The following is a 57,671-nucleotide window of genomic DNA, read 5'->3' as shown; positions in this document are numbered from 1 at the left end:
ATCAAACCGCGCGACCTGTACACGATTGCGGACCGCGTCGAGGCTCAGGCCGCGGTGCAGGGCCGGAGGACCTTCCTGAGTTACGGCGATGCCCGCTTCAGCTATGCGGAGGTCGATGCGCGCGCCAACCAGTACGCGCATGCCATGCGCGCGCGAGGACTTGGGCCGGGGGACGTATGTGCGATGGCTATCGAGAACCGCCCGGAGTTCTTCTTCGCATGGTTCGGGCTGGCCAAGATCGGTGCCGTTGCCGCCTTCATCAACACGCAGGTGAGCGGTCGGCCGCTGGCGCACGCGATCGAGACGACCGGCGCGAAGGCGGTACTGGTCGGCGAGGAGTGTCTTGCCAACTTTTCCATGACTGAAGAACTTCCCGCCGTGATGCAGTGGCTGCTGCCGGATGCCGAAAGGCCGGCACCTGCGGGCCTGAGACGGCCCGGCGATACCGATTTTGCGGATGAGGTCGAGCGCGCGCCGCGCGAAGCTTTCCCGCGCGACCTGCGCGCGCCGCTCACAGCGGAGACGCCGGGCCTGCTGATCTTCACCTCCGGCACTACGGGGCTGCCCAAGGCGGCGCGCTACAGCCACATGCGCTGGCTGTCATCGGGCGACGTGATGGTCGACACCATCGGCGCGAGCCCGAACGACGTCTTCTACTGTTTCCTGCCGCTGTATCACGGCGCGGCGGCGACCTCGGTCACGTCGACGGCGCTGAAGGCGGGTGCAAGCATCGTCGTCCGGCGAAAGTTCAGCACGCGCGAGTTCTGGAACGATGTGCGCCGCCACGGCATCACGGTGTGCCAGTACATCGGCGAGATCTGCCGCTACCTGCTGAACCAGCCTGCCACCCCTCAGGACCGGGAACACGCGCTGCGCTGCATGATGGGCGCGGGTCTCACCCCGGAGTCCTGGCTGCGCTGGGTGGAGCGTTTCGGTGCGGTACAGATCTTCGAAGGCTGGGGCTCGACCGAGGCGAACGCCAACCTCATCAACGTCGACAACCGCATCGGGTCCTGCGGCCGAGTGCCGTACTGGGAGAAGACCAACTTCCGTCTCGTGCGCTACGACCTCGAAAGCGGCGAGCACGTGCGCGATGCGCGCGGCTTCTACCTGCTGTGCCAACCGGGCGAGGTCGGCGAGGGGATCGGCTACATCGTGGATCATCCGGACATCGGCGGCGGGCGCTTCGAGGGCTACACCTCGGCGGACGCCACGGAAAAGAAGATCCTGCGCAATGTCTTCGTCGACGGCGACGCCTACTGGAGCTCCGGCGACCTGCTGCGCTACGACGACGACGGTTACTTCTACTTCGTCGATCGTATCGGCGACACCTTCCGCTGGAAAAGCGAGAACGTGTCGACGATGGAGGTCGCCGACGCGCTCTCCGATTATCCCGGCGCGGAATTGATCAACATCTACGGTGTGCAGGTGCCCGGCCACGAGGGGCGGGCGGGCATGGCGGCGGTGGTGATGCAGGACGGACACCGCTTCGATCCGGCCGGATTCTACGCGCTCACCGAGGAACGCCTGCCGCGCTACGCGGCGCCGCTCTTCGTGCGCGTGTCGCAGGCCGCCGACCTCACGACCACCTTCAAGCTGCGCAAGGTCGACCTGCAGCGTCAGGGCTACGACCCGGCTGCCTTCGACGACCCGCTGTACGTCCGCAGTGAGACGGACCGCACTTACCTGCCGTACTCGTCCGCCGCGCTGGAGAAGGTGGGGGTGCCCGCTTTCGGAGCGACGTTGGAGAAGTCGATATAGTCCATTTGGACGATGTGCGCCGCCATTGCGCGGCGCAAGTTGCGTCATACATCGGACCGAACGTCCATCTCCCCGGCGGGAGGGGCGGTTCGGGATCGGTTCACCGAAGAGGCCCGTCAGAGGCCCGACTGGAGAGAGACAATGACGATCAAGCTGCTCGTGTTCGGCGCCTTGTGTGCCTTTATTGGCTCCCAGTGGTTCAAGGGGAGCGCGTCGTCGGACAATGTCGCGTCTTGCGCCGCATCCGTTCATCACTGCCAGGGAATCGTCCTGGGACGGGCTTCGCCCGACCAGTTCTTCGCCGCGCTGACGACGCGCTAGGCGAATATCGGCTTCTCTTCGCACCGCCCCGGTAGAAGGGAAGCGCGACGTCTCTTGCGCCCACCGTTCAATGTCTCGTCCTGCCGCCGGATGGACGTCCGGTGAGCGCGCCCGTATTTGCGCGCCGATCAGTTCGCCGGAATCATCGGGCAGCTCGGGGGCTGGAGACCGGCGACGGCCCCAGTCGGGGCCAGCCGAAAACCTATTTAAGCGCCATCAGCAAGAAGGGCACGCCGACCAGTCCCGTCCATCCCATCCGCCCCCAGAAGGCGAGGCGGCTGGACTGATGGTTCCACAGGCCGAGTGCGCCGAAAGCGCCCATGGCGCCTGCGCCCGGAATCCAGATGCCGCTCAGGCCTGCCAGTCCGAGCACGCCCATCATGCGCACCCCGGCACCGGAGCGTGAGCGTAGAACAGGCGACTTGATGCCGGCTAACCCGGCGAGACCGATCAGGCCGATCAGGCCGATCCAGGGGATGACTGCGTCCACGTGCCGTTCTCCTCGCATGAAAGTCGACGCCCCGAATGTGGAGCGTCGTTGGTGTGTCGACGTTTGCATCGGCCACCGGTGCGCGCATCATCCACGCGGACTAGATTGCAGCAGGCGTGAAGGGAAGCTCGAACCGGCCTAGTCGATTTGAACGATTACCGCGCGCTCGGGCCTGTGGCATCGTTCCCCCATCGCCGGCAACGGCAAGGGCAAATCGCGAACAGGGGCTGACATGGGACTGAAAGGACAGGCCGCGATCGTTGGGGCGGCGCAGTACAAGCCGGAGAAGTACGCGACCGCGCCGCGCATGTTCCACCTCGAACAGGTGGCGGATCTCGCGGCGCGGGCGCTGCAGGACGCCGGGCTGAAGGCGTCGGATCTCGACGGCCTGGTCATCAACGGGCCGCAGTTCCACGAGGCCTCGGTGTTCGTTCCCGCGATGGCCGCCGAATACCTCGGCATGAAGTTGAACTTCGCCGAGGTCGTCGACCTGGGCGGCACGACTTCCGTGGGGATGGTGTGGCGCGCAGCCGCGGCGATCGAGCTCGGGCTGTGCCAGGCCGTGCTGTGCGTGCTGCCGGCGCGCATGGCGCCCTTTGGCCCCGACGAGGACCCGGCCTGGATGGCCCGGGCGATGCGCTTCGGCGGGCATAGCACGGCGTTCGGCGCACCCGAGGCGGAATTCGACCTGCCCTACGGCCACATGGGCCAGAACACCGGCTACGCGATGATCGCGCAGCGCTATGCGGCGAAGTACGGTTACGACCCGCTGGCGATGGCGAAGATCGCCGTCGATCAGCGCACCAACGCCCTGACGAACCCGGATGCGATGTTCTTCGGCAAGCCGCTCACGGCGGAAGAGGTCCTCGCGAGCAAGATGGTGGCCGATCCGCTGCACGTGCTGGAGATCGTGATGCCGGTCGCGGGCGGCGCGGCGGTGATCGTCGCGTCGAAAGAGCTCGCGGCGCGTGCGCGTAACCGCGGAGCCTTCGTCACGGGTTTCGGCGAGCATCTCGCGTTCAAGTCTCCCTCGTATGCAGCCGAGATGACCGAGACGCCGATCGGACCCGCGTCGCGGCGCGCATTCGAGATGGCGGGCATCAAGCCGGCCGATGTCGACGCCGCGCAGATCTACGACTGCTACACGATCACGGCACTCCTCACGCTCGAGGACGCCGGCTTCTGCGAGAAGGGCGAGGGCATGCGCTTCGTGCGCGAGCACGACCTCACCTGGCGCGGGAATTTCCCGATGAACACGCACGGCGGTCAGCTCAGCTTCGGCCAAGCCGGATCGGCTGGCGGCATGTCGCAGGTGATCGAGGCCTTCACGCAGCTCGCCGGCCGTGCCGGCGATCGTCAGTTGAAGCGTTGCGACCGGGTGTATGTGTCCGGCACCGGCGGTGTGATGAGCGAGCAGGGCGCCTTGATCCTGCAGGGAGCGTGACGAAGATGTCGATGAACAAACCGATGCCGGTGCCGACCGAGATCTCGGCCCCGTTCTGGAATGCCCTGAAGGAGGGCGTGCTGCGGATTCCGCACTGCACCGCCTGCGGTCACTGGATCTTCTACCCGCGGCGCCACTGCGACCGCTGCTTCTCGCATGCCGTCGAATGGCGCGAAGTGTCGGGCGCCGGCCAGCTCTATTCCTACACAGTCGCGCGCATCCCGACGCTACCCGACTTCGCCGACGAGATGCCGCAGAAGCTCGCGGTGGTCGAGCTCGACGAAGGCGTGCGCATCAACACCACGCTGGTCGGCCTGAACGAAGACGAGATCCGCATCGGCATGCGCGTGAAGCCGGTGTTCGACAAGGTGCGCGCCGACGGCGCGACGCTGCTGCGCTTCACGGCGGCCGACAGCGAATTCCCGGTACGTATCGACAGCACGCCGGACGCGCTCGCCGCCGCGGCGGACGCGAAGTTGGCCGCGGAGATCGCCGCGAGCCCGGTGCGCCAAGTCCACTTCGACGACGAGGCGGCGATGAAGTCGCTGGTGAGCGATGCCTTCACGCCGTGGAGCAACCAGGTCGTCGTCGACCAGGCGCTGATCGACGAATTCGCGAAGCTCTCCGGCGATGATTACTGGATTCACACCGATCCCGATCGCGCCGCGAAGCAGAGCCCGTTCGGCGGCACGATCGCGCACGGCGCGCTGGTGCAGATCCTGCAGTCGCGCCTCAAGATGCCGCTCGGCTTCGAGGTCACCGGCTTCAACAACATGGTCAATTACGGCTCGGACCGCCTGCGCTTCCCCGCGCCAGTCCCCGCCGGCTCCCGCATCCACGCCCGTGCGCGGGTGAAAGCGGTCGAGAAGCTCGCCAAGGGCATGCAGCTCACGCTGGAAGTGACCACCCATGTCGTCGGCAGCGAACGCCCGTCCGTGATCAACGATCTGGTGATTCTGTATATGTAGTTTTGTAGTGGTCTCGTGTGGTCCTCTCCTTATTGGCCGCTCTGCCCTTCGGGTGAGCGGCATTTTTTTGTCTTCTCCGCACAATTGGTCACGTGCATTCCCCGCCGAGGGGAGCGTCTTCTTGCAAACCCGGTGCGCTTGCGTTAATGAATGAAATTAGTACAGTCGGTGACAAAACGGATCGGGGAAAGCCATGAATAGCGCGAAAAGACAATTTGGCCTGTGGCTCGCACTGTGCCTTTCGCTTCCGGTCTTCAACGCCGGCGCACAGAACGGCACGGAACTCGCTCCTGACAAGGCCCGGATCGCGAACTACTGGACCGGCGAACGCAGAGCAGCCGCGATTCCCCGGGATCTCGTCATCGACCATCGCGGCTTGGGCTACTTGAAGGGGCGGGACGGTGTCCTCCATCCGTATGGCCATAACGTCGCATTCGAAATCACCGCGACGGGAACGCCGGCTCCAGCCGCCGGGAAGCCGAGCGGTGGAAGCGGTGACACAACGCCCCCGTCAGTTGACGGAATGGACCCCGCCCCCGGTGCGACGATCGGAGCTTCGTACACCTTTGCCGCCACGGTTGCCGATGCAAGCGGCCTCCGGTCGGTGACTTTCAAGATTGCGAAGAACGGTGCACGTGCGAAGTCCTTCTCTGCCACCAATACCAGCGGCAGTGTCTGGAGCGTGGGGCTGCAGGGGTTCACCGATGGCAGCTGGACCTGGCAAGTCGTCGCAAAGGATAAGGCGGGTAACACGACCACGAGCCAGAACCAGGGCTTCACCGTGAATACCACCAGCGGAGGCGGTGGCGGAAACGTCATCACCAACGCGCGCTGGAGCGGAGGCGCAGTACAGAAGGCCGCCGGGCGTGTCTATTTCGAGATGCCCTACAACGGCGGCTGGGGTGGTTTCGTTTGTTCCGGAACCGTGGCGACGGACGAGACGGCGGGTCGCTCGCTTATCGTCACCGCAGCGCACTGCGTGTATGACGATGCCAACAAGGTCTTTGCGCGCAACGTGCTGTTCATTCCGGATCAGGATGACGGCGGCACCGACAAGACCGACCTCAACTGCGGCAACGACCCGATGGGCTGCTGGCTGCCCACGTTCGGGGTCGTGGATACCAACTGGACCACTCGGACCTTCCCGAACAACGTCGCATGGGATTATGCCTACTACGTCGTCAGCGATACGGGGGCCCATACGGGTACTACGGTACCGTCGGCAGCCTTGGATCAAACCGCAGGTGCCCTCGCGATAAGTTTCGATCCGGTAAGCCATGACACCATGGACAGCTCGGATTACACGACAGCCTTGGGCTATTCCTACAAGGACGATCCGAATTTCATGTACTGCGCGCAGGACATGACGACCAACGGCACTGCCAACTGGTGGCTCGCTGATTGCGGACTTTCCGGCGGAGCGTCCGGTGGCCCGTGGGTGCAGCCGATGGACGACGCACTGGGCAGTGGCCCCATCATCTCCGTCAATTCCTGGGGCTACGTCGATCGGTTTGGCAATTCGCTGCCAGGCATGGCAGGGGCGAAACTGGTCGATACGTCTGCGAACTGCGTTTTCGGTGCAGCGAAACAGCTCCCATTCCCGACCACTCCGCCAGCGGACGGGAAGGCAGGATCCGCCGTCACCTGCCCCTGATTCCGCCCGGCCTTGCCTGAAAGCCGTTGATGCGCCCTGTTCGGGCGCGTCAACGGCTTTGCTCATTTCACGTCATCCACAGATCCCCCGTCCGGGGTGGCCGACTGCTTAGTCTCAACGGACGATGAGCATGCCGCAGCTCGTCGCGAAAATGGCTTCCATACCGGCAAAAGGCCGGGCTCATGGGAGCCAGAGACATGATCGATATTCGCGGTCTGGGCTATATCGTCGCCCAAACCGATCAGCTCGCCGAATGGCAGCGCTACGCGCAGAACGTGCTGGGCATGATGACTGCGCCGGCGCCCGGCGGCGGTTTGTACGTTAAGATGGACGAGCGTCCGTTCCGCATGCTGGTGGTGGAAGGGGCCGAGCGCCGTTACCTCGCGTCGGGCTGGGAACTGGCGGACGAGCGCGCCTTCGATGCCGCGATCGCCGTGCTCGAACAGAAGCGCGCGAAGTGGGAGCCGGCGTCGGCCGGGTTGTGCGAGCAGCGCGGCATGCAGGCGATCGCGATCGTCACCGATCCCGCCGGAAACCGCCATGAACTCGGCTGGGGCCATCGCTCGGACTGCCAGCCTTTCGTGTCGCCGCAGGGCGTGCCGCGCTTCATCACCGGCGACATGGGACTCGGCCATACCGTGCTGCCCGCCCCGAATTTCGACGAGACCGTGGCCTTCCATCGCGACGTGCTGGGCTTCGGCGTGTCGGACATCTTCAATTTCCGCCCCGACCCGTCCGCTCCGGCGGTGCGCATCCACTTCCTGCACTGCGCCAACGCGCGCCATCACAGCCTCGCGCTGGCGGAGTACCCGGTGCCTTCGGGCTGCGTGCACGTGATGGTCGAAGTCGATTCGATGACCGAGGTCGGCCGCGCGCACGACCGCCGCATCGCGCACGACGTGCCGCTGTCGGCCACGCTCGGACAGCACCTCAACGACCGCATGATTTCCTTCTACATGAAGACGCCGTCGGACTTCGATCTCGAATACGGCTGCGGCGGGCTGCAAGTCGACTGGTCGCGCCACGCCGCCTTCGAATTCACGCGCGTGAGCCTGTGGGGCCACGATTTCTCGGTCGGACAGCGATAAGGACGCACCCATGGACAAGCGAATGACCACGGCCGATGTCGTCGGCGCACTGCGCGACGGCATGACGATCGGCTTCGGAGGATGGGGGCCGCGGCGCAAGCCGATGGCGATCGTGCGCGAGATCCTGCGCTCGCCGGTGAAGGATCTGACGGTGGTCGCCTATGGCGGGCCTGAGGTCGGCATGCTGTGCGCGGCGGGGAAGGTGAGAAAACTCGTGTTCGGTTTCGCCACGCTCGACGCGATCCCGCTCGAACCGTATTACCGCAAGGCGCGCGAGGCGGGCGAGCTGACGGAGCTGATGGAGCTCGACGAGGGCATGTTCCAGTGGGGCCTGCGCGCCGCCGGCATGCGCCTGCCCTTTCTGCCCACGCGCTGCGGCCTTGCGACCGACGTCGTGAAGCTCAACCCCGAACTGCGCACGATCCGTTCGCCCTACGACGACGGCGAAGTGCTGATCGCGATGCCGGCGCTGAAACTCGACGTCGCGCTGCTGCACGTGAATGTCGCCGACCGCCTCGGCAACACGCTGGTGACCGGGCCCGACCCGTACTTCGATCACCTCTTCGCGCGCGCAGCCGACCAGTGCTACGTGTCCGCGGAGCGCGTCGAGGAGCGGCTGCAGCTGGATGCCGCGAGCGCGCGCAGCAACACCTTCGAGCGCTACCTCGTGACCGGCGTCGTCGAAGCGCCCTTCGGTGCGCATCCGACCTCGTGCCCGTCCGACTACGGCTGGGACATGAGCCACTTCAAGCGCTACGCCGCGAGCGCGGGCGAGGAGGGCGGCTGGCAGGCCTATGTCGATGAGTTCGTCACCCCGGGCGAAGCCGCCTACCAGGAAAGGAACGGTGGAGCCGCGCGTCTCGGGACGCTGCCGCTGCCGGTGTTCTGAGGAGATCGCGCGATGACCGAAAAGACTGATTTCACACTGGCCGAACTGATGATCGTCGCCGCCTCGGAAGCCTGGCGCGGTGACGGCGAAGTGCTCGCGTCCGGCCTCGGCGTGATCCCGCGCCTCGGCGCGAGCCTCGCGAAGCTCACGCACAGCGAGGGCCTGCTGATGACCGACAGCGAAGCCTTCCTCGTCGAGGAGCCGATCCCGCTCGGGCCGCGCGGCGACTACCAGCCGCGCTATTCGGGCTGGATGCCCTTCGAGCGCGTGTTCGAGTGCGTGTGGGGCGGACGTCGCCACGCGATGATCGGCCCGACCCAGATCGACCGCTGGGGCCAGACCAACCTCTCGTGCGTCGGCGAGTACGCGAAGCCCAAGTCGGCGATGCTCGGGGTGCGCGGCCTGCCGGGCAACAGCATCAACCACATCAACTCCTTCTTCGTCCCGAATCACGGCCGCCGCGTGTTCGTCGAGGGCGAGGTCGACATGGTGTCGGGCGTCGGTTTCAAGCCCGAGCGTTGGAACGACGGCGAGCGCAGCGACCTGATGCAGATCCGCATCGTCGTCACCGACCTGTGCGTGATGGATTACGACGGCCCGGCGCGGGCGGCGCGCGTGCGCTCCTTGCATCCCGGCGTGAGCTTCGCCGAAGTGCAGGAGAAGACCGGCTTCCCGCTCATCGCGGCGGCCGAGCTGCGCGAGACGCCGCATCCCACCGCCGACCAGCTTGCGCTGATCCGCCGCCTCGACCCCCACGACCTGCGCGCGACCGCGATCAAGGGCAATCCGCCGGGCATCCGTCCGGCCGTCTGATCGGGCAAGGAAAAACGACAATGACAGCCCCCTCGACCCCCAACGTCGGCGACTTCGTCAGCCGCGCCGACACCTCGTCATACGAGACCGACACGCCGGTGCAGTACGTCGTGCAGGACGGAATCGCGACCGTGACGATGTGCCGGCCGGAGTTCAACAACGCGCAGAACTCGCAGATGACCTACGCACTCGACGCGGCCCTGCGGCGCGCCGTCGATGACGACGCGGTGAAGGTGATCGTATTGCGCGGCGAGGGCCGCCACTTCTCGGCGGGGCACGACATCGGCACGCCGGGGCGTGACATCAACAAGCCCTTCGACCGCGTGCAGCTTTGGTGGGATCACACCAACAAGCCCGGCGGCGAGTACCTGTATGCGCGCGAGCAGGAGGTGTATCTCGGGATGTGCCGGCGCTGGCGCGAGCTGCCCAAGCCGACCATCGCGATGGTGCAGGGGGCGTGCGTCGCGGGCGGGCTGATGCTGGCGTGGGTGTGCGACCTGATCGTCGCCTCCGACGATGCATTCTTCCAGGACCCGGTCGTGCGCATGGGCATCCCGGGCGTCGAGTATTTCGCCCATCCCTTCGAGCTGCATCCGCGCATCGCCAAGGAGTTCCTCTTCGTCGGCGACCGCATGGGGGCCGAGCGCGCGTACCAGATGGGCATGGTCAATCGCGTCGTGCCGCGCGCCGAACTCGAAGCGGCTACGTACGCGATCGCCGCGCGCATCGCGCAGCAGCCGCGCATGGGCCTCGCGCTGACCAAGCAGGCGATCAACCACGTCGAGGACCTGCAGGGCAAGCGCACTGCGATGGACGCCGCCTTCGGCTGGCACCACTTCGCACATGCCCACAACGAGCTGCTGTCGGGCGACAAGCTCGGCGGCTACGACGCGAAGGCCATGGCGCAGGCCAACAAGCAGGCCGCCACCGCAGGAGAGGGCGCATGAACCGCGACGCGCCGTTCGACTTTTCCGCGCTGCTGCGCACGCCGCTCACCGAGGCGCTGGGCTGCCGCTATCCGATTGTGCAGACGGCGATGGGCTGGGTCGCCGACGCGAACCTCGTGATCGCGACGACCCGGGCCGGCGGCTTCGGCTTCCTCGCCGGCGCGACGATCGAGGCGCACCGGCTCGAAGGCGAGATCCGCAACGTCATCGCCGCGACGGGCGGAACGAACTTCGGGCTCAACTTCCACATGTTCCAGGAAAACGCCGCGCAGTGCGTCGATCTCGCGATCCAGTACAAGCTGCGTGCGGTGAGCTACGGGCGCGGACCGGACAAGAAGACCATCGCGCGCTTCAAGCAGGCCGGCGTGCTGTGCATCCCGACCGTGGGGGCGCTCAAGCACGCCGTGAAGGCGGTCGAACTCGGCGCCGACATGATCACGATCCAGGGCGGCGAGGGCGGCGGACACACCGGCGGGGTGCCGACCACGATCCTGCTGCCGCAGGTACTCGACGCCGTGAAGGTGCCGGTGATCGCGGCCGGCGGCTATTCGACCGGACGCGGGCTGGCCGCGGCGCTGGCGGCAGGCGCCGCGGGCATCGCGATGGGCACGCGCTTTCTGATGAGCACCGATGCGCCGACGCCGCGCGCGACGCTGGAGCGTTACGTGGCGGTCGACGATCCGCAGAAGATCCGCGTGACGCTCGCCGTCGACGGCATGCGTCACCGCATGATCGACAACCCTTTCATCCGCCGTCTCGAAGCGGCCGGCCCGCTGGGACGCCTCGCGATCGCGCTCAAGAGCGCGTGGGCGTGGAAGGCGCAGACGGGCATGAGCGTGGGGCACATGCTGGGCGTGCTGCGCCAGGCGATCAGGGAAGACGCCGGGGCGGTGTCGCAGACGGTGATGTCGGCGAACCAGCCGGTGCTGCTGCAGCGTTCGATGGTCGAAGGGCGCCCGGACGAGGGCATCTTGCCGAGCGGCCAGGTCGCCGCGGCGATCGGCGAGCTGCAGAGCTGCGACGAACTCATCCGCGGGGTTGCCGTCGAGGCCGAAGCCTGCTTCGCGCGCCTGTACTCGCGCCTCGATGCGCCGGTAACCAGCACTGCGGCCTGAACCGCGACCAACGACACACCCCGACCCCACAGAAGAGACTGGAGACACCCACGTGACGAACGCAATCCACATCCGGCTCGACGCCGGCATCGCCGAGCTGGTGATCGACAAGCCGCCGGTCAACGCGCTCGACAGCGGCGAATGGTTCGCGCTCGCGCGCACGATCGACGAACTGGGCGCCGATCCCGAAGTACGGGTCATCGTGATCCGCGCCGAAGGCCGCGGCTTCTGCGCCGGCGTGGACATCAAGGAGCTCGACGCCCACCCGGAGCGGATCGTCGCGGTGAACGCGGGCAACTATGCGACCTTCAAGGCCGTGCATCGCTGCCCGGTACCGGTGATCGCGGCGGTCCATGGCTTCGTGCTCGGCGGCGGTATCGGCATCACGGGGGCGGCCGACATCGTCGTCGCGTCCGAGTGCGCGACCTTCGCCCTGCCCGAGGTCGACCGCGGCGCGATGGGCGGCGGCGCGCACCTGCAGCGCCTCTTCCCGGTGCAGAAGGTGCGCTACCTGTTCTTCACTGGCGAGAAGATCGGCGCGCGCGATGCCGAGCGCTACGGCTTCATCGAACGCGTCGTGCCGCGCACCGAACTGCGCGAAACGGCGCTGGGCATCGCCGCGAAGATCGCCGCGAAGAGCCCGTCCATGATCCGCATCGCCAAGGAAGCGCTGAACGGCATCGAGGACGGCAACCTCGAGGACAAGTACCGCTGGGAGCAGGGCTTCACGCTGCAGGCCTACACCAGCCCGGATTCGGCCGAGACGCGCCGGGCCTTCGTCGAAAAACGCGACGCGAAATTCTGAAGGGGGGACATCATGGATCTTGCGTTTACGCCCAGGCAGCGCGCCTTCCGCGCGGAGGTCCGCGCCTGGCTCGCCGACAACGTGCCGCGCACGCCGCTCACGAGCTACGACACGCGAGAAGGCTTCGAGCAGCACCGCGAATGGGAGCGGCGGCTGTTCGATGCCCGGCTGTCGATGGTGATGTGGCCCGAGGCCCTCGGCGGCCGCGGCTGCGACCTCATCGAGTGGCTGATCTTCGAGGAGGAGTATTACGCCTCGGTCGCGCCGCTGCGCGTGAACCAGAATGGCCAGCTGCTGCTCGGCCCGACGCTGATGGAGTTCGGCACCGAGGCGCAGAAGCAGCGCTTCCTGCCGCGCATGGCGTCGAGCGAGGACATGTGGGCGCAGGGCTGGTCGGAGCCGAACGCCGGTTCCGACATGGCGGCGATCACCAGCAAGGCGATTCGGGAGGGCGATCACTACGTCCTCAACGGCCAGAAGACCTGGTCGACGCGCGCGATCTACGCGGACTGGCTGTTCGGCCTGTTCCGCAGCGATCCGGCGTCGAGCCGTCACCATGGTCTCAGTTTCCTCACGGTTCCGCTCGATGCCCCGGGCGTGACGATCCGCCCGATCCGCGCGCTCAACGGCAAGGAAGCCTTCGCCGAGATCTTCTTCGACGACGTGCGCGTGCCGGTCGAGAACCGCATCGGCGACGAAGGAAAGGGCTGGCACGTCGCAATGGCAACCGCCGGCTTCGAGCGCGGCCTGCTGCTGCGCTCGCCGGGGCGCTTCCAGCACACCGCGCGCCGGCTCGTCGCGCTGTACCAGGCGCACCGCGAGTCGGCCGACCGCGATCCGGCGATCCGCGACGCCGTGTGCGAATCGTGGATGGGCGCCGAAGCCTATGCGCTGTCGGCGTATCACACCGTCGGGCGGCTCGCGAAGGGCGCGCGCATCGGCGACGAGGCGAGCACCAACAAGATCGTGTGGTCGGAGCTCGACCTCAAGATGCACGAGACGGCGATGCGCATCCTCGGCGCGCGCGGCGAACTCGTCGCGGAAGCACCCGATGCCGAGGACGGCGCGAGCTGGCTCGAAGGTTTCCTCTTCGCGCAGGCCGGCCCGATCTACGCCGGCACCAACGAGATCCAGCGCAACATCATCGCCGAGCGCATGCTCGGCCTGCCCAAATCCTGAGGGGGCCGTCATGGACTTCACCTTTACCGACGACCAGCTCGCCTTCCGCGAAGCCGTGAGCCGCTTCCTGATGACGGAAGCCGCGCCTGAGATGCTGCGCGAGATCTGGGATACCGACGTCGGCCGCTCGCCCGACCTGCGCCAAAAAATCGCGGAACAGGGCCTCACCGCGCTGTCGGTGCCGGACAGCTGCGGCGGTCTCGGCATGGACGACGTCGCGTGGTCGCTGATGACCCAGGAACTCGGCTACTACGCGATCCCCGACTCGCTCGCCGACACCGCCTACGTCGCCGCCGGCCTCATCGCGGCCTTGCCGGAGGATGTCGCGAAGCGTGAGGAATGGCTGCGCACGATCGCCGACGGCAGCATCCGCATCGCGGTCGGTCACCCGATCAACCCCTTCGTCGCCGACGCGCAGCCCGCGGACCTGCTGCTTCTCGCGCACAGCGACGAAGTGCATGCGGTGCCGCGCTCGCTGGTCGACGTGATCGCCAATCCCAGCGTCGATCACTCGCGCCGCCTCGGACGCGTCGTATGGGAGCCCAACTCCGCGACCCGTGTGGCGGCAGGCGAGGCCGGTCGCGCGCTGTGGGCTACGACGCTGGAGCGCGGCGTGCTGTCGGCCGCCGGCCAGCTGCTCGGCCTCGCGCAGCGCATGCTGGATCTTTCGGTGGATTACGCCGCGCAGCGCAAGCAGTTCGGCAAACCGATCGGCAGCTTCCAAGCCGTCAAGCACCACCTCGCCGACGTCGCGACCCGCATCGAATTCGCCAAGCCGGTGCTGTACCGCGCGGCGCATGCGCTCGCACAGGGCGAGGCCGGCGCCGCCGTGCGCGTGTCGCACGCCAAGCTCGCGTGCGGGGAAGCGGCGTGGCTCGCGGCGCGCCACGGCATCCAGGTGCATGGCGCGATGGGCTACACCTGGGAAGTCGATCTGCAGATGTTCATGAAACGCGCCTGGGCGCTGGATGCGTCGTGGGGCGACCGCGGCTTCCACAAGACGCGCGTCGCCGGCTTCGTGCTCGGCGATGCCGCGGCGCTCGGCCCCGGCCGCACCTTCGAGGAATAAAGGATGGCTGAAGCCTATATCGTCGACGCCCTGCGCAGCCCGACCGGCAAGCGCAAGGGCGGTCTGTCCCACGTGCATGCGATCGACCTCGGCGCGCATGTCCTGAAAGCGCTCGTCGAGCGCAACGCGATTCCCGCCGAGGAATACGACGACGTGATCTTCGGCTGCGTCGACACCATCGGCTCGCAGGCGGGCGACATCGCGCGCACGAGCTGGCTCGCCGCCGGCCTGCCGCTCAACGTGCCCGGCACCACGGTCGACCGCCAGTGCGGCTCGTCGCAGCAGGCGCTGCATTTCGCCGCGCAGGCAGTGATGAGCGGCACGCAGGACGTCGTCGCCGTCGGCGGCGTGCAGACGATGACGCAGATCCCGATCTCGTCCGCGATGCTCGCCGGCCAGCCGCTCGGCTTTCCCGACCCCTTCTCCGGCAGCCGTGGCTGGAAGGCGCGCTTCGGCGACCAGCCGGTGAACCAGTTCTACGCCGCGCAGCGCATCGCCGACCACTGGCATATCAGCCGCGCGCAGATGGAGGAATTCGCACTCGAAAGCCACCGCCGCGCCCGCGCCGCTATCGCCGAGGGCCGCTTCGCGCGCGAGATCGTGCCGCTGGAGGGCGTCGAGCACGACGAGACGCCGCGCGACACGACGGTCGCGAAGATGGCCGAGCTCGAGCCGGTCGCACCGGAGTTCCCGGGGATCACCGCCGCCGTGTCGAGCCAGACCTGCGACGCCTCGTCAGCCCTGCTGGTGGTGTCGGAAGCGGCGTTGAAGCGCTACGGCCTGACTCCGCGCGCGCGCATCCACCACCTCAGCGTGCTCGGGGACGACCCGATCTGGCACCTCACCGCGCCGATCCCGGCGACGCGCGCCGCGCTGAAGAAGGTCGGCATGACGATCGGCGACATCGACCGCGTCGAGATCAACGAGGCCTTCGCCTCGGTCGTGATGGCCTGGGCGAAGGAAACCGGTTACGACCCGGCGCGCACCAACGTCAACGGCGGCGCCATCGCACTGGGCCATCCGCTCGGCGCCACCGGTGCACGGCTGATGACGACGCTGCTCCACGAGCTGGAGCGCACGGGCGGGCGCTTCGGTCTGCAGACGATGTGCGAAGGCGGCGGGCAGGCGAATGTGACGATCATCGAGGTATTGAAATGACAAAGGGTATCTGCGACGGACGCACCGTCATCATCACCGGGGCCGGCGGCGGCCTCGGGCGCGCCTATGCGCTGGCTTTCGCGGCCGAAGGCGGGAATGTCGTCGTCAACGACATCCGCAACGACGCCGCGGTGGCCGTCGCGAGCGAGATCCGCGAAGCCGGTGGCAAGGCGATCGCCGACTCCAACGACATCACGCGCCTCGAATCCGCGCAGCGCATCGTCGATGCGGCGCTCGACGCCTTCGGCGACGTGCATGTCGTCGTCAATAACGCCGGCATCCTGCGCGATCGCATGTTCGTGAGCCTCGGCGAGGACGACTGGGACGAGGTGATGCGCGTGCATCTGAAAGGCCATTTCTGCCTCGCCAACATCCTCGGCCGCCGTTGGCGCGACCAGGCCAAGGCCGGCCAGAAGGTCGACGCCCGCATCATCAACACCAGCTCTGGCGCCGGATTGCAGGGCTCGATCGGCCAGTCGAACTACTCGGCGGCGAAAGGCGGCATCGCCTCGCTTACGCTGGTGCAGGCGGCGGAACTCGCGCGCTACGGCGTTACCGCGAATGCGCTGGCGCCGTCGGCGCGCACCTCGATGACCGAGAGCGCGATGGCCGCTGTCGTGAAGAAACCCGAGGACGGCAGCTTCGACCTGTGGGCAGCGGAGAACGTGGCGCCGCTCGTCGTGTGGCTCGGCAGCCCGCTGTCGCGCCACGTCACCGGCCAGGTGTTCGAGGCGCAGGGCGGACGCATCTCGCTGTGCGACGGCTGGCGCACCGGCGTGACGCGCGACAAGGGCGCGCGCTGGGAACCCGCCGAAGTCGGCGCCGCGGTGGATGCGATCCTCGCCGAGGCGGCTCCGGCGCAGAAAGTCTGGGGAAGCTGAGCAGCAACGCGGCATCGGCTGCCACGCGGCCCCGTGTCATCGTGATCGGCCTGATCCGGCACCTGCCGAATCGGGCCGATCGTGCTTGCCGTTGAGCGCCGGCGCGACGATGCGCTCGCGCCTCGCTACGCCGCTCGTTGAGGCGCCGCCTCCCTTTCGGAGGCGGCCGCCGGAAGTCGTCTCAAAGGCCGCCCGTCATTGCGCTACCACGGGCTGCGCCCCGTACGCTCGCTTGAGCTCCACCTTCAGCAGCTTCCCGGCCGGATTGCGCGGCAGGGCTTCGCTGCGTACATGCACCACCACCGGCACCTTGTAGGCCGCCAGACGCGCCGCGACGTGTTCGCGCAGCGCCTCGGAGGACACCACGCCGGAATCCTCCACGACGACCGCGGCGACGACGGCCTCTCCTGAATTGTCGTCCGGCACCGCGAAAACGGCCGCCTCGATCACCGCGGGATGCTCCAGCAGGCAGGATTCGACTTCGGCCGCGGCGATCTTCTCGCCGCTGCGGTTGATCACGTCCTTGATGCGATCGACGACGAACAGGAAGCCCTCGTCATCCAGATAACCGATGTCGCCGGTATGGAACCAGCCGTCGACGAGCGCGTCGCGCGTCGCATCGGGGTTGCGCCAGTAGCCCTGCATCACGGTGACGCCGCGCAGCCAGATCTCGCCCGATTCTCCCGCGGGCAGTGGTTTGCCGTCCGGGTCGGCGATGCACACGTCGATGATCGGTGAGGTGATGCCCGAGCTGCGCGGCTTGTATTTGAACAGTTCACCGGAGCCCGCGGCGCCCACGCCATTGGTCTCCGTCAGGCCGAAGCCGATGCCGGACAAGCCGTCTGGCCGCGCGGCGAATACGCTGCGGATCAGCGGCTGGGGCAGGCCGGCGCCGCCGAAGCCGAGGCCCCCCAGGCTGCCGGTAATCGCCGGGTCGTCGAAGCCGGGGGCCGCGAGGAGTTGCGCGACCATCGACGGCGCGCCGTTGAACTGCGTGATCTTCTCGTCGCGAATCAGGTCCAGCGCCTGCGCCGCATCCCAGCGGTGCATGAACACCAGGCGGCGGCCGTTGCGCAGGGCCGACAGGAGCTGCGCGTGCAGGCCGCTGACGTGGAACAGCGGCACCGCGGTGAGCGTCGTCGGTGCGAGGCCGCTTTGCATGATCGCGGCGACGGCCTGCGGTGAGGTCATCGCCGAAATCGCGCCGATGAAGTCGATGTTGAACAGCGCCTGGCACACCGCGCGCTGCGAGGACAGCACACCCTTCGCCTGGCTCGTCGCGCCCGACGTGAACAGGATAAGGGCCGGATCGTCCGCCCCGAGAGCGGGGCGCGCGAGTTCCTGGACGGGCCGGGAGGCCATCGCCTGATAGGACAGCACCCCTTCCGGTGTGCCCCCGCCGGCAAGGACGATGCGGCAGCCGGGCACGCCGGTGTCGCCCTCGAGGCGCTCCAGGCGCTCGGGATCGCAGAACAGCAGTGCCGGTTCGACGTCCGCCAGGGCGGCGCGCAGCTCGCCGCGCAGGCCGAAGCTGTTCAGCGGCGCGGGAACGGCGCCGAGGAGCGCCGCCGCGGCAAAGGCCACCGCCCACTCCGGACGGTTGCGCATCGCGATCGCCACACGGTCGCCGCGCTGCAGGCCCTGCTCGCGGAGCGCGGCGGCCACTGCGTCGACTTCGGCGAAGAAGCGCGCGAAGGTCCAGCGCTCGCCCTGATAGACGACGAAGAGCTTGTCGCCATGCACGCGGCCGGCGTCGATCAGCGCCGGCAGATTCGGAAATGCATTGCGGTAGAGCTTCACCGCGCGCCCGTCGATCTGGGTTTCGGTGAGCTCGAACGGCGCGCCCGGCGCCAGCAGTTGTGCGCGGGCAGCGGCCAGCGCATCGATGATGTTCGTCATTCGTCCCTCCGTGGCGATGCGGCATCCGCCCCGTCGCCTTCCTTGTTCGTGCAGATCAGTGAGTCTTCAGTTCGCCGCGCTGAAGCGGTAGGCGCCGTCGTCGTCGAGCACGCGTCGCAGTTCGCCTTCGTAGCGCAACCACGACAGGTGCGCAATGGTCTCGCCGATCGCGAGCATGTCGTCGGCGCCGCCGAGGATGCGCGGGAACAGGCTGCCCATGGCCTCGAACGCCGTGCAGCTGCCTGCGTGAGCCACGATCTCGTGCAGAACGTCGAACTGGTGGCGATGGTGTTCGCGAAACTCGCGTACGCGCGCGTTGAGGCCGCGGAAGACCAGCTGGTGGGAAGGCAGCACGAGCGTCTCCGGCGCCAGGCGATCGAGGCGCTCCAGCGATTCGAGCCACAGCTTCAGCGGATTCGCCTCCGGTTCGACGCCGGACACCAGCACGTTCGACGTGATGCGCGGCAGGAGCTGGTCGCCGGCGATCAGGATGCGGTCGGTCGCGCAGTACAGGCAGGCGTGTTCCGGCGAATGCCCCTCGCCGATGATCACGCGCCACGTGCGCCCGCCAATGCCGAGCTCGTCGCCTTCCCGCAGCCGCCGGAAGGCGTGCGGGTGAGGCGGCATGAAGGGGTCGCGCCGCAGGGCGCCGAACATCCGGTCGATGCGCGCGTCCGGCATCCCTGCGCGGCGGTAGAACTGGCGCAGCGGCACGGGCAGCGGGTCGGGCACCTGTTCGCTCAGGCCCCGCATCGTGAAGAACTCACCGTGGGTCATGAAGAGCGGGATGTCGAAACGCTCCGTGAACCAGGCCGCGAGTCCGGCGTGGTCGTAATGGAAGTGCGTGCAGATCAGACCCTTCACCGGCAGGCCCTTCAGGTGGCGGGCGATGATCGTCTCCCACAGGGCCTTGGACTTCCCGGTGTTCAGGCCCGTGTCGACGACCAGCCAGCCGTCGCCATCCTCCAGCAGGTAGACGTTGATGTGGTCGAGCTGCATCGGCATCGGGATGCGCGCCCAGAGGATTCCGGGCGCCAGCTCGACGACTTCGCCATCGGGCGCCGGGGCGGCAAACGGATATTCGAGCGCCCCTGCCTCCTTTTCCTTTCCGGCCGACGCCGGTTCCGAAACAAGCCCGTGGTCTGGCATGAATGCTCCTGTGTGCTGCGGTCGGAGAAATCCGATCGTTGCTGCAATCTAGACCGGGCTGGTGCCGCGGAAAAACGTCCAAAAGGACGATGTCCCCTCGGGTGCCCGAGCGAGCGCCGGACCATCGTCCAAACAGATGATGCAGGCCGGGGCGGCGAACTCGAAAATCTGGGTGAAATTCCCCATATCCCATCCAGAGGAGAGCTCGATGGCCACCACCAAAGATTACCGCATCGGCGAATTCACCTATCCGCGCGGCTGGTTCATGATCGCCGACGCCGAGGAACTCAACACCCACAAGCCGCTCGCGGTGCGCTTCTTCGGCAAGGACTTCGCGCTGTACCGCGGCCGCGCGACCGGCAAGATCGTGCTGCTCGACGCCTACTGCCCGCACATGAAGACCCACCTCGCGGCGCAGAACACCACGTCCTACGTCGTGATCGACGGCGGCGGCAGCAACGTCGAGGGCGACAGCATCCGCTGCCCCTACCACGCCTGGCGTTTCGGCGCGGACGGCAAGTGTGACGACATCCCCTACCACCAGGGGCCGATTCCGGCCACGGCCTGCGTGAAGTCCTGGACGGTCGTCGAGAGCCTCGGTGCGATCTGGGTGTGGCACGACCCGGAGGGCGGCGAGCCCGAGTGGGAGCACCCGAGCCTGCCGCAATGGGACGACCCTTCCTGGGTGCGCTGGAAGTTCGACCACCTCGGCGTGCTGAACCAGCACCCGCAGGAAGTCATCGACAACATCTGCGACTACGGCCACCTCAGCCCCATCCACGGCTCGACCGTCGAGCGCTACGAGAACGAGTTCCGCGGCCATACCGCCACGCAGCGCCAGTGCGGCCCGCACCGCACCCTGGTCGGTGCCGACGGCGTGAGCCCCATCCTCCACACCGACACCACCTACCACGGTCCCAGCGTGCTGATTTCGTATCTGACCGGCCTCTACGACTCCGTGCTGATGATCACCCACACCCCAGTCGATGACGGCTCGATCAAGGTCTGGCACTCGCTGCTCGTGAAGTCGCCGGGCGGCAACGCCGTCGCCACCGTCCCCGACACGATCGCCGCGCGCCAGTTCCAGGAAGCGAGCCGCCTCGCGTTCATGCAGGACTTCGAGGTGTGGATGAACAAGGCCCCCTGCCTCAACGGCCTCTTCATCCCCAGCGACGGCCCCTTCATGAAAGCGCGCATCTGGTACAAGCAGTTCTACAACCCGCGCGCGAAGAAGCAGGAATTCCTCGATCAGTGCGAAGGGCTCTACGTGCCGCGCGGCGCGACGCCGTATACGGAGCCGGCCGCGGCGGCCTGAGCGGATGCGTGGTGCGCGTCAGGCGAGTCCTTTCGCGCGCTGATTGGACAGAAACACGTTGTCGCGTTCGATCCGCGCGCCGTCGCGCACGGCCGCCACCCAGTGGGCGGTGCTTGTGACCGCGGCGAAGTTCGAATGGAAGACGGTGCTGAAGACGCGGTGAATTTCCTCGGCGCTCGCCTGCCCGGCCGCGTTTGCGTAGGGCAGCGAGCCGGTCGCGTCGGCCATGAACTCGACCGTCAATCCGCGATGGGACGCTTCATAGATCGTGGCCGCATCGCAGTTGTGGGTCATGTAGCCGACCACCGTGAGCGTGTCGATGCCCTGATCGGAAAGCCATTGGCCCAGGTCAGTGCCCGCAAAGGCGCTGGCCTGGGTCTTGTTGATGCAATGGTCGGCGGGGCGTTCCGCGACGACGGGATGCAGTTGCCAGGTGTCCGAGCCCCGGGCAAACACGGGTGCGCCTTCGGGCGTGTCGTGTTGCACGACGATGACCGGAATTCCGGCCGCTCGCGCCGTGTCCATGGCGAGCGCGATGTTGGGCAACGACAATTCGACGGGCGGGAATTCGATTCGCAATTTGCCCGTGAAGTATTCGTTCTGCACGTCGATAACGAGCAGTGCGCGACGGGGGGAAGCTGGCATGAGGGTCTCCGGTTGATCGACGGGGGGCGTGAAGGCCTATCCGTGACTGCATTGTCGTGCAGGGGCCCGCATTGCAATAGTGGCCCGAAAACATTGATGAGATAAAATCGGGCCATTTTCAAGCGTCGCGTGGGGAGAATGCTCGTGTCGCCGATCCGTGTCGCCGTCGTCGTCTTTGAGGACATCAGTCTCTTCCACGTATCGGTTCCCGGCCTCGTGCTCGGCGGCGATCGGTCGCAGTGCGGGTTGCCGCCGCACGAGGTGCGATACTGCGCTTCCGAATCCGGCCGCGTGCGTTGTGCGGGAGGGATCGAGATCGACGTGCCGGACGGTCTGGCGGCGATGGGCGATGCCGATCTCGTCATCGTTCCATCCTGGAACGAGCCCGAAACCCCGGCGCCGCCGGGACTCACTGATGCCTTGCGCGATGCTCATGCGCGCGGCGCCCAGGTGGTCGGATTGTGCCTGGGCGCGTTCGTGCTGGGCGATGCGGGTTTGCTCGATGGCCGACGTGCGACGACCCATTGGGGATGGCGCGAGCTTTTCGCACGACGCTTTCCTCGCGCCGATTTCCGCGCCGATGTGCTGTATGAGGACGACGGGGGGATCGTCACCTCGGCGGGCACGGTGGCGGCGATAGACTGTTGTTTGAATCTCGTGCGCCAGCGCCATGGCGCGGACGTAGCCAACCGCATTGCTCGTCTCTTGGTGACGCCGCCGCACCGCCAAGGCGGACAAGCGCAATTCGTCGAGCAGCCGGTGCCCGCCTTGCCGAGCGAGCATCGGCTGCCGGGAGTGTTGGAGTGGGCGCGGGGCCGGCTGGGTGAGCCACTTTCGCTAGACCGCATGGCCGAAGCCGCTTGTATGAGTCGGCGAACCTTCACTCGGCGTTTTCGCGAGGCCACCGGCACGACGGTGGCGAGGTGGCTCGTGACCGAGCGTCTGGCGCGTGCGCAGCAATTGCTCGAGACCACGGCCTTGCCGGTCGAGCACATCGCGACCGATGTGGGGTTCGGCTCGGCCTTGTCCTTGCGCCAGCATTTTGCGGCGCATATCGGTACCAGCCCCTCAGCGTATCGGCGGGCGTTCTGCGAGGCGCGAGGGACCGCGTCGGCGTCGCCGCCGCGCTGATCAGCGAACTCCGGTGACGGTGCGCATCAGGGGCTCAGGCCGCCAGCGCCGCCACTTCCTGCGCGGCCTCTTCGCGCGTGTAGAACTGCCCGTTCAGGACGAAGCCCGAGACGATGCTGTCTTTTACCCGCCCGACGCGACCGGTCGGGTCGCGGTGCAGAATGACGTCTTCGGGCAGTCCGTCCAGCAAGTGGAAGGGGGCTGGGCGGCCGTCGGCGAAGCGCGAGTCGTAGACGGCGCCGGAGGCGACATCCTTGAAAGCGGGGCGGAAGCCCAGCGGCCGGTTTTCCTCGCTGCGGCCGCCGGTGTTGCGGAAGCGCCGGTTCTCGCCCTGCAGCGCGGTGGGGCTGAGTGCGGCGGTCATGATTGCCGCGCCCAGGTCCACCACCATTGGCCGGACGCTGCGAGCGGCATCCACGGCAGCGGCGGCATGGGTTCGGCGGTGCTGGGCGGAACCGCCGGGGTGCCGTCGGCGACACGCAGGTTCGCGGCTGCGGTGCCGCAGTGCCGGCAGCGCAGGCCCCCCGAGGTGGTGACAGTCCAGGCGCTTTCGCCGCAAGCACCGCATGACCAGACTTCGGGGTCCGCATCCGCGCTTCGGGGCGCGCGCCTGCGGTATTCGTCGATCCGAATGAGCTTGCCCATCATCGCCTCCGATCCGGTCGCGCCGGAATTGACCTGACGTTACCGATTCTGTCCGTGCGGCCAGGGCGGCGCATCGTCCCTTTCGAATAGTCCGAGCGGACGAGCGGGCGCGTGCCGAGGGGAATTTTCGGACTTGCGGGGGGCGTAAAAGGCGCGCCGGCGTCGCCCGGGGGAGCGATGCCGGCGGAGGATGCGGGTTTGGACTAGGAGGCGTTTTTCGGTGCGGCGGGCGCTTTCGGCGCCCAGTCCTGCAGGCCGCTGTCGCTCGCGAGCAGCCATTTCCCGTCGGCGAACGCGATGAGATCCGTGAGGGCTTCGCGGCCGCCCTTGCGCACGACGCTGAAACTCGCGCCGCCGTCGGCGCTCGCGAGCACGATGCCGCCCTGGCCGACCAGGAGCAGCCTGCCGTCCCGGTCGAACGCGTGGCTGTAGGTGGAGATGGGTGCCTGCATGCGCGAGGGGGCCCAGGTGGCGCCGTCATCGGTGCTGTGGAACGCGTTGCCGCGCATGCCGTAGGCAACCCAGCGCGCGTCGCCGAGATTCACGGCGCCATAGAGCGAGCCGTTGTAGAACTGGGGCACCTTGGTCCACGCCTGTCCGCCGTCGGTCGAACGCTGCATCGTGCCCGCCTCGCCGACGATCAGCCAGGTCTTCTTGTCGCGGGACGCGGCGATGTAGTTGCGGTGCCAGTCCTCCTGTTCGCCGATGGCATGCTCCTCCCAGGTGTTGGCGTCGTCGGTCGAGCGCAGGGAGCGGCCGAAGGCGCCGACCGCGATCCATTCGCCCGAGGGCAGGCGGGCGGCGGACATCAGCGGCTCGCCGTTCTTCTCGGCGAAGGCAACCTCGACCCAGTTGAGGCCGCCGTCGGCAGTGCGCAGTATCCAGCCCTCGTGCCCGAGGGCGATGCCGGTCTTGTCGTCGGCGAACACGAGGCGCGTGATCAGGGCCTGGCGGTTGGCGGAGAGGTTTGCGCGGCGCCAGTTCGCGCCTTCGTCGGTGGAGACGAGGATGGTCCCGAGTTCGCCCGCGGTAACCAGTCCGGCTGCTGTACGCACGATGGTCGTGAGTTGCATCCGGTCCACCGGGATGCGGGTGGCGGCAAGCGGGGGCACGCTGCGCGGCGAAAACGCGTAGACCCCGGCAAGCGCCACGGCCAATGCAATCGCCAAGCCGACGAGGGTTCGCATGGACTGTCTCCTTGATGAACGGTCTGCCGCCTGAGGCCTCGGCAGTGTGCGCCAATTATTGACGGCGCGGGGGGTTGGGCATCGTCCAAACGGGTTAATGCGGCCGCCCAACGCGCTCTTGCCCGGGACATATTCCCTGCGCGTCGCAGCGTTAGTCCGTTCAGACGATGAGTCGCTGCGGTGCGTATGAAAACCTTGCGACAACGGGGCAAATGCCCCATTGCGATGTTTGCATGACGGCGGGCACGCGTTCGAGGAGACAGATAGATGGGCATTCTGAGCGAAGACCAGGTGGCGGGTGTGCTCGCCGAAGACTACATGACCCCCGACGCGGTCGAGCTGCTGCAGCGGGCGCGCGAGTTGGCGCCGCGGCTGGCGGCACGAGCGAGCGATGCCGAGCGGGAAGGGATGGTGCCCGCGGAGTCGGTGCGCGAGATCGCCGCCGCGGGCCTCTTCCGCGTGCTCCAGCCGCGCCGCTGGGGCGGCTACGAGCTCGATCCGCGCGTGTTCTATCGGATCCAGATGGCGCTCGCCGAAGGCTGCATGTCGACGGCGTGGATCTACGGCGTCATCGGCGTGCATAACTGGCAGCTGCCGCTGTTCCCCGAGCAGGCGCAGCAGGACGTGTGGGCGAAGGATTCCGGCACGCTGATCGCGTCGACCTACATGCCAGTGGGCAAGGCGGAGAAGGTCGAGGGCGGGTACCGCTTGTCCGGCCGCTGGAGCTTCTCGAGCGGCGTCGATCACTGCGAATGGATCTTCCTCGGCGGCCTGCTGCCGAAACGCGACGGCGCCGAGGGCTTCGAGCACACGACCTTCCTGTTGCCGAAGTCGGATTACCGTATCGAGCGCAACTGGGACGTGTTGGGCCTGCGCGCGACCGGCAGCCATGACATCGTCGTCGACAATGCCTTCGTGCCCGCGCATCGCACCCAGCGCACCAACGATCACTCCGATGCCGGCTGCCCCGGGCGCGAACTGAACTCCGGCTGGCTGTACCGTATCCCCTTCACGCAGGTGTTCCAGCGCGCGGTGTCGTCCTCGTGCATCGGCGCGCTCGACGGGGCGATCGCGAGCTTCCGGGAGCGGGCGGCGGCGCACGTGGGCAAGCACGGCGCGAAGACGGCCGAGGATCCGAACGCGCAGACGGCGGTGGCGGAAGCGATGATGACGACCGACCAGCTCAAGCTCGTGCTGTTCCGCAACTACGCGCGCATCGTGCAGTGCGCGCGCAATGGCGAGCGGATGCCGGTCGAGGAGCGCCTGATGCAGCGCGCCCAGGCCTCGCAGGTGCCCAAGGTGTGCGCGCGCATGGCCGATGAGCTGCTGCGCGCTTGCGCCGCCTCCGGCACGTTCCGCACGAATCCGGTGGAACGCGTCTTCCGCGACATCCATCAGGCGCGGGCGCACATCGCGAACAACACGGACGCGTATGCGCGCGCGCATGGCGCCGTGATGCTCGGGCTGCCCAACGCGGATCCCTTCGTGTAATCGCCACGGGCCGACAGATGGACAACACAGGGGAGAGGACGATGGGACGGCTAAATGGAAAGGTCGTGCTCGTGACGGGCGGTGCGAGCGGAGTGGGACGGGAAGACGTGCTGCTGATGGCGCGCGAGGGGGCGCGTGTGGTGCTGACCGACCGCAACGTCGAGGCCGGCGAGGCGCTGGCGCAGGAAGTCGGCGAGCAGGCGGTGTTTGTGCGCCATGACGTGTCGAGCGAAGAGGACTGGAAGTCGGTGATGGCTGCCGCCGAGGCGCGCTTCGGCCAGCTCGACGCCGTGGTCAATAATGCCGGCATCCTCGAATCGGCGTCGCTGGAGGAAGCCACCCTCGAGCACTGGCAGCGCATCCAGCGCGTAAACGCCGATTCGGTGTTCCTCGGCTGCAAGTACGGCGTGCTGGCGCTGAAGGCGCGCGGCGGCGCCATCGTCAACATGGCTTCCGTTTCATCGTGGCTGCCCGTGGACGGTTACGCGGCCTATAGCGCGTCGAAGGCCGCGGTGGGTGCCGTGACGCGTGCCGCGGCGCTCCACTGCCGCAAGCGCGGCTATGCGGTGCGCGTCAATTCGGTCCATCCGGACGGAATCTACACGCCGATGATGCAGGCGAGCGCGCCCGGCGTCGATCCCAAGTACATGCTGTTCGATCCCGCGAAGAATCGGGGCGGGCGCGCGTGCATGCCGGAGGAAATCGCCAGCGTGGTTCTGTTCCTCGTCTCGGACGAATCGCGCTTCGTGAGCGGCGCCGAGATCCGCGTCGACAACGCGATCCTGGGCATGGGGCTATGAGCACGGCCCCGACGCGCTGGCATGCGCTGAGGATCGCTTCGGTCGTTGCGGAGACGCACGACTCGAAGTCCTTCGAATTCGAGGTGCCGGCGGATCTTGCCGAGACCTTCAGGTACCGTCCCGGCCAGTTCCTGACGCTGCGCGTGCCCGTGCTGGGCCGCCATCTGCCGCGCTGCTATTCGATGTCGAGCGCCCCCACGCTGGACGCCCGGCCGCGCGTTACGGTCAAGCGCGTCGCGCACGGTCGCGCGTCGAACTGGCTGTGCGACCACCTGAAGGCGGGCGACACGCTCGACGTCATGGCGCCGGCCGGGGTGTTCACGCCGCGCGCGCTGCAGGCGGATTTCATCCTCTTCGCGGCCGGCAGCGGCATCACGCCCGCGTATTCCATTCTCCGCTCCGCGCTCGCCCACGGGCAGGGACGCGTCGGGCTGATCTATGCGAACCGCGACGAGCGGTCCGTCATCTTCCGCGACGGCCTCAGGGAACTCGCGGCGGCTCATCCCTCGCGCCTGCAGGTGATCCACTGGCTGGACTCGGTGCAAGGTGTGCCGTCCGTCGCGCAGCTCGCCGAGCTCGCACGACCCTGGCATGACGCGCAGGCCTTCATCTGCGGCCCCTCGGCCTTCATGGACGCGAGCGTCGCGGCGCTGGAAATCATCGGCATGGCGGGCGAGGCCGTGCACGTGGAACGTTTCGTGTCGCTGCCCGACGAGGAGGATGCCGTTGCGGTGAGCGCCGCTGCGGCGGCGACGGCCCCCGCGGCGGTCGTCGAGCAGGCCGAGCTCGAAGTCTCGCTCGACGGCGAGCGCCACGCGATCGCCTGCGGCGGCAGCGAGACCTTGCTCGACGCGATGCTGCGCGCCGGCATCAACGCGCCGCATTCGTGCCAGGCCGGCATGTGTGCGTCGTGCATGTGCCAGGTCGAGGAAGGTAGCGTGCATCTGCGCCACAACGAGGTGCTCGACCAGAAGGACCTCGACCGCGCCTGGACCCTTTCCTGCCAGGCCATCCCGACCTCGCAACGCCTGCGCGTGCGCTTTCCCGGCTGATCCGGCCGCCAGGGCGCGGGCTCCGGCCTCTGTTCCGATTAGTCCTGTTGGGGGATGTCTCCCTTCTCCGCGGCCGCGATGATTGGTTCAGGAGCCGGCCATACGCCGATTCGGCGGCCGGCACATCCAAATCACGTTCCGAGTGGGAGAAGCAAGTGAAGATTCTGGTCCCCGTGAAGCGGGTGGTCGATTACAACGTCAAGGTGCGGGTGAAGTCCGACCGCAGCGGAGTCGAGCTCGCCGGCGTCAAGATGGCCATCAACCCCTTCGATGAGATTTCGGTCGAAGAGGCCGTGCGCCTGAAGGAGGCCGGCATCGCGACGGAGGTCGTCGCCGTGAGCTGCGGCAGCGCCGCGAGCCAGGAGACGCTGCGCACCGCGCTCGCCATGGGCGCGGACCGCGCGATCCTGGTCGAGACCGACGCCGAGCTGCAGCCGCTGGCCGTGGGCAAGCTGCTGAAGGCCGTCGCCGATCGCGAGCAGCCGCAGCTGGTGATCTGCGGCAAGCAGGCGATCGACGACGATGCCAACCAGACCGGGCAGATCCTGGCTGCGCTGATGGGCTGGGCGCAGGCGACCTTCGCGTCGAAGCTCTGCGTCGAGGGTGAGACCCTGCGCGTCACGCGCGAGGTCGACGGGGGGCTCGAGACGCTCGAACTGAAGCTGCCGGCGGTCGTGACGTCGGACCTGCGCCTCAACGAGCCGCGCTACGCGACCCTTCCCAACATCATGAAGGCGAAGAAGAAGCCGCTGGACGTGATCCCGGCGGCCGACCTCGGCGTCGATATCGCGCCGCGCCTGCGCCATTCGCAATATTCCGAACCGCCGGTCCGCAAGGCGGGCATCAAGGTCGCCGACGTGGCCGACCTGATCGCCCGGCTCAGGAACGACGCCAAGGTCATCTGAGGAGTCCCGAGAATATGAAGGTTCTGGTCATTGCGGAACACGACAACGGCAAGCTCGCCGGTGCGACGCTCAACGCGGTCACGGCCGCGCAGGCATTCGGAGCGCCCGTGCATGTGCTGGTCGCCGGTCACGATACGGCCGCCGTCGCAGGGGAAGCCGCCGGGCTGGCGGGCGTTGCCGAAATCATCGCGGTGGATGCCGCACACTATCGCGACCAGTCGGCGGAGAACCTCGCCGTGCTGGTCGCCGACGTCGTCCGTGGCGAAGGTTTCACGGGCGTGGTTGCAGGCGGGACGAGCTTCGGCAAGAATCTTGCCCCGCGGACGGCCGCATTGCTCGACGTGGCGCCGGTCTCCGACGTGGTGTCGATCGCCGGCGCTGGACGCTATGTGCGTCCGGTCTATGCTGGAAACGTCATGGTGACGGTCGAGTCCGACGAGGCCATCCAGGTGATTACGGTGCGCACTACGGCGTTCGCCGCAGCTCCCTCCGGCGGGGCAGCAGGCGTGCGCGAACGGGCGCCGGCGGCCGACCTCGGCGTTTCGCGCCTGCTCGGACGCGAACTGAGCAAGTCGGAACGCCCTGAGCTCGCGGCAGCGCGCGTGGTGGTGTCGGGAGGACGCGGCCTCGGCAGCGGTGAGAAATACCGCGAAGTGCTCGAACCGCTGGCCGATCGGCTCGGCGCGGCGCTCGGTGCGTCGCGTGCGGCGGTGGATGCGGGCTACGTGCCCAACGACTACCAGGTCGGACAGACGGGCAAGATCGTCGCGCCCGACCTGTACGTCGCGGTCGGCATCTCGGGCGCGATCCAGCACCTGGCCGGCATGAAGGATTCGAAGGTCATCGTCGCGATCAACAAGGATCCGGACGCGCCGATCTTCCAGGTGGCCGACTTCGGACTGGTGGGTGACCTGTTCGAGGCGGTCCCGCAGCTGGCGGACGGGCTCGCGGCGGGCTGACGAGAAGTGAGATGATCGCGGTTCGGGGGCGACGCTTCCGGGCTGCGCGGGTCGGGGCCGAAATGGCTCCGGCAGTTGCGGCAACGATGTGAGATGACCGGGACGTGGAGGGAACCCCAAAGGAGGGAACCCCCGATAGACGAATTCCCGGTGAAGGAGAGATCGTGGAAGCAACCATGGGGACTTCGTCCCTGATGCAGTCGAATTTCGATCTGGAGCAGTACGACCGGATCGTCAGCACCTTGTACGATGCGGCCCTCGACACGAAGTCGTGGGCGGACGCGCTCGAATATCTGCGGCAGATCTTCACGGCGAACTACGTGACGCTGATCCTGCGCACGCCCGAGCTCGCCGACAAGGGCCTGATGATCGCCGTCGGCGACGTCGAGGGCGGCGGCCGCGTCACCTACATGAACTACCCCCAGACGACGACGCCCTTCGTCAATCAGCCGGCCGACAAGGTGTTTACGGTCGAGGACCTGATGAGCGAGAGCGAGTGGCGGCGCTCGTCCTATTACCAGCATTGGTGCGCGGCGCACGGCGTCTTTCACGTCATGGGCGTCGATATCGCGACCCCCGGCGCCGGGAAACTCCGTTTCCGCATCACGCGTCCCGAGGATGCGCCGAAGTTCTCGGCCGAGGACCGCGCACGCTGTGAAGCGCTGCTGCCCCACCTGCGGCGCGCCCTGCAGATCCACAACCAGCTCGACCGCAGCGAATCGATGGGCGCGATGTATGCGCAGGCGATCGGCCGGCTGTCGATCGCGACGATCGTGCTGGACGAGAGCGGCAAGGTGCTCGATCAGAACCTGATTGCGAAGGAGATCCTCGCGTCCGCCGACGGCCTCAAGATCGTCGGCGGCCGGCTGGAGGCGTCCTACCCGAGCGACAACCGCGAGCTGCAGCGCCTGGTGCGCAACGCGTTTGCGCGCTATGGCACTGAAGATGTCGCGGTGGCCGAGGCAATGTCCATCGCGCGGCCTTCGGGACTGGTGAGCCTGGGAGTGGTAGTCGAGGTCGTGCCATCGAGCGAATGGGCCGAAGGCAAGGGCCAGCCCGCGGCCGTGGTCTATATCCGCGATGCGGCCGGCAAGTCGCTGGCGAGCAGCACGGTCGCGAAGCAGCTCTTCAACCTCACGCCCGCCGAAACCGCGCTCGCGCTCGAACTCACGAACGGCCTGTCGCTGGAGGAGGCCGCCGAGGCCCTCGGCATCCGCCGCAACACCGCGCGCGCACACCTGCGCTCGATCTTCTCCAAGACCGGCGTGCGGCGGCAGACCGAGCTCGTGCGCATCATGCTCAACAGCGTCGCGGCGCTCAGCAAGAACCGCTGAAGCCTGCGCTGCGCAGGCAGCATCGTCACCGGGGGCCCCTCGCGACGCCGAGCGGGCCCCCGCGTCATTTTCCGGCCGGGACTGCTCGCCGTCGGTAAATGCGCCGGACATGATCTGAATGGACGATGCGGCGCCGCGTCAAACAGCCGAATATCCACTCAACACAGTCGATCGTCGAGGATTCCATGCAGAAAGTCGCATTCGTGACGGGAGCCAGCCGCGGCATCGGGCGCGAGACGGCCATTGCCTTCGCGCGCGCCGGTTTCGATGTCGCCATCAGTGCGCGCACGATGGAGGAGGGCGAGACCCATGAGCACGCCCTGCACAAGGCGGACGGGAGCCCCTTGCCCGGGAGCCTCGCGGAAACCGCCGCCGCCATTCGCAGTCTCGGCCGCAAGGCGCTCGCGATCCGCATGGATCTGCTCGACGACGCGTCGGTGCAGGCCGCCGGCGAAGCGGTGCTGCGCGAATTCGGCCGCATCGACGTGCTGGTCAACAACGCCGTCTACCAGGGCAGCGACCTCAACCTGCCCTTCCTCGATCTGGAGCCCGCGACGCTGCAGCGCGTGTTCCAGGGCTACATAATGGCGCCCTTCCTGCTCACGCGCTGCGTGCTGCCGGCGATGCTCGCGCAGGGCGAGGGCGTCGTGATCAACATCACCTCGAGCGCCGGCGAAAGCGATCCGCCCGTCCCCGCGGGGCGGGGCGGCTGGGGCTACGCCTACGGCGCAGGCAAGGCTGCGGTGTCGCGGCTGTCGGGCATCCTGTCGGTCGAACTGGGTGAAAAGGGTATCCGCGCCTTCACGGTCAATCCCGGCGTCGTGACCACAGACGCGCTGAAGGTCACGATCGGCGAGAAAGGCGTGATCGCGCTGCGAAACGGATCGGCACCGCCGGAAGTCCCGGCTGCCGTCCTGCTATGGCTCGCGACCGCTGACGATGCGGCGCAATTCCAGAAACGCACGATCAACGCCCAGCCCTTCGCGCTCGAACACGGCATCGTCCCCGACTGGCGCCACGCGGGCCCAGCCGCGTCCTGAGCGGAACCACGTAAGCCATGAGCAACGAACGCGAATCGATGGAATTCGACGTCCTGATCGTCGGCGGAGGCCCCGCGGGGCTGGCCGCGGCGATCCGGCTCAAGCAGTTGGCCAACGAGAAGGGCACGGAACTGGCGGTGTGCCTGATCGAGAAGGCCGCCGAGATCGGCGCGCACATCCTCTCGGGCGCGGTGATGGATCCGCGCGCGCTGAACGAATTGATCCCCGACTGGAAGGAACAGGGCGCGCCGGTGACCACCGCGGTCACCGAAGATCGCGTGATCTTCCTCAACGAGACGGGCGGGCGCAAGGTCCCCAACGGCCTGCTGCCGGACTGTTTCCTGAACCACGGCAACTACATCGTGCGCCTGGGCAACGTCGCGAAGTGGCTCGGCGAACAGGCCGAAGCGCTGGGCGTCGAGGTCTATCCCGGTTTTGCCGGCGCCGAGATCCTCTTCGACGAGAACGGTGCGGTGAAGGGCGTTGCGACCGGCGACATGGGCGTCACGCGCAAAGGCGAGCAGGGCCCCGCTTACCAGCCGGGCATGGAGTTGCATGCGAAATACACCTTGTTTGCCGAAGGCTGTCGTGGACACCTGGGCAAGCAGCTCGAAGGAAAATTCAACCTGCGCGACGGCGTCGATCCGCAAACCTACGGCATCGGCCTGAAAGAGCTGTGGGAAGTACCGGCCGAGCGCCACGAGAAGGGGCTCGTCGTGCACACCACCGGCTGGCCGCTGCCCTCCGACACCTACGGCGGCGGCTTCGTCTATCACCTCGAGGACAACCTCGTCGCGATCGGCTACGTCGTGGGCCTCAACTACACCAACCCGCACCTGTCGCCGTTCGAGGAGTTCCAGCGCTACAAGACCCACCCCGAGATCCGCAAATATCTCGAAGGCGGCAAGCGTCTCGCGTATGGCGCGCGCGCGATTGCCGCGGGCGGCCTGCAGAGCCAGCCCAAACTCGTGTTCCCGGGCGGCGCGCTCATCGGTGACGACGCGGGCTTCCTCAATGCCGCACGCATCAAGGGCAGCCACGCCGCGATCAAGAGCGGCATGCTCGCCGCCGAAGCCGCGTTCGAGGCGGTGGGCGCCGAGCGCCAGCGCGATGAACTCGTCGCCTTCCCGGAAGCCTTCAAGTCGAGCTGGCTGCACGAGGAACTGCACAAGACGCGCAACTTCAAGCCCTACATGAAGAAGGGCCTGTGGATGGGGTCGCTGCTCTTCGGCATCGACCAGAAGCTCCTAGGCGGCAAGGCCCCGTGGACGCTGCACAACAGCTCGGATCACGACAAGCTCAAGCTCGCCTCCGAATGCCCAAAGATCGACTACCCGAAGCCCGATGGCGTGCTGACCTTCGATCGCCTGTCGTCGGTGTTCCTGTCGAACACCAACCACGAGGAAGACCAGCCCTGCCACCTGCAGCTGAAGGATGCGTCGGTGCCGATCGCGGTGAACCTCGCGAAGTACGACGCCCCCGAGCAGCGCTACTGCCCGGCCGGCGTGTACGAGATCGTGCGCGAGGAAGCCGGTCCGCGTCTGCAGATCAACGCGCAGAACTGCGTGCACTGCAAGACCTGCGACATCAAGGACCCGACGCAAAACATCAGCTGGGTGGTGCCGCAGGGCGGCGAGGGGCCGATCTACCAAGGGATGTAGCCGACAGTTTTCCGGTGGTGTCGCACCGAACGCTTTTGGGGTTTTCGACGCTCTCCTCCTCTCCCTATTGCGTGACACCATCGTTTTTTACACCGCTCGGGCGCCGGTGGGCCACTCGGCTCCACCGGCGCCCGAGCAAGCAGGCGCCAAAGGCATCGCTCAGCGGGGAGCGGCCAGCACCTGCTCGGCAAAGTGCTCGTCGATCTGCGCGCCCTTCGCGAGCAGCTGGCGGTACTTCACGAAATCAACCGTGTCCTTGCCCGTGATCTTGCGCGACTCGAAGGCGTTGAAGCCCAGCCAGGCCTCGTTGTTCATGTTCGCGGCGAGCCAGTGGCGCTGCGCGGCCTTCTGCTGGTCCCAGAAGAACTTCTTCTTGCCCCGGATCGCGTCGATGGAGTTCATCAGGCAGTTGGGGAAGAGGTTCGTGAAGCGCCAGATCAGCGCATTCACTTCCTTGTCGAGCAGCTCGAAATCCACTTCGCATTGCGCGATCAGCGCATCGGCCTCCGTCGCCGCCGCCCCCTGAACCATCTCGCCGTACACGATTTGCCCCAACTCGGACCAGGTATCGGTCCGCACCTTCGGATTGGGGATCCACTCGCCGTTCTTCTTCAGCACCGGCAGGACCTTCGAGATCATGCCCTTGTACTTCATCTTGTACGCGCTCCACAGCTCGCACGACACGCAGTTGTAGATCGCGTCTTCCATTGACAGGAACCACGGCAGGAAATCCGTCGAGCCGCCCACCGGCGCGCTCCCGTGCTTCGGGCCCGCCTGACCATACACCGCCATGTCGGACGAGATCGTGATGTCGGTCGCCATCCCGATTTCCTGGCCACCCGCCACGCGCATGCCGTTCACGCGGCAGATCACCGGCTTCTTGCAGTTGAGGATGCCGTCGACCATGCCGATGAAGAGGTCGATGTAGTCGCCGTATTCCTGGGGCCGACGGGAGTAGTAGGACGCGTATTCGGCCGTGTTTCCCCCGCTGCACCATGCCTTTTCGCCGACTGCCGTGAACACCGCTGCAACGACGCTGCGGTCGGACGAGGCCTTCTGGAAGGCCTCGATGACCCCCTTCACCATCTCGGTCGTGTAGGAGTTGTATTGCGCCGGGTTGTTGAGGGTGATCCAGGCTGAATAGAGGTCGTCTACGGGCTTTCCGGCAGGGTCGAGGACCGGGCGCTTCTCGTAGATGACCGATGGCGCGGACGCCCCGAGGTGTTCGTTCTCCATCAGGGCGTGATTCTTCAGCTCGTTGTCACGTTTCAGAAAATCCAGGCTCACGTCGGTCTCCGTGTATGGGTGTGCCGGAAGGATGTCCGGCAACACATTGCAGTGATGTCGATCCAACAATCTGTTTTCGATCTTTGATTGCGCCTCGACCGTACAGGCACGATGCCGCGCGCGAATCACCGATTCCGGTGATGCGGACATGCGGGGGATGGGATAGCCGGGAGGGGGCGGAAAGGGCCGCAGCGCCGCTGCCGGCACGCCTTTCCATAGTTCGTTTTAGTGATGTCGCGCCAAGGGCGAGGTGCGAGCATCTCCGTGCCGCAGGGTGATTCCAATAACAGGCAACAGGCCGACTCGGCCCCCGACGGGGACAACCGAAACGAGCTCACATCGTGAGGGAGACAGGATGCTTGCATCACAGCTTGAGAGGTACGGAAATGGGGTCGGAAAGCGCAGGCGCCCGCTTGCATGGACGCTTTCGCCCTTGTGGATGGCGTTTGCGAGTGCCGGGCTGCACGCGGCGCCGACGGTGCAACTGGGCCCGGACACGACGCTCGATTACTCGCTGACGCTGTCCTACACCGCGTCGACGCGTACCGAAAAGGCAGCACGCGAATACCTGAACGACCTCAACAGCGACGACGGCACGCGCAATTTCAAGCGCGGCTCGCTGTTCACGAATCGCGCCAATGCGCTGGCCGAAGTCCGGCTCAAGCACGACAACGTCGGTGCGATGCTGCGCGCGAGCAGCTTCTACGACTGGGCCTATCGGTCCTCCAACGACAACGACTCGCCGCTCACCGTCAACAAGACCGGCGACCATGACGAATTCACGAGCCGCACGCGCCAGCTCAGCGGCAAGAACTCGCGCATCCTCGACGCCTTCGCCTATGGCAACTGGATGCTGGGCGACGAGCAGTTCCTGTCGCTGAAGGCGGGTCGCCATGTGCTGGCTTGGGGCGAAAGCCTGTTCTGGCCGAACATCAGCCAGGGTCAGTCGCCGGTGGACGCAACGAAGTTCAACGTGCCCGGCACGGAGGCGAAGGAAGGCTATCTGCCCGTCGGCCAGGTGTCGGCGTCCCTCACGCTGAATCCGTGGCTGACACTGGCCGGCTACTACCAGTACAAGTGGGAAGAGACCCAGCTCAATCCGGTGGGCGATTACTTCGGCAGCGACTATTTCGGGCCGGGCGCACAGTTCTTCCGCCTGGCGCCGGGCGTCATCGACACGCTGCCCGACCACACGTTCCGCGTCGCCAATTTCGCCGGCGAGATCAAACCGCGCGACACCGGCCAGTGGGGCCTCGGGTCGCGCTTCCGGCTGGGCGAGACGACCGAAATCGGCCTCTACCACTATCGCTACCATGACCGCATCGGCGCGATGTTCTTCGACTTCACCGGCACGACGCAGTACTCCTCGTTCGGGCGCTTCGGTCGCAAGGCCTCGCCGGCGAGCGCGCCATACTACAAGCTCGCCTACTTCGATGACATCAAGCTCACCGGTGTGAGCCTCAGCACCAAGATCGGCGATGCCGTGCAGATCGGCGCGGAGGTCAGCTACCGCGACGGCGCCCCGGTCTATCTTTCGAACGGCGCGCCCGCGCGCGGCCAACTCACGCAGGGCAACCTCAATTTCCTCTACATCCTCGGCCCGTCGAAGCTCGCGCACCAGACGACGCTGATGGGCGAAGTGGTGCATCAGCGCATCGAAGGCGTCGACAAGCTCACGATCACCGGCGGCCTGCCGGGCCAGAACGGCACCTTCAAGGACTTCACCTACGACACGCAGACGAAGGCCTCGACGCTGCTGGGCCTGGGCGCGATCTTCGACTATCCGAACGTGCTCGACGGTTGGGACCTGTCGACGAAGGCCATCTGGACGCAGAACGTCGATGGCAGCTCGCTCTCCGGCATGGGCAAGGACGACCGTCGGCTCACGCTCGGCGCCGACTTCAAGCGCCTCGGCAACTTCACGGTCGGCCTGACCTACGTCGCCTTCCTCGGTTCGCCCGATCTGGCCAATGGCCGGACGATGACCGACCGCGACTACGTGTCGCTCAGCGCCAAATACACCTTCTGATTGCGTTCAAGCCGAAAAAGGATCTGTTCATGAAGATGAAATTGTGCGGACTGCTGCTCACGTTCGTGGCGGCAGCGCAGACGTTTCCGTCGATGGCCGTGGCGAAGGGATCGCCCGAGGAGATCGCGCGCCTGGGCAAGGATCTCACCTGCATCGGCGCGGAAAAGGCCGGCAACAAGGACGGGAGCATTCCCGAGTATTCCGGCAAGTGGCTGGGCGCGCCGCCGCACGTGCCCTTCAAGGGCACCGGCAACCATCCGCTCGACACCTATCCCGACGAGAAACCGCTGTTCGTGATCACCGCCGCCAACATGGAGCAGTACGCGGCGCGGCTGTCCGACGGGCAGAAGGCATTGTTCAAGAAGTATCCGCAGACCTTCCGCATGCCGGTCTACCCGTCGCACCGCGATTTCCGCTTCCCCGATTCGGTGTGCCAGACGGCGAAGGAGAACGCCGCCCAGGCCGAACTGTTGAATAACGGCGAAGGCGTGATGGGCGTGACCGGCGGGCCGATCTTCCCCTTCCCGAAGACCGGCCTCGAACTGCTGTGGAACGCGATCATCCCGTATCGCGCCTACACCGAGGAGCTCGTCTCGGACAACGCCTACGTGCTCGCCAGCGGCGCGATCAACTGGGGGCGCGTGAAGTCGCGCAACCTCGGTGCGGCGAACGAGCCGGGCGTGCGGCACAAGACCGAAGGGCAGTCCTCGTACTACCTCAACGAGACGCTGCTGCCCGAGCGCGACAAGGGCGAGATCAACACCGGCATGGAGTTCTTCAACTTCGCGCAGAACCCGCGCCAGAGCTGGCGCTTCGATCCCGGCACGCGGCGCGTGCGGCAGTCGCCCGGCTACGGCTACGACATGGCCTTCCCCGGCACCGGCGGCTCCATCACGGTCGACGAGGTGCGCATCTTCAACGGCTCGCCCGAGCGCTACGACTGGACGATCGTCGGCAAGAAGGAGATCTACATCCCCTACAACGCCTACAAGGTGCATTCGCCGAAGATCAAGTACGCGGAGCTGGTGACGCCCGGGCACGCCAATCCCGAGTTCATGCGCTACGAGCTGCATCGCGTGTGGGTGCTGGAAGGCAAGCTCAAGGAAGGCTTCCGTCACCTGTACGGCCGGCGCGTGATGTTCATCGACGAGGACACGCTGTTCCCCATCATGGCGGACAACTACGACGTGCGCGGCGAAATGTGGCGAACCTCGATGCTGAACCACTTCTACGCCTACGAGATGCAGACCTGGCAGGCGGGGGTCGGCTTCTACCACGACCTCAACGCCGGCACCTATCTAGCGTTCAACCTCATCAACGAGCAGCCGTCGGCCTACAAGCTCAACGAGAACAAGATAACGCCGCAGATGTTCGGGCCGGAGGCGGCCCGGCGCATGGGTCTGTGATCGGCCCCGTGTCGCGCGTGGGCGAGTCCGGGTCGGCGGGCCCGGAGGATGCCCCGCGCGGCATTCCGCTCTTCATGCGGCCGCCTCCGGGTGGCCGCAGCCACGACGAGGGACATGCGATGACACCAACAGCATCGCCGTTCGATCCGCTGACACTGGGGCCCCTGCGGCTCCGCAACCGCTTCATCCGCGCCGGCGCGAACGAGGGCATGGTCGTCGACGGCGCGCCCAGCCGAGCGCTCGTGAAGCACCACCGCGACCTCGCCGCCGGCGGCGTCGGCCTGACGACCGTGGCCTACGGCGCGGTGAGCGAGGTCGGCCGCACGCTGCCGAACCAGGTGTGGCTGCGCCCCGAGATCCTGCCCGACCTGCGCGTGCTCGCGGACGCGGTGCACTCCGAGGGCGGAGCCATCTCCTACCAGCTCACTCACGGCGGCTCCTTCGTCACGTCGCTGAAGGTGCGCGGACCGACGATGAGCGCGTCGTCGGGCTTCAACAAGGCCGGGCTCCTGCGCGGCAACCTGTTCCAGCGCGCGATGACGGCCGAGGACATGGAGCGCGTGACGCAGCAGTTCGTCGAGGCCGCGCGGCTGTGCCGGCATGCCGGCTTCGATGCCATCGAGCTGCACATGGGCCACGGCTACCTGCTCAATCAGTTCATCTCGCCGCTGTCGAACCGGCGCCGCGACGCCTACGGCGGCAGCGCCGAGAACCGCGCCCGCTTCCCCGCTGCGGTGCTCGCACGCGTCAAGGAAGCGGTCGGCCGCGACATGGCCGTGCTCGCGAAGATCAACGTCGCCGACGGCGTGAAGGGCGGCGCCACCGTGGAGGACGCCATCGTCACCGGCCGCGCGCTGCAGGCAGCCGGCGCCGACATGCTGGTGCTGTCGGGCGGGCGCAACGTCGAGTCCGGGTGGTTCATGTTCGGCAGCAACCACGACATGGACGAGATGCGAAAGGTGCTCGCGGCGAGCCCGATCACCGGCCTGATGCTCAAGTGGTCGCAGCACGGCGTGCCCCGCATCGCGTTCCGCGAGATGTACTTTCTCGAATACTCGCGCCGCATCCGCGCTGCGGTCGACGTGCCGCTGGGCTACCTCGGCGGCGCCAAGTCGCTCGCCAACGCCGAACAGGCGGTGCGCGAGGGCTTCGACGCCGTCGTCATGGCGCGCGCGCTGATCCACGACCCGGCGCTCGTGAACAAGTACCGCGAGGGCAGTGCCACGCAGTCCGGCTGCACCAACTGCAACCGCTGCGTACCCTACATCTACCACCCGGCCGGGACATGGTGCGTGATGAGCCCGCCGAACGATCCCGACCTCAACAAGATCCGCGCCGCCGGCTGAATCGGCGAGCAGCGGACTACATCCACCCCCAAGGAGATCCGATATGCAGCAACAGTTTTCAGCGTCGCGGCCGTGCCGCGTCGAGGACGTCTCGCACTGGGACATCGAGACCGACGTCGCCGTGGTCGGCTTCGGCGCCGCCGGCAGTTGTGCGGCCATCGAGGCGCGCCGCATGGGCGCGGACGTCGCGATCTTCGAGGTCGCCGCAGCGCCGGGCGGCAGCGCGGCACTGTCCGGCGGCGAGGTGTACGTCGGCGGCAGCGGTGGCACGTCGGTGCAGCGCGCCGCCGGTTTCAAGGACTCCACCGAGGACTTCTACAAGTACCTCGTCATGGCCGGCGGCCCTGGCGCCGATACCGCCCGGGCGCGCGTTTATGCCGAGAACGCCGAGGCGCACTTCCGCTGGCTGCAGGAGCAGGGCGTGCCGTACAAGGGCACCTTCCTGCCGGGCAAATGGCTCGAACCGCACACCGACGACACGCTCGTGTGGTCCGGCTCCGAGCAGGCCTGGCCCTTCTCGCATGAGGCCAAGCCCGCGCCCCGCGGCCACACCGCGCAGCAGGACGGCTGGAGCGCCGGGCGCACCCTGATGCAAACGCTGTGCGGCCGTGCCGAGGCGCTCGGCGCCAAGGTGTATTGCAACAGCCGAGCCCTGGCGCTGGTGACCGACGCGCAAGGCGCAGTCGTTGGCCTCGTCGTGCGCATCGACGGCGAACCGCGCTGCGTGCGCGCTCGCCGCGGCGTCGTGCTCGCATCGGGCGGATTCATCACCAACCGCGAGATGGTCGAGCGCTACGCGCCCGACGCGCTCGTGTGCGAGACGCCCGTGTCCGCCGGCAACGACGACGGCTCCGGCATCCGCATGGGAATGTCCGTTGGCGCCGCCGCGATCCACATGGACCAGTTCTTCGCGACGCTGCCGTACTTCCCGCCCGAATCGCTGGTGAAAGGCATCTTCATCAACGAACGCGGCGAGCGCTTCATCAACGAGGACGCCTACCACGGCCGCGTCGCGCATTACGTGCTGCGCCGGCCCGCCGGGCGGGCGTGGCTGATCGTCGACGACGAGATCTTCGGCCGCCCGATGATCCACCGCGACATCACGATCGCCGCAGTCGGGGAGACCTGGGAGGAACTCGAGCGGGAACTCGCACTGCCGGAGGGCAGCCTCTTGCGCACCGTCGAGGCCTTCAACCGCGAGGCTTCAGAGGGCCGCGATTCCGATTTTCACAAGGCAGCGACCTGGCTGCGGCCATTGACGAAGGCGCCGTTCGCGGCGCTGAGTTATTGCCGCGGCGACATTCCCGGACACGCCTTCACCTTGGGCGGACTCGAGACGGACACGGACGGTGCGGTGCTGAACGAGGCCGGGCGAGTGATTGTCGGTCTCTATGCCGCGGGCCGTTGCGCCTGCGGCCTGCCGCGCTGGGGGGAGGGGTACAGCTCGGGGATGTCGCTGGGCGATTCGACGTTCTTTGGACGGAGGGCGGGCCGGCGAGCGGCGACAGGCTGAGTCCCGTCATGGCAGGCTGGCTTCGGTTGAACGTGGTTGGATGTTTATGGACAACTGCCGTGAGTCTTTGTTGGGCGGCGAGTCCATTGGCTTGGCCATCGTCAAGGGCGGCTTCTGCGACCTCGTCGGCATGGTGCGCGCCGGCATTGCGGACCCTGACTTCGCCAACAAGGCACGCGACGGCCGTCTCGGCGAAATCCGTCGCTGCATCGGCTGCACGCGCTGCATCGACGAAGCGTCCGAGCCCGCGTATATCCCGTATACGCCGACCTGTTCGATCAACCCGACGATCGGCAACGAGCTGCAGTGGGAGGCCGACTTCCGTGCCGCCGACAAGCCCGGCCATGTCGTCGTGGTGGGCGGCGGCGCGGCCGGCTGTGAAGCCGCGCGGATCGCCGCCTTGCGTGGCCACAAGGTCACGCTGCTGGAGCAGGGCAAGCGCCTCGGCGGGCAGCTGCTCCTCGCCGCCAAGGCGCCCGGGCGCGATTCCTTCGGGACCAGGTGTACTTCGAGGAGAACTCGCTCGCGCGCCTCGGTGTCGACGTCCGCCTCGAAACCGCCTCCGACCTCGGCGCGGTGAAGGCGCTGCAACCCGAGGCGGTGATCATCGCCACCGAAATCGCCCGCTACTCCATCGGCATGGTGCTGAAGTGTATGGAGTGCTGCGGCGTGAAGGCGCACCCAAACCTCATCCTCCGCCGCATCGCGCCGGACGCGCGCGAATTCGTCTCGAGCTGGGTCGAACAAACCTATCGCATGGAAGGCTTCGATAGCGTCGTGTTGATGTACGGTACGGTGCAGCAGCCGCAGCTCTACGATGCGCTGAAGTCGGACGGCAGCGTCCCGCAGGTCTTCATCGCCGGTGGCGCCTGGGTGCCGCGCCGGCTGGCGGAGGCGACCCGGCATGGGGCGGCGGTGGGCATGATGGCATGACGCGCGTTCCGGCGCGAATCACGGAATCGCGCCGAGCGTCTCCCACACCCGCCGGATGCCCGCGGCGAGCCGGTCCACGTCCTCTTGCGCGTTGTACAGCGCGAAGGATGCGCGGGCGGTGCCGGTGATGCCGAGGCGCTGCATCAGCGGCATCGCGCAGTGGTGGCCGGCGCGGATTGCAACCCCGCAATCGTCGAGCAGCGTGCCGATGTCGTGGGGATGGATGCCGTCGAGCGTGAAGGACAGGACGCCGGCCTTTTCCGCAGCGGTCCCGACGATGCGCAGGCCGGGGATGGCGCCGAGCTGTCGCGTCGCGTCGTCCAGCAGCCCGCGTTCGTGTGCCGCGATGCGTTCGAGCCCGATGGCGCTCACGTAGTCGAGCGCGGCGCCCAGTCCGACGACGCCTGCGATGTGGGGCGTGCCGGCTTCGAGCCGGTAGGGCAGCTCGTTGTACTCGGTCGCGTCGAAGCTCACCGAACGGATCATGTCGCCGCCGCCCTGGCACGGCGTCATCGCCTGCAGGTGCTCCGACTTGCCGTACAGCACGCCGATGCCGGTCGGGCCGTACAGCTTGTGCGCGGAGAACGCATAGAAGTCGCAGTCGAGCGCGCGCACGTCGACCGGCAGATGCGAAATCGCCTGCGCACCGTCGAGCAGCACCGGCACGCCGCGGGCGTGGGCGAGGTCGATGATGCGCCGGACCGGTGTGATCGTCCCGAGGGCATTCGACAGGTGCGTCACGGCCACGAGGCGGGTGCGACCGTTCAGCAGCGCCGCATACGCGTCGAGATCGAATTCGCCGGCGTCATCCACGGGCACCACGCGCAGCACCGCGCCTGCGCGCCGGCACGCCATCTGCCACGGCACAATGTTGGAATGGTGTTCCAGCGCGCTGACGACGATTTCGTCGCCGGCGGCGAGGCGCGCCTCGGCGAAGCCTTGCGCGACGAGGTTGATCGCGTCGGTGGCGCCGCGCACGAAGATGATCTCGGCATCGGCGCGCGCATTGATGAACGACCTGACCTTGTGGCGCGCCGCCTCGTGGGCGTCGGTGGCGCGCTGGCTCAGCGCGTGCACGCCGCGGTGCACATTGGCGTTGGCAGTGCGGTAGAAGTCCGCCTCGGCGTCGATGACCGCGTCGGGTTTTTGCGTGGTCGCGGCATTGTCGAGGTAGGTCAGGGGCCGGCCGTTCACGCGCGTACGCAGGATAGGGAAATCGGCGCGGAACTGCGCGAGATCGCGGCGGGGGGCAGTTTCGTCGCGGTTCATCGTGACCGTCGTCATCGCCTGTCCCCCCTGCGTGTCATTGCAGTCATCGGCCCGCCGCAGCGGCGCCGCTCCGTTCGGCCGTGCTGCGGATGAACGCCAGCACCTCGCCGAGGAAGGAATCGCCGTCGGGCATGGCCGGGAAGTCCAGCGTCTCGGCGCAGCGCCGGGCGGGAAACGGAATGCCGGCCACGTCGGTGTCGTCACCCTCGGCATCCATCACCGGGACCATCGGATCGTATTGGGAAGCCATGGCGTTTCTCCTCGTGTGAATCGACGCAGCGTCGATGCGGTGGTACGTGAGCTGACTATAGCCACGCGCCGCCGTCGGCGTCCCCCCCATGCGGTATGGGTGGCATCGCGCCGTTCGCATTCGCTCTCGGGGCGAATTTTCCGAACTCCGGGGATAGGCGCCGTACGCGCCGGATAGCCGTCACGGTTCCGCCGCCGCTTCAATACGGGATGCGCGGCCCATCCGTGCCGTCCGATCCACCCTGCCAGCATCTCGCGAAGGAGTGACTTCATGAGCAGTCGAATATTGCCGGATTTTGACCTGTTGCTTCCTCAGAGCATCCCCGAGGCGGTCGAGCTGCTGTCGACGCACCGTGAGCGGATCACCGTGATGGCCGGGGGCACCGACGTCATGGTTGCGATGAAGTTCGCGCAGTCGCCCGCCAAGCTGCCTGAATTCGTGATGAGCCTGGAGAACGTTCCGGGTCTCGGCTACGTGCTGTTCGACCCCGAAAAGGGCCTGCGCATCGGCGCCAAGGCGACCGTCGCCGAGCTGCTCGCGCAGCCGGACGTGAAACGGCATTACCGCGCCCTGTGGCATGCCGCGCAGACCTTCGCGACCGGCCAGGTGCGCAACACCGCCACGGTGCTCGGCAACCTGCTGCGCGCGTCGCCCGCCGGCGACTGCAGTTGCGCGATCTACGCGATCGGCGGCGTCGTCGTGCTGCACGGGGCGTCCGGCCGCCGCGAGGTGGACATCGATGATTTCTGGCTGTCGTACGGCGTCACCGCACGGCTGCCGGACGAGCTCGCCGTCGAGCTGATCCTGCCGCCGCCCGCAGCCGGTTCCCGCTCCGCCTTCAAGCGCATGACCCGCACGAGCGAGGACCTGGCGAAGCTCAACGTCGCGGTGCGGCTCGAGATGGAGGGCAACACCTGCGTCGATGCCCGTCTCGCGATGGGCTGCGTCGCGCCCACGCCGCTGCGGCTGACCAAGACCGAGACGTTGCTCAAGGGCCATGAACTCACGCCGGAGGTGCTGCAACGCGTCGCCGCGTCGGTGCCGTGGGAGATCAGCCCGATCGACGACAAGCGCTCCACTGCCGAATACCGCAAGCAGGTGTCGGGCGTGTTGCTCAAGCGCGCGATCCAGGACGCCTGCGGCGCCGCCTGAGCCCGCGGCCGAAGAAGACGAGGAGACCAGAATGAAGAACCGGGACATCACGCTCCATATCAATGGTGAGGAGTACAGGCTGAACGTCGCCGTGAATCGCACGTTGCTCGACGTGCTGCGCGACGAACTCGGCATGACGGAGACGAAATACGGCTGCGGCACCGGCGAATGCGGCGCCTGCACGGTGGTCGTCGAGGGCAAGGCGATCAATTCCTGCCTGACGCTCGCCGCGACGATGGACGGCAAGCGCATCGCGACGGTCGCGGGGCGGGCGGACTTCGGCCGGCTCGACCACATCCAGCAGGCCTTCGTCGACGAGGCTGCGATCCAGTGCGGCTACTGCACGCCGGGCATGGTCATGAAGACGGCGAGCCTGCTCGCGACGAACCCCGACCCGAGCGAGGCCGAGATCCGTCATGCGCTGGAGGGCAACATCTGCCGCTGCACCGGTTACGAGAAGATCGTCAAGGCGGTGAAAAAGGCGGCGCAGACGATGCCGGGCCGTGCCGTGGCGGTCGAGCCCTGCAAGGAGGTCGTGCAATGAGCGAGCAAGCAATCGTCGGCACCAACGCGCCGCGCGTGGACGTGCGCGACAAGGCGACCGGGCAGGCGCAGTACGCGGCGGACATCCAGCTGCCGGGCATGCTGTACGGCAAGGTGGTGCGCTGCTGGGAACATGCCCACGCGCGCGTGAAGCGGCTGGATCTCTCGGCGGCGGCGGCGTCGCCGGGCGTCGTGCGCGTGATCGGTCCGAAGGACGTCACGGCGAAGCGCTACAACTCGTCGGTGCTGGACCTGATGGTGTCCGAGTCGATGCACGACATGCTCGGCGACATCGACGACCAGCCCATCTTCACCGAGCACGTGAAATTCCAGGGTGATGCCATCTGCGGCATCATCGCGCGCTCCGAAGAGGCGGCCGAACGCGCCGCGGCGAAAGTGATCGTGGAATACGAGCCGCTGCCGGTGTACCTGACCGCGGAAGCGTCGAGGGCGCCGGGGGCGGTGCAGTTCACGCCGGAAAAGCCGGGCAACCTCGCGTTCCAGCTGCCCGAGGCGATGTTCCCGAACCACGCGCTCGGCGGCGGCGATGTCGAGGGCGCGATGCGGGACGCGGACATCGTGGTCGAGGACGCGTTCTACGTCCCCAAACAGAAGCAATGCCAGATGGAGCCGCACGCCTACGTCGCGAAGGTCGACAGCGGCGGGCGGCTCACGTGCTGGACCTCGTCGCAGATGCCCAAGCTCGTGCAGCGCAAGCTCGCGAAGCTCTTCGACCTGCCGATGAATCTCATGAAGATCGTCCCGACCGTGATCGGCGGCGGCTTCGGCACGCGCCTCGGCATGATCTCGGAGCCGCAGGTCTGCGCGATGGCGCTGGCCGTGCCCGGCCATCCGGTGAAGCTGCAGACGCTGCGCGAGGAGGACTGGGTGATCTCGCCGAGCCGCCACCCGGGCAAGTACTGGATGAGGATAGGTTTCAAGCGCGACGGCACGCCGCTCGCGTGTGACGCGCGCTTCGAGAACTACAAGGGGGCCTACTACCTCGACGCCTCCGGCACCGCCTTCACGGCCGGCGCCTGGCTCGGCGGCATGTACCGCTTCCCGGCGCTGCGCTACCGCGGCGAATCCTACTTCACGAACCAGGGGCTGACCGGCGCGTACCGCGGCTACGGCAATCCGCAGACCAACTTCGTGCTCGAACAGCTCATCGACCGCGGCTGCGCGGAGCTCGGCGCCGATCCGGTCGAGTGGCGCAAGAAATGGCACAAGGGCGTCGGCGACGACGGCTGGTGTCCGGGCGTGACCTATCCGTCGTGCGCGCTGGACGAGTGCCTCGACCGTGGCGCCGCGGCGATCGGCTGGACCGAGAAGCGCCGCAGGTACGCGAAGCAGGAGGGGACGATCCGGCGCGGCGTGGGCGTCGCGGTGATGAACCACACCAGCGGCGCGATGCCGATGCTGCTGGAGCATACCGCCTGCACCGTGAAGCTCAACGAGGACGCGACCGCCGAGGTCCTGTTCGCCTGCTCGGACATGGGGCAGGGCTCGCACACGGCCTTGAAGCAGATCGCGGCCGAGACGCTGGGCTTCCCGTTCGAGCATGTGCAGCTGTCGGGCGGCACGTCGGACGTCGCCGGCTTCGACATCGGCGCTCATGCGAGCCGCACGATCTACGTGGGCGGCGCGGCGGTGAAGAAGGCCTGCGAGGAGGCGAAGCGCCAGCTCTTCGAGCGTGCGTCGCTGCAGCTGGGCGTTCCCGCCGACGAGCTCGACATCCGCGACAAGCGCATCTTCGTCAAGGCTGATCCTTCGCGCGGCATCGAGGCGGAGGCGATCACGCGCGCCGGCGTGTATCACTTCGTCGACCCCATGACCGGCGAACCGGGCGGTGTGCCGGGGCAGATCCAGGGCTACGTGAGCTTCTTCGCCCCGCACAACTCGCCGCCCTTCGGGGCGTCCTTCGCCGAGGTCGAGGTCGACACCGAAACCGGCGAGGTGCGCGTGATCGAGCTCGTCAATGCGCACGACATCGGCCGCGCGATCAACCCGGCCGCGGTCGAGGGGCAGCTCGAAGGCGGCATCCAGCAGGGGCTCGGTTTCGTGCTGAGCGAGGAGATGGACTACGACGCCAAGGGGCGGGTGCAGAACAACAGCTTCACCGACTACAAGATGTTCGGCCCGGAGGACATGCCGAAGATCACGACGATCCTCGTCGAGGACGCCGATCCGGTCGGCCCCTTCGGCGCGAAGAGCGTCGGCGAGTCGGGGCTGGTGAGTCCGATCGGTGCGGTGGCGAATGCCATCTTCCACGCCATCGGGATCCAGTTCACCGAGGCGCCGATCACGCCGGAGAAGGTGTTGAAAGGCATCCTGGAGAAGGGCGTCAGGGATTACGCGAGCATCCGCCGTCGCTGAAGGCCTGCGTTCTGCCGGTGCACGGCCGCCTTCGGGCGGCCGTTTCGTTTCCATGACCCTTGACGCGCTGCGGCCCCCGATGCGCGCGCGAAACGATCCGTAGTCCGCGGATAAGCGCCGCAGTCCCCGGATAGCGGCCCCATCCCCTAAATCCTTACCTTTCCGATGTCGCGCGACGTCGGGAGGTGACCCCGATCTCAGAGCCGGAAGCGGAATCGGCCGAGTCGCAGATGCGCCGGCGCGCGGGTGTCGTGCGCGTCGGGACATCCAACCCCAGCCCAAGAGTTCGCCGCCCCCGTGCAGGGGGTGTCATTGCTGATCGCAAGGGGACTTCATGACTGGGATTGACCGCATCCGTACCTGGCTTCTGCCGTTCGCGCTCGCGCCGTCCGCATTGCTCGGCTGCAGCGCGTCGGCCAACCTCGCGGAGCTCGCCGCGACGCAGTCCGCACCGGTGTTGCGCTCCGACCAGTTCCAGGCCGCCGTCGCGAATCCGGGCGTGCTCGTCGCGGTCGGCGCGAACGGCGTCGTGGTGTCGTCGGCCGACGGCGGCAACAGCTGGCGGCGCCAGGTCGTCGATGCCGGCGCATCGCTGATCGGCGTCGCGGTGTGCCCGGATGGCGGCTTCGTCGCCCTCGATTTCGGCCGCCGCGTGTGGATCGGCGATGCCGCGGCGACCACCTGGACGGCGCGCCCGATCACGAGCGAGGCGACGCCGCTCGCGGTCGCCTGCGACCCGGCCGGACAGGTATGGGTCGTCGGCAGCGAGAGTTCGATCCTGTCGAGTGCGGACCGCGGCGCGACGTGGCGCGATGCCTCGCTGGGCGAGGACCAGATGTTCACGACGGTGCAGTTCGTCGATGCGCAGAACGGCGTCATCACCGGCGAGTTCGGCAGCTTCCTGACGACGCAGGACGGCGGCGCGAGCTGGCAGGCGGGCACGCCGATCCCGAACGACTTCTATCCGTATGGCGCGCTCTTCACCGATGCGCAGACCGGCTGGGTCAGCGGGCTCGCCGGCACGATCCTGCACACCACGGATGGCGGCGCGAGCTGGCAGAAGCAGCCGAATCCGACCGGCGCACCGATGTACGGCCTCGCCCGCCACGACGACCGAATGTACGCGCTCGGCGCGAACGGGCTGGTGCTGGCGCTGGCCGACGGGCAGTGGCGCCCGGTGGAGGGCCGTCCGGCGCCCTACCTGCGCAGCGGCTTCTCGCTCGCGGGGCGAGGCCTGCTCGTCGCGGGCGGCGCCGGCACGCTCGACATCGTTTCCCTGACCCCTGCGACCGCGAAGTAAGGAGAGGCCGTGCGACATCAATTCACCCACGCGCTGCACGAACTGGAACTGAAGGTCTTCGCCTTCCCGCGCCTCGTGCTCGCGGCGATCCTCGCGGTCACCGCGTATTTCGCGCTGCAGATCCCGGCGCTGAAGATGCACACCGAGTTCGCCGACCTGCTCCCGCAGGGCCACGCCTTCATCCGCCTGCACAACGAGATCCGCGACACCTTCGGCGGCGCGAACCAGATCGTCGTCGCGGTCGAGGTCGAGGACGGCACGATCTTCACCAACGACACGCTCGCGCGCATCCACCGCGTCACGCAGGCCGTGGACAGCCTGTCGGGCGTGAATCACAACCTCGTCTCCAGCCTGACGCATAGAACGTCGCGCAAGATCTGGCTGACCGAGGACGGCGAGATGCGTTCGCAGCCGTATTACGACCCGCAGCGCCCGGCGCTGTCGGCCGCCGAGCTCGAGGCGCTCGGCAAGGAGGTCCGCGCCAATCCGCGCATCTACGGCCTGCTCGTGTCGCCCGACGCCAAGGCGGCGCTCGTGAAGGCGCAGATGAACGAAGCGGGCGAGATCGACTACGAGAAGATCTTCGGCGAGCTGCAGGCGGTGCGCGCGAAGGAGCAGGCCGCCGGCACGCAGATCCACGCCACCGGCCAGCCGGTGCTGATCGGCTGGGTCTACACCTACCTGCCGCAGATCCTGCAGATCTTCCTGTACACGATGCTGCTGATGGTGGCCCTGCTGGTCGCGTATTTCCGCCGCTTCTACGGCGTCGCGCTGCCCCTCGTCGGCATCGCGCTGTCGTCGATCTGGGGACTCGGTTTCGTGTCGAAGATGGGCTGGAACCTCGATCCGCTGTCGCTCGTGATCCCCTTCCTGATCGCGGCGCGCGCGATGTCGCACAGCATTCAGCTCGTCGAGCGCTACTACGCCGAGCTGGCGACGTGCCGCGACGGCCGCGTGGCGGCCCGCGCGGCGTTCGAGGACCTGTTCCGGCCGGGCTCGCTCGCGATCACCGTCGATGCGATCGGCATCGCCGTGCTGGCGCTCGGCGCGGCGCCGATCAACACCAAGCTCGGCTACTACGCCGGTTTCTGGGCGTTCTCGGTGTTCTTCACCGTGCTGCTGGTGGTGCCGCTGCTGCTGTGGCTGCTGCCCGCGCCGCGCAACACCGAGAACCGCCGCGGCTGGGCGCATGCGGCCGTCGAGCGGGTGTTCGGTGCAGTGGCCGGGCGTCGTGCGGCCGCGTCAGTGCTGGCGGTCGCCGCGGTGCTGCTCGTCGTCGGCGGCGGGCTCGCCGCGCGCGTCAAGATCGGCGAGGCCGAGGCCGGTTCGCCGCTGCTGTACCCGGACCACGACTACAACGTGTCCTCACGTGCGATCAACGCGCGCTTTCCCGGCTCCGAGGAGCTCTACATCGTTGCCCGAACGGAAGAGAAGGGCGGCCTGAAGCGGCCCGAGGTGCTGCGCGCGATCGAGCAGTTCCAGCACTACATGCTGCTCGATCCGGCGCTCGGTGGCACGAAGGCGCTGCCCGGCCTCGTGCGCGCGGTCAATGGCCTGATCCACAACACCGACCCGCGCTGGAACCAGATCCCCGAGTCGGCCTCGGCGGTCGGCGGGCTGCTCTTCGCCTACATGGCGGCGAGCCCCATTCCCGGCGCGCTTGCCGAGTTCCTAGATGCCGACGAGCGCGATGCCAACCTCGTCTTCTACTACAAGGACAAGCAGGCCGACACGATCCGGCGCGCGGTGCATGTGGCCGAGCAGGGCATCGCCAAGGTCGGCACGGTCGAGGGCTTCGAGCTGCGCCTGGGGGGCGGCGCGATCGGCGTCAATGCTGCGATCAACGACGCGGTCGACGACGACAACCGCCTCATCGTGCCGCTCGTGCTCCTGCTGGCCTTCGTCTTCGTGACTCTGTCCTACGGTTCGCTCCACGCCGGCTGGCTGATGGTGCTGCCCATGCTGTTCGCCACGGTCATGACCTACGCCTACATGGGCGCGATGGGCATCGGCATCAACGTCAATACGGTGCCCGTCATCGCGGTGGGCATCGGCGTCGGCATCGACTACGCGATCTACATCATGAACCGCATCCGCGAGGAGATGGCCGTGTGTAACGACCTCGGGCGGGCGGTGCGCACCGCGGCGGGCACGACGGGCTTCGCGGTGGTGTTCACGGCGGTAACGCTGATCGCGGGCGTGATCATGTGGGTCCTCCTGTCCGATCTGCGCTTCCAGGCGGATTCCGCGCTGCTGCTGACGCTGATACTGGTGCTCAACGCGCTCGCCGCGATGCTGCTGATGCCGGCGTGGGTTGTGATGTTCAAGCCCGTCTTCATCACGAAGGCGCGGCTCGACGAAGACGGTGTGCTGCAAGTCGCGTGAGCGCAGCGGCCGACAACAACGAGGGGAGGACGAAGGTGAGGAAATCCGCAAAGAAGGATAGCCGCAACGCACCGCTTGCGGCCGGCATGCTGACGCTTGCCGTCGGCGTCGCGCAGACGGGAGGCGCTGCGGCCGGCGACATCCCGAACGAGGAGGCGCGCGTCGACGTGGTCTACGAGAACGCGACGTTCGCGCGCCGCGATGTCGGGTTGTCGAAGTTCCGCAACACGCTGAAGATCGACATCGACCGCCAGCTCGGCCGGCGCGGCGCGTTCGACGACGTGGGCGTGAACCTGAAGCTGCGCGGCACGTTCGACGGTGTCTATCGCCTCAACGAAGACAGCTACGGCAACAAGGCCGGCGGCGCGGTGCGGCTGGAGAACACCGTGGGCATCCCGGGGCCGAGCGTGGCGCATGGCGAAGGCCTGGGGAGCCCGGCGAATCCGCTGACGGCCGGACTCGCGGGTTTGCCCGGCGGCGGCGCCTTCGGCTTCAACTCGACCGACCCGTCGGCGCCGCGCTTCAATCCCAACGAGGGTCTCGTCGTGCTGGGCGAACATCTGCACCGCACCGATGGCGGGGTCGCGTTCGCGGTGCCGGTGCGCCCGTGCGACAAGGACTCGCGCGGCTGCATCAAGGATTATCTCGATGCGACCCGCCAGGAGCTCGAGTCGCCCGAGTTCAACGACCGCTGGGACTTCATCCGCGAGGCCTATGTGACCGGCTCCGTGCCCTTCGACGACGGTTCGAGCGTGTTCATGAAGGTCGGCAAGCAGCAGGTGGTGTGGGGGCGCACCGACCTCTTCCGCGTGCTCGACGTCATCAACCCCGTCGACTACTCGCGCAACAACATCTATGACGAGCTCCAGGACATCCGCATCCCGATGTGGATCATGCAGGCGGAGTACCGCGCCGGGGCGACCGAGACCTTCGACGACCTGAACTTCGCCGTCGTGTGGAACTTCGACAAGTTCCGGCCGCACAACATCGGCCAGTGCGGCAGCCCGAACGTGATCCTCGACGCGGGCTGCTTCATGCGCGGCATGAAGAACCTGTGGGACAACGGCGGCACCGTCGCGAACTTCGCGAACCTCGGTCTGCCGGGGCTCGCCGCGACCGACTTCGGACCGAACCAGATCGGCATCCGCAAGGCGCATCTGCCGAGCTGGTCGCTGGCGAACACGCAACTGGGCGTCAAGCTCGAAGGCCAGAAGAGCGGCGTCGGCTTCTCGCTCAATGCGCTGACCTACCGCTCGCAGCTGCCTTCGCTGCGCGGCGGCATCCCGGCGCGCAATCCCTTCGACCCCGTCGGCGCCGTCGACACGCAGCCGCAACCGCATCCCTATCCCTACCTGATCGCGTTCGACGTGCATTTCCCGCGTGTGAACCTGATCGGCGGCTCGATGGACCTGCAGGTCGATGCGATCAAGTCGGTGTTCCGGCTCGAGGCGGCGCTGACCGAGGGCGAGGAGTTTCCGAACGGGCTGCGCAAGCGCCTGTTCTCGGAATCGCGCGTGTTCCGCTACGTGGTCGGCTGGGATCGGCCGACCTTCATTCCCTTCCTCAACAAGACCCGCGCCTTCCTGATCTCGGCGCAGCTGTTCGGCCAGCACCTGCTCGATCACGAGCTGGAGGACCGGCCCTTCGGCAAGGTGGGCATGCCCGACTGGAAGGACAACAACATCTTCACGCTGCTCCTGAAGGGCTTCTACCTGAACGACCGCCTGAGCCCGCAGGTCATCATGGCCCACGACTTCCGGGGCGAGGCGACCACGATCGCGCCGTCGATCGACTGGCTCGTCAGCGACAACCTGAAGCTCACGATCGGCGCCAACGTCAAGGTCGGCCGCGGCGCGCGCAAGTTCGACGACTGCCGCACCTGCAACCCCTTCCATCCCTTCTCCGCCTCGCCGGGGCAGGGGCCGAACGACGGTTCGCTGGGCCTGGGCGGGTTCGAGCCGCTCGGCCGCTTCCGTGCCGGCCCGATCGGCATGGCGCAGGAGGAAGACGAGTTGCAGTTCGTGATGCAGTACAAATTCTGATCCGGAGGAGGACGACAATGAAATTGAGGACAATGACATCGATACTGCTGGCGGCCGGCGCGCTCGGCACGGCGCAGGCCGCGACCGAGGCGGATGTCGACAAGAGCTTCGGCCCGTACAAGAGCGGCGTGCCGACGGTCGCGGGCGTCAAGCCCGGCATGGTCATCGACAAGAGCAACGTCGAAGCCGCGAAGGCGGCGCTGATCCCGAGCATGGCGCAGTTCATCAAGAGCGGGCAGACGACCCTCGCGGTCGGCGAGACCTACTCGTTCGGCATCAGCAAGAACTACATCGACGCCACGCGCAAGAACCTCAACAAGGTGTCGCTGGGGACCAACGTCGGCGATCTGGTGGGCTTCGTCGCCGGCCGGCCGTTCCCGCAGGAGCCCGACGCGAAGGACCCGCGCGCCGGCGAGAAGGTGTTCTGGAATTTCCAGCACAACAACCGCATCGGCGACAGCTACACGATCTGGCCGTGGTACATGGAATACAAGAACATGGCGAGCGGCAAGGTCGAGCGCACGCTGAAGCAGGAGTACCACATCATCCAGTGGAAGCACCGCGTCGACCAGGAGCCGCGCCCGGAAGTCGAACCGAACCCGTCGCAGCTCCTGCGCTCGGGTTACCTGAAGGTGCATGAGCCGCAGGACCTCAAGGACACGCAGCTCCTGATCAGCCGCTTCTCGGACGATGCGAAGCTCGACGAGGTGTATCTCTACCTCGGCTTCCAGCGCCGCGTGCGCCGCCTCGCCTCGAACCAGGTCACCGACCCCTTCCTCGGCTCGGACCTGATGGTCGAGGACTTCGAGGGCTACAACGGCCGCATGCGCGACATGAAGTGGGAATACAAGGGCACGCGCGACCTGCTGGTGCCGTTCTACGCCCACAACAAGCAGAAGCTCGCCGAGGAGCCGAAGGAGGCGGACGGCTTCAAGTTCATCGACTTCGGCGGCGAAGGGGCGTGCTTCCCGAACGTGACGTGGCAGCTGCGCAAGACCTATGTCATCGAGTCGGTGCCGGTCAATCCCGACCATGTCATCAGCAAGCGCGTGCATTACGTCGATGCCGAGACCTACGCGCTGAGCCTGAACGAGATCTACGACCGCAAGGGCGAGCTGTGGAAGACCTTCATCATCGCCTACACCGATTCGGAGAGCCACATGCCGAAGAACGCCGGGCGCGGCGTGGCGATCAACGACGGCTTCAGCATCATCGACGTGCAGGCCAAGCATTGCTCGACCGGCAAGTTCAAGGTGCATCTCGACCAGGAGATGAGCCCGACGAAGCTGTTCTCGGTGCAGTACATGCGCGGTAGCTGAGGGCGGCGGAGTAGGTCGAGGAAAGAAAAGGGGCGCGGAAGCGCCCTTATTCATATACCCATTTCCGACGACTGATTTTCCCCAAGAACCCGGTTTCCCCGAGGTTGCTATCCCGCATTGTGCAACGCGATCTGCCGTAAGCCATCGCGAAATTTGCAGAAACTTGGGGACTGATTTTGATCAATATCGAGAAACGGTCCAATCTTCTCCGCCCATTCATGCTTTACCTGTCCCGGTAGCGGCCAGCCGGCTTTCTTGATTGCGGCGGAGCCTCCCGGATAAGCAGCATCAGCCAGAAGCTCCCAAGTACCGCATACGCCATCCTGTACGTAATTATCGAGAACCCTCATTTTTGCACGCGGATACGCGGCGATCAGTGCCTCTCGGTCTCCGAGGTACCATGCTTCCATTTCTTCGATAGCTAGGCGGAAGAGGGTGTTGGGGGACGGATTGCAATTAGCCGCCAACGCTTTCAAGTCCGCCAGAAAATCGGTGCAGTGACGCCGATCGCTGTCGAGTACGACGACCACAGCGTCAATGCCGGGCGTGTTGCCGTAACCCTGCAAGACCCGGGGCAACTGCTCCAGAAGGATCCGCTTTGCCGGATCGCCTTGGGTCGTAAGTCCTGAGGGAATTCGGCCGATTCCCTTGTAGGAATGAATATTCCAAGTGTGAGGGTCGCCCCATGCGCCGATGATCTTTGGGACCAATGTGTTCAATAACACCTTCCCTGAACTGTCCTCGACGAGAATTTCGACGTGCATTGTTACCTCGAGTCGAGATAGTCGCTATACCACAATCCACCTAGGGGCAATCCTTGCTCGACCATGCTACGCACGAGTGCCGAGTCGGATGCGCGTCGGATGCTCGAAAAGCCGGACTTCTCCTTTTCCAGCACCCAAACCTCGTCCGGGGTCAGTGCATCGACGAAGTAAGGTTGATGTGTGGTGACAAAAATCTGCGATGCGTTCTTCTTCCCGGTCGCATGGGCTCGAAACTCTTGCGCTAGTGTTTCAAGTAGCTTGTGATACAGGCCGTTCTCCGGCTCTTCCACGCAAATGAATGGTGGAGGCTCGGGGTCTTCCATTAATAGGAGATAGGCAAACACCTTCAGCGTACCGTCCGACATCTGCTGTGCGAAGAACGGATCCTTCAGCGCGCCATCGTTGAAACGCAATAGGACGCGCTTGTCTTCGGTGACGTGCGTATCAATCTTTACAATGCCGGGAATCTTGCTGGCGATGCGATCCAGAATCACCTTGAAGCGGCTCTTGTGCTCCCGCTCCATGTACTGGACGACGTTGCCGAGGTTGTCGCCATGGATGTTCAGGTGCTTCTGAGGACCGGCGCTCGGGAGACTGCGCGCCGCGTCGGGCGTGAAATACGACAAATACCAGCCCTTGAGAAAGTCGCGGAACTGTTTGATCCGCGGGTGCTCCTTCAATGTGCCGAGCGTGGCGATGCCGAGTTGGCGAGGGTCGGTCAGTTCGACGTCCTCGCTGGAATTGTCCTCCTGACCTTCGAGTTCGACGTTTTCTTCGCCGGCCCACACGAGGCCGCGTCCCTGGTTCAGCCGCAGGAATGGAAACGGTCGGCCATGTTTCTGACCTTTGCGCCGCTGGCGAAGGATCTCCTGTTCGACGTAGGGCCGACCCTGCGGGTCAAGGTTGATCGCCAATTCGTAGCTGATCGGGCGTTCATTCGGCGCTTCACGGTAATAAATTTCGAAGCGGATCGGCTGGTTGCTCCCGACTGAGCGCAAGCGCTCGAATCCGCCGCGCTGCTTCATGTCGCAGGCGGTTTCCACATCCGTAGCAAGGCAGTCAGCGACGAAGCCGAACGCATCGAACAAGGTGCTCTTCCCGACTCCGTTCTGCCCGATGACCACAGTTAGCGGCGTCAGCGGTGCCTTATCCTGCTGCGCCGAAAGTCGGCCCAGGCTGATATCGCGTAGTGCACGATAGTTTTGAACGCGGAACCCTTCGATTAATGCCATATAAAGTCTCTCCAAACGGCGGTCACAGCATTGTCGCTCGTTATTCTCAATCGTTTGCGACTTGGCGTATTTGCGCACTTGCTCTTTGCCGGACCAGCAGATTCTTGTCTTCCGACTTCGCTTCGAGCACGAGCAGCGGATAACCCGCCTCATCGAGCAGCGGGAAGTCGATGAAGCCGTTGCCGGCTTCCTCGAAGTTGTCGCCGAGGGCGTCGATGGCCGCCTTTGTCAGCTTGTCCTTGGGCTCCAGGACGATATTCGCCTTGCCCGTTGCATCGTCGAAGAAGCGCCAGCCGGACTCTTCGAGCAGTTTGTCGATCTTGATGCGGGCCTTCGCTTCCTTGGCGGCCATTTCCGGCGCTCCCTGAGTCGTTACTGGCGGCGTTTCTTGTTGCGTCGATGCTATGCCGACGTGTTCCCAAAGGGGCTCGGAAGTTTAGCGCACTGTCGGGGCAATCCGAAGGCGGTATGGGTATGGCCGGTCTCATTCCGTTGAAACAAGGACGGGTGCGGAAGCGGCCGCAGGTTCGATCGTGTCACGAGGTACTGCCGTCGGTGGATGCAGCATGGGTGCGATCGATGGGCGGCAGGCGCCTTCGGCTTTCCCGCCCTTGTATTGTGTTGTTGTGCAGCACCGGTTGCATTTCCGGTCGTTGCGCCGGGCCGTCGTAAGGAGCGCGTAGCGCGACTGAAGACGGCCCGGCGCGGCGGCGATGGCCGGGATGGCATG

General features: G+C 66.8%; 52 protein-coding genes (1 of these 52 running past the window's edge). 38 read left to right on the top strand and 14 right to left on the bottom strand.

Features of this window, described 5'->3' with window-relative positions:
• Positions 1-1,761 carry the 3' portion of a long-chain-acyl-CoA synthetase gene (locus GO615_RS16395; protein WP_169129931.1) on the top strand. Its footprint begins 108 nt before the window's first position, so 1,761 of the gene's 1,869 nt are visible here — the last part of the coding sequence; its start codon lies beyond the left edge, outside the window; the stop codon is at positions 1,759-1,761.
• A 141-nt stretch (positions 1,762-1,902) separates the two neighbouring features.
• Positions 1,903-2,082: a hypothetical protein gene (locus GO615_RS16390; protein WP_169129929.1), complete on the top strand. Its 180-nt coding sequence runs from the start codon at positions 1,903-1,905 to the stop codon at positions 2,080-2,082.
• Between the two features lie 202 nt (positions 2,083-2,284).
• On the opposite strand, the gene GO615_RS16385 is transcribed toward GO615_RS16390, so the two are convergent.
• The gene (locus GO615_RS16385) at positions 2,285-2,572 is read right to left on the bottom strand and encodes a hypothetical protein (protein WP_169129927.1); all 288 of its coding nucleotides are present in this window, start codon (positions 2,570-2,572) and stop codon (positions 2,285-2,287) included.
• Positions 2,573-2,804: 232 nt separating this feature from the next.
• On the opposite strand from GO615_RS16385, the gene GO615_RS16380 reads away from it, so the two are divergent.
• The 13 genes from GO615_RS16380 to GO615_RS16320 all read left to right on the top strand — a co-directional run bounded on the left by GO615_RS16380 (position 2,805) and on the right by GO615_RS16320 (position 16,582).
• On the top strand, positions 2,805-4,016 hold the full coding sequence (locus GO615_RS16380) for a thiolase family protein (protein WP_169129925.1): 1,212 nt from the start codon (positions 2,805-2,807) through the stop codon (positions 4,014-4,016).
• An 11-nt stretch (positions 4,017-4,027) separates the two neighbouring features.
• Positions 4,028-4,984, top strand: a complete 957-nt coding sequence (locus tag GO615_RS16375) for a bifunctional OB-fold nucleic acid binding domain-containing protein/MaoC family dehydratase (RefSeq protein WP_246262328.1) — start codon at positions 4,028-4,030, stop codon at positions 4,982-4,984.
• Positions 4,985-5,177: 193 nt separating this feature from the next.
• On the top strand, positions 5,178-6,638 hold the full coding sequence (locus tag GO615_RS16370) for an Ig-like domain-containing protein (protein WP_169129921.1): 1,461 nt from the start codon (positions 5,178-5,180) through the stop codon (positions 6,636-6,638).
• A gap of 197 nt (positions 6,639-6,835) precedes the next feature.
• Positions 6,836-7,726, top strand: a complete 891-nt coding sequence (locus GO615_RS16365; RefSeq protein WP_169129919.1) for a VOC family protein — start codon at positions 6,836-6,838, stop codon at positions 7,724-7,726.
• A gap of 10 nt (positions 7,727-7,736) precedes the next feature.
• Entirely contained in the window at positions 7,737-8,615 is an 879-nt protein-coding gene (locus GO615_RS16360) for a CoA transferase subunit A (protein ID WP_169129917.1), read from the top strand.
• A 12-nt stretch (positions 8,616-8,627) separates the two neighbouring features.
• Positions 8,628-9,428, top strand: a complete 801-nt coding sequence (locus GO615_RS16355) for a CoA-transferase subunit beta (protein WP_169129915.1) — start codon at positions 8,628-8,630, stop codon at positions 9,426-9,428.
• Between the two features lie 20 nt (positions 9,429-9,448).
• Entirely contained in the window at positions 9,449-10,375 is a 927-nt protein-coding gene (locus tag GO615_RS16350) for an enoyl-CoA hydratase (protein ID WP_169129913.1), read from the top strand.
• Complete coding sequence (locus tag GO615_RS16345) at positions 10,372-11,490, top strand: NAD(P)H-dependent flavin oxidoreductase (RefSeq protein WP_169129911.1); 1,119 nt, start codon at positions 10,372-10,374, stop codon at positions 11,488-11,490. Before GO615_RS16350 ends, GO615_RS16345 begins: the two co-directional genes overlap by 4 nt.
• A gap of 52 nt (positions 11,491-11,542) precedes the next feature.
• Positions 11,543-12,295 carry an enoyl-CoA hydratase family protein gene (locus GO615_RS16340; protein WP_169129909.1) on the top strand — a complete coding sequence of 251 codons (753 nt, stop codon included), beginning with the start codon at positions 11,543-11,545 and terminating at the stop codon, positions 12,293-12,295.
• Positions 12,296-12,307: 12 nt separating this feature from the next.
• Positions 12,308-13,474 (top strand): acyl-CoA dehydrogenase family protein, encoded by a 1,167-nt coding sequence (locus tag GO615_RS16335; RefSeq protein WP_169129907.1) that lies wholly within the window; start codon positions 12,308-12,310, stop codon positions 13,472-13,474.
• A 10-nt stretch (positions 13,475-13,484) separates the two neighbouring features.
• Positions 13,485-14,543, top strand: a complete 1,059-nt coding sequence (locus GO615_RS16330) for an acyl-CoA dehydrogenase family protein (protein WP_169129905.1) — start codon at positions 13,485-13,487, stop codon at positions 14,541-14,543.
• Between the two features lie 3 nt (positions 14,544-14,546).
• Complete coding sequence (locus GO615_RS16325; RefSeq protein WP_169129903.1) at positions 14,547-15,701, top strand: acetyl-CoA C-acetyltransferase; 1,155 nt, start codon at positions 14,547-14,549, stop codon at positions 15,699-15,701.
• Positions 15,698-16,582 carry an SDR family oxidoreductase gene (locus tag GO615_RS16320; RefSeq protein WP_169129901.1) on the top strand — a complete coding sequence of 295 codons (885 nt, stop codon included), beginning with the start codon at positions 15,698-15,700 and terminating at the stop codon, positions 16,580-16,582. Before GO615_RS16325 ends, GO615_RS16320 begins: the two co-directional genes overlap by 4 nt.
• A 195-nt stretch (positions 16,583-16,777) precedes the next feature.
• On the opposite strand, the gene GO615_RS16315 is transcribed toward GO615_RS16320, so the two are convergent.
• Both GO615_RS16315 and GO615_RS16310 read right to left on the bottom strand, forming a co-directional pair.
• Positions 16,778-18,481, bottom strand: a complete 1,704-nt coding sequence (locus GO615_RS16315) for a class I adenylate-forming enzyme family protein (protein ID WP_169129899.1) — start codon at positions 18,479-18,481, stop codon at positions 16,778-16,780.
• 66 nt (positions 18,482-18,547) lie between these two features.
• Entirely contained in the window at positions 18,548-19,630 is a 1,083-nt protein-coding gene (locus tag GO615_RS16310; RefSeq protein ID WP_169129897.1) for an MBL fold metallo-hydrolase, read from the bottom strand.
• Between the two features lie 208 nt (positions 19,631-19,838).
• Here GO615_RS16310 and GO615_RS16305 point away from each other — a divergent pair, with 208 nt between their 5' ends.
• Complete coding sequence (locus GO615_RS16305) at positions 19,839-20,945, top strand: aromatic ring-hydroxylating dioxygenase subunit alpha (protein ID WP_169129895.1); 1,107 nt, start codon at positions 19,839-19,841, stop codon at positions 20,943-20,945.
• Positions 20,946-20,963: 18 nt separating this feature from the next.
• On the opposite strand, the gene GO615_RS16300 is transcribed toward GO615_RS16305, so the two are convergent.
• A complete protein-coding gene (locus GO615_RS16300; protein ID WP_169129893.1) occupies positions 20,964-21,590 on the bottom strand; it encodes a cysteine hydrolase family protein in 627 nt (208 codons plus the stop codon).
• Between the two features lie 138 nt (positions 21,591-21,728).
• Here GO615_RS16300 and GO615_RS16295 point away from each other — a divergent pair, with 138 nt between their 5' ends.
• Complete coding sequence (locus tag GO615_RS16295; protein WP_211167174.1) at positions 21,729-22,721, top strand: GlxA family transcriptional regulator; 993 nt, start codon at positions 21,729-21,731, stop codon at positions 22,719-22,721.
• Positions 22,722-22,755: 34 nt separating this feature from the next.
• Here the strand turns inward: GO615_RS16295 and GO615_RS16290 are convergent, their stop codons facing one another.
• From GO615_RS16290 to GO615_RS16280, 3 genes are all read right to left on the bottom strand, one after another.
• Complete coding sequence (locus GO615_RS16290) at positions 22,756-23,085, bottom strand: hypothetical protein (protein WP_169129891.1); 330 nt, start codon at positions 23,083-23,085, stop codon at positions 22,756-22,758.
• Complete coding sequence (locus GO615_RS16285) at positions 23,082-23,369, bottom strand: hypothetical protein (protein WP_169129890.1); 288 nt, start codon at positions 23,367-23,369, stop codon at positions 23,082-23,084. The genes GO615_RS16290 and GO615_RS16285 overlap by 4 nt, the downstream gene beginning before the upstream one ends.
• 200 nt (positions 23,370-23,569) lie before the next feature.
• A complete protein-coding gene (locus tag GO615_RS16280; RefSeq protein ID WP_169129889.1) occupies positions 23,570-24,553 on the bottom strand; it encodes a WD40/YVTN/BNR-like repeat-containing protein in 984 nt (327 codons plus the stop codon).
• Positions 24,554-24,820: 267 nt separating this feature from the next.
• Here GO615_RS16280 and GO615_RS16275 point away from each other — a divergent pair, with 267 nt between their 5' ends.
• The 8 genes from GO615_RS16275 to GO615_RS16240 all read left to right on the top strand — a co-directional run bounded on the left by GO615_RS16275 (position 24,821) and on the right by GO615_RS16240 (position 33,795).
• Positions 24,821-26,044, top strand: coding sequence for an acyl-CoA dehydrogenase family protein (locus tag GO615_RS16275; RefSeq protein ID WP_169129888.1), 1,224 nt, complete (start codon positions 24,821-24,823; stop codon positions 26,042-26,044).
• Positions 26,045-26,085: 41 nt separating this feature from the next.
• Entirely contained in the window at positions 26,086-26,844 is a 759-nt protein-coding gene (locus tag GO615_RS16270; RefSeq protein ID WP_169129887.1) for an SDR family oxidoreductase, read from the top strand.
• Complete coding sequence (locus GO615_RS16265; RefSeq protein ID WP_169129886.1) at positions 26,841-27,896, top strand: ferredoxin--NADP reductase; 1,056 nt, start codon at positions 26,841-26,843, stop codon at positions 27,894-27,896. Before GO615_RS16270 ends, GO615_RS16265 begins: the two co-directional genes overlap by 4 nt.
• A 155-nt stretch (positions 27,897-28,051) precedes the next feature.
• Positions 28,052-28,801, top strand: coding sequence for an electron transfer flavoprotein subunit beta/FixA family protein (locus GO615_RS16260; protein ID WP_169129885.1), 750 nt, complete (start codon positions 28,052-28,054; stop codon positions 28,799-28,801).
• Positions 28,802-28,815: 14 nt separating this feature from the next.
• The gene (locus tag GO615_RS16255; RefSeq protein ID WP_169129883.1) at positions 28,816-29,760 is read left to right on the top strand and encodes an electron transfer flavoprotein subunit alpha/FixB family protein; all 945 of its coding nucleotides are present in this window, start codon (positions 28,816-28,818) and stop codon (positions 29,758-29,760) included.
• A gap of 164 nt (positions 29,761-29,924) precedes the next feature.
• Entirely contained in the window at positions 29,925-31,094 is a 1,170-nt protein-coding gene (locus GO615_RS16250; protein ID WP_339380060.1) for a helix-turn-helix transcriptional regulator, read from the top strand.
• Positions 31,095-31,279: 185 nt separating this feature from the next.
• Positions 31,280-32,134 (top strand): SDR family NAD(P)-dependent oxidoreductase, encoded by an 855-nt coding sequence (locus GO615_RS16245; RefSeq protein WP_169129881.1) that lies wholly within the window; start codon positions 31,280-31,282, stop codon positions 32,132-32,134.
• A gap of 17 nt (positions 32,135-32,151) precedes the next feature.
• A complete protein-coding gene (locus GO615_RS16240; protein ID WP_211167173.1) occupies positions 32,152-33,795 on the top strand; it encodes an electron transfer flavoprotein-ubiquinone oxidoreductase in 1,644 nt (547 codons plus the stop codon).
• 159 nt (positions 33,796-33,954) lie between these two features.
• Here the strand turns inward: GO615_RS16240 and oah are convergent, their stop codons facing one another.
• Entirely contained in the window at positions 33,955-35,082 is a 1,128-nt protein-coding gene (gene oah / locus GO615_RS16235; RefSeq protein WP_169129879.1) for a 6-oxocyclohex-1-ene-1-carbonyl-CoA hydratase, read from the bottom strand.
• Positions 35,083-35,521: 439 nt separating this feature from the next.
• Here oah and GO615_RS16230 point away from each other — a divergent pair, with 439 nt between their 5' ends.
• From GO615_RS16230 to GO615_RS16205, 6 genes are all read left to right on the top strand, one after another.
• Positions 35,522-37,111, top strand: a complete 1,590-nt coding sequence (locus tag GO615_RS16230; protein ID WP_211167172.1) for a DUF1302 domain-containing protein — start codon at positions 35,522-35,524, stop codon at positions 37,109-37,111.
• A 29-nt stretch (positions 37,112-37,140) separates the two neighbouring features.
• Positions 37,141-38,517: a DUF1329 domain-containing protein gene (locus tag GO615_RS16225; RefSeq protein WP_169129875.1), complete on the top strand. Its 1,377-nt coding sequence runs from the start codon at positions 37,141-37,143 to the stop codon at positions 38,515-38,517.
• Between the two features lie 119 nt (positions 38,518-38,636).
• Positions 38,637-39,863, top strand: coding sequence for an NADH:flavin oxidoreductase (locus GO615_RS16220; RefSeq protein WP_169129873.1), 1,227 nt, complete (start codon positions 38,637-38,639; stop codon positions 39,861-39,863).
• A 43-nt stretch (positions 39,864-39,906) separates the two neighbouring features.
• A complete protein-coding gene (locus GO615_RS16215; protein ID WP_169129871.1) occupies positions 39,907-41,376 on the top strand; it encodes an FAD-dependent oxidoreductase in 1,470 nt (489 codons plus the stop codon).
• A 91-nt stretch (positions 41,377-41,467) separates the two neighbouring features.
• Entirely contained in the window at positions 41,468-41,956 is a 489-nt protein-coding gene (locus GO615_RS16210; RefSeq protein WP_169129868.1) for an FAD-dependent oxidoreductase, read from the top strand.
• Complete coding sequence (locus tag GO615_RS16205; RefSeq protein WP_169129866.1) at positions 41,878-42,309, top strand: hypothetical protein; 432 nt, start codon at positions 41,878-41,880, stop codon at positions 42,307-42,309. The genes GO615_RS16210 and GO615_RS16205 overlap by 79 nt, the downstream gene beginning before the upstream one ends.
• Before the next feature lie 18 nt (positions 42,310-42,327).
• Here the strand turns inward: GO615_RS16205 and GO615_RS16200 are convergent, their stop codons facing one another.
• On the bottom strand, positions 42,328-43,593 hold the full coding sequence (locus GO615_RS16200; protein ID WP_246262327.1) for a cysteine desulfurase: 1,266 nt from the start codon (positions 43,591-43,593) through the stop codon (positions 42,328-42,330).
• Between the two features lie 28 nt (positions 43,594-43,621).
• Positions 43,622-43,828, bottom strand: coding sequence for a hypothetical protein (locus GO615_RS16195; protein ID WP_169129864.1), 207 nt, complete (start codon positions 43,826-43,828; stop codon positions 43,622-43,624).
• Positions 43,829-44,098: 270 nt separating this feature from the next.
• Here GO615_RS16195 and GO615_RS16190 point away from each other — a divergent pair, with 270 nt between their 5' ends.
• The 7 genes from GO615_RS16190 to GO615_RS16160 all read left to right on the top strand — a co-directional run bounded on the left by GO615_RS16190 (position 44,099) and on the right by GO615_RS16160 (position 54,945).
• Positions 44,099-44,980 carry an FAD binding domain-containing protein gene (locus GO615_RS16190; protein WP_246262326.1) on the top strand — a complete coding sequence of 294 codons (882 nt, stop codon included), beginning with the start codon at positions 44,099-44,101 and terminating at the stop codon, positions 44,978-44,980.
• Positions 44,981-45,011: 31 nt separating this feature from the next.
• Complete coding sequence (locus tag GO615_RS16185) at positions 45,012-45,524, top strand: (2Fe-2S)-binding protein (protein WP_169129862.1); 513 nt, start codon at positions 45,012-45,014, stop codon at positions 45,522-45,524.
• Positions 45,521-47,899, top strand: a complete 2,379-nt coding sequence (locus GO615_RS16180) for a xanthine dehydrogenase family protein molybdopterin-binding subunit (protein ID WP_169129860.1) — start codon at positions 45,521-45,523, stop codon at positions 47,897-47,899. Before GO615_RS16185 ends, GO615_RS16180 begins: the two co-directional genes overlap by 4 nt.
• A 334-nt stretch (positions 47,900-48,233) precedes the next feature.
• Positions 48,234-49,199, top strand: coding sequence for a YCF48-related protein (locus tag GO615_RS16175; protein WP_169129858.1), 966 nt, complete (start codon positions 48,234-48,236; stop codon positions 49,197-49,199).
• 9 nt (positions 49,200-49,208) lie between these two features.
• On the top strand, positions 49,209-51,584 hold the full coding sequence (locus tag GO615_RS16170; RefSeq protein WP_169129856.1) for an MMPL family transporter: 2,376 nt from the start codon (positions 49,209-49,211) through the stop codon (positions 51,582-51,584).
• 35 nt (positions 51,585-51,619) lie between these two features.
• The gene (locus GO615_RS16165) at positions 51,620-53,626 is read left to right on the top strand and encodes a DUF1302 family protein (protein WP_339380059.1); all 2,007 of its coding nucleotides are present in this window, start codon (positions 51,620-51,622) and stop codon (positions 53,624-53,626) included.
• 32 nt (positions 53,627-53,658) lie between these two features.
• Complete coding sequence (locus GO615_RS16160; RefSeq protein WP_211167171.1) at positions 53,659-54,945, top strand: DUF1329 domain-containing protein; 1,287 nt, start codon at positions 53,659-53,661, stop codon at positions 54,943-54,945.
• 107 nt (positions 54,946-55,052) lie between these two features.
• Here the strand turns inward: GO615_RS16160 and GO615_RS16155 are convergent, their stop codons facing one another.
• From GO615_RS16155 to GO615_RS28665, 4 genes are all read right to left on the bottom strand, one after another.
• A complete protein-coding gene (locus tag GO615_RS16155) occupies positions 55,053-55,709 on the bottom strand; it encodes a hypothetical protein (RefSeq protein ID WP_169129853.1) in 657 nt (218 codons plus the stop codon).
• A gap of 2 nt (positions 55,710-55,711) precedes the next feature.
• Positions 55,712-56,941: an AAA family ATPase gene (locus GO615_RS16150; RefSeq protein WP_169129948.1), complete on the bottom strand. Its 1,230-nt coding sequence runs from the start codon at positions 56,939-56,941 to the stop codon at positions 55,712-55,714.
• A 46-nt stretch (positions 56,942-56,987) separates the two neighbouring features.
• Positions 56,988-57,293, bottom strand: a complete 306-nt coding sequence (locus GO615_RS16145) for a hypothetical protein (RefSeq protein WP_211167170.1) — start codon at positions 57,291-57,293, stop codon at positions 56,988-56,990.
• Positions 57,294-57,425: 132 nt separating this feature from the next.
• A partial coding sequence (locus GO615_RS28665; RefSeq protein WP_211167169.1) for a hypothetical protein occupies positions 57,426-57,671 on the bottom strand: 246 nt, incomplete at its 5' end.

The sequence above is a fragment of the Aromatoleum evansii genome, assembly GCF_012910805.1.
Classification (GTDB): domain Bacteria; phylum Pseudomonadota; class Gammaproteobacteria; order Burkholderiales; family Rhodocyclaceae; genus Aromatoleum; species Aromatoleum evansii.
The sequence above is the reverse complement of the archived record's forward strand: the minus strand, read 5'-3'. Positions and strand labels throughout refer to the sequence as shown.

Excerpts from the sequence above, each read along its gene's own strand:
- GO615_RS16390 (WP_169129929.1), top strand. The coding sequence starts at position 1,903 with ATGACGATCAAGCTGCTCGTGTTCGGCGCCTTGTGTGCCTTTATTGGC.
- GO615_RS16380 (WP_169129925.1), top strand. The coding sequence starts at position 2,805 with ATGGGACTGAAAGGACAGGCCGCGATCGTTGGGGCGGCGCAGTACAAG.
- GO615_RS16375 (WP_246262328.1), top strand. The coding sequence starts at position 4,028 with ATGAACAAACCGATGCCGGTGCCGACCGAGATCTCGGCCCCGTTCTGG.
- GO615_RS16370 (WP_169129921.1), top strand. The coding sequence starts at position 5,178 with ATGAATAGCGCGAAAAGACAATTTGGCCTGTGGCTCGCACTGTGCCTT.
- GO615_RS16365 (WP_169129919.1), top strand. The coding sequence starts at position 6,836 with ATGATCGATATTCGCGGTCTGGGCTATATCGTCGCCCAAACCGATCAG.
- GO615_RS16360 (WP_169129917.1), top strand. The coding sequence starts at position 7,737 with ATGGACAAGCGAATGACCACGGCCGATGTCGTCGGCGCACTGCGCGAC.
- GO615_RS16355 (WP_169129915.1), top strand. The coding sequence starts at position 8,628 with ATGACCGAAAAGACTGATTTCACACTGGCCGAACTGATGATCGTCGCC.
- GO615_RS16350 (WP_169129913.1), top strand. The coding sequence starts at position 9,449 with ATGACAGCCCCCTCGACCCCCAACGTCGGCGACTTCGTCAGCCGCGCC.
- GO615_RS16345 (WP_169129911.1), top strand. The coding sequence starts at position 10,372 with ATGAACCGCGACGCGCCGTTCGACTTTTCCGCGCTGCTGCGCACGCCG.
- GO615_RS16335 (WP_169129907.1), top strand. The coding sequence starts at position 12,308 with ATGGATCTTGCGTTTACGCCCAGGCAGCGCGCCTTCCGCGCGGAGGTC.
- GO615_RS16330 (WP_169129905.1), top strand. The coding sequence starts at position 13,485 with ATGGACTTCACCTTTACCGACGACCAGCTCGCCTTCCGCGAAGCCGTG.
- GO615_RS16325 (WP_169129903.1), top strand. The coding sequence starts at position 14,547 with ATGGCTGAAGCCTATATCGTCGACGCCCTGCGCAGCCCGACCGGCAAG.
- GO615_RS16320 (WP_169129901.1), top strand. The coding sequence starts at position 15,698 with ATGACAAAGGGTATCTGCGACGGACGCACCGTCATCATCACCGGGGCC.
- GO615_RS16315 (WP_169129899.1), bottom strand. The coding sequence starts at position 18,481 with ATGACGAACATCATCGATGCGCTGGCCGCTGCCCGCGCACAACTGCTG.
- GO615_RS16310 (WP_169129897.1), bottom strand. The coding sequence starts at position 19,630 with ATGCCAGACCACGGGCTTGTTTCGGAACCGGCGTCGGCCGGAAAGGAA.
- GO615_RS16305 (WP_169129895.1), top strand. The coding sequence starts at position 19,839 with ATGGCCACCACCAAAGATTACCGCATCGGCGAATTCACCTATCCGCGC.
- GO615_RS16300 (WP_169129893.1), bottom strand. The coding sequence starts at position 21,590 with ATGCCAGCTTCCCCCCGTCGCGCACTGCTCGTTATCGACGTGCAGAAC.
- GO615_RS16295 (WP_211167174.1), top strand. The coding sequence starts at position 21,729 with ATGCTCGTGTCGCCGATCCGTGTCGCCGTCGTCGTCTTTGAGGACATC.
- GO615_RS16290 (WP_169129891.1), bottom strand. The coding sequence starts at position 23,085 with ATGACCGCCGCACTCAGCCCCACCGCGCTGCAGGGCGAGAACCGGCGC.
- GO615_RS16285 (WP_169129890.1), bottom strand. The coding sequence starts at position 23,369 with ATGATGGGCAAGCTCATTCGGATCGACGAATACCGCAGGCGCGCGCCC.
- GO615_RS16280 (WP_169129889.1), bottom strand. The coding sequence starts at position 24,553 with ATGCGAACCCTCGTCGGCTTGGCGATTGCATTGGCCGTGGCGCTTGCC.
- GO615_RS16275 (WP_169129888.1), top strand. The coding sequence starts at position 24,821 with ATGGGCATTCTGAGCGAAGACCAGGTGGCGGGTGTGCTCGCCGAAGAC.
- GO615_RS16270 (WP_169129887.1), top strand. The coding sequence starts at position 26,086 with ATGGGACGGCTAAATGGAAAGGTCGTGCTCGTGACGGGCGGTGCGAGC.
- GO615_RS16265 (WP_169129886.1), top strand. The coding sequence starts at position 26,841 with ATGAGCACGGCCCCGACGCGCTGGCATGCGCTGAGGATCGCTTCGGTC.
- GO615_RS16255 (WP_169129883.1), top strand. The coding sequence starts at position 28,816 with ATGAAGGTTCTGGTCATTGCGGAACACGACAACGGCAAGCTCGCCGGT.
- GO615_RS16245 (WP_169129881.1), top strand. The coding sequence starts at position 31,280 with ATGCAGAAAGTCGCATTCGTGACGGGAGCCAGCCGCGGCATCGGGCGC.
- GO615_RS16240 (WP_211167173.1), top strand. The coding sequence starts at position 32,152 with ATGAGCAACGAACGCGAATCGATGGAATTCGACGTCCTGATCGTCGGC.
- GO615_RS16230 (WP_211167172.1), top strand. The coding sequence starts at position 35,522 with ATGGCGTTTGCGAGTGCCGGGCTGCACGCGGCGCCGACGGTGCAACTG.
- GO615_RS16225 (WP_169129875.1), top strand. The coding sequence starts at position 37,141 with ATGAAGATGAAATTGTGCGGACTGCTGCTCACGTTCGTGGCGGCAGCG.
- GO615_RS16220 (WP_169129873.1), top strand. The coding sequence starts at position 38,637 with ATGACACCAACAGCATCGCCGTTCGATCCGCTGACACTGGGGCCCCTG.
- GO615_RS16215 (WP_169129871.1), top strand. The coding sequence starts at position 39,907 with ATGCAGCAACAGTTTTCAGCGTCGCGGCCGTGCCGCGTCGAGGACGTC.
- GO615_RS16200 (WP_246262327.1), bottom strand. The coding sequence starts at position 43,593 with ATGACGACGGTCACGATGAACCGCGACGAAACTGCCCCCCGCCGCGAT.
- GO615_RS16195 (WP_169129864.1), bottom strand. The coding sequence starts at position 43,828 with ATGGCTTCCCAATACGATCCGATGGTCCCGGTGATGGATGCCGAGGGT.
- GO615_RS16190 (WP_246262326.1), top strand. The coding sequence starts at position 44,099 with ATGAGCAGTCGAATATTGCCGGATTTTGACCTGTTGCTTCCTCAGAGC.
- GO615_RS16185 (WP_169129862.1), top strand. The coding sequence starts at position 45,012 with ATGAAGAACCGGGACATCACGCTCCATATCAATGGTGAGGAGTACAGG.
- GO615_RS16180 (WP_169129860.1), top strand. The coding sequence starts at position 45,521 with ATGAGCGAGCAAGCAATCGTCGGCACCAACGCGCCGCGCGTGGACGTG.
- GO615_RS16175 (WP_169129858.1), top strand. The coding sequence starts at position 48,234 with ATGACTGGGATTGACCGCATCCGTACCTGGCTTCTGCCGTTCGCGCTC.
- GO615_RS16160 (WP_211167171.1), top strand. The coding sequence starts at position 53,659 with ATGACATCGATACTGCTGGCGGCCGGCGCGCTCGGCACGGCGCAGGCC.
- GO615_RS16155 (WP_169129853.1), bottom strand. The coding sequence starts at position 55,709 with ATGCACGTCGAAATTCTCGTCGAGGACAGTTCAGGGAAGGTGTTATTG.
- GO615_RS16150 (WP_169129948.1), bottom strand. The coding sequence starts at position 56,941 with ATGGCATTAATCGAAGGGTTCCGCGTTCAAAACTATCGTGCACTACGC.
- GO615_RS16145 (WP_211167170.1), bottom strand. The coding sequence starts at position 57,293 with ATGGCCGCCAAGGAAGCGAAGGCCCGCATCAAGATCGACAAACTGCTC.